The 53,605-nt window shown below is 73.6% G+C and carries 53 protein-coding genes; 31 read left to right on the top strand and 22 right to left on the bottom strand.

Features of this window, described 5'->3' with window-relative positions; genetic code table 11:
• Positions 1-198 precede the first annotated feature (198 nt).
• Positions 199-1,014 (bottom strand): sulfite exporter TauE/SafE family protein, encoded by an 816-nt coding sequence (locus tag ACWGB8_RS05925; protein ID WP_452210668.1) that lies wholly within the window; start codon positions 1,012-1,014, stop codon positions 199-201.
• A 330-nt stretch (positions 1,015-1,344) separates the two neighbouring features.
• On the opposite strand from ACWGB8_RS05925, the gene ACWGB8_RS05920 reads away from it, so the two are divergent.
• The gene (locus ACWGB8_RS05920; RefSeq protein WP_452210666.1) at positions 1,345-1,785 is read left to right on the top strand and encodes a hypothetical protein; all 441 of its coding nucleotides are present in this window, start codon (positions 1,345-1,347) and stop codon (positions 1,783-1,785) included.
• A gap of 81 nt (positions 1,786-1,866) precedes the next feature.
• On the opposite strand, the gene ACWGB8_RS05915 is transcribed toward ACWGB8_RS05920, so the two are convergent.
• From ACWGB8_RS05915 to ACWGB8_RS05900, 4 genes are all read right to left on the bottom strand, one after another.
• Positions 1,867-2,211, bottom strand: coding sequence for a hypothetical protein (locus ACWGB8_RS05915; RefSeq protein ID WP_452210664.1), 345 nt, complete (start codon positions 2,209-2,211; stop codon positions 1,867-1,869).
• A gap of 78 nt (positions 2,212-2,289) precedes the next feature.
• A complete protein-coding gene (locus ACWGB8_RS05910; protein ID WP_452210662.1) occupies positions 2,290-3,915 on the bottom strand; it encodes a sensor histidine kinase in 1,626 nt (541 codons plus the stop codon).
• Positions 3,916-4,095: 180 nt separating this feature from the next.
• Entirely contained in the window at positions 4,096-4,923 is an 828-nt protein-coding gene (locus tag ACWGB8_RS05905; RefSeq protein ID WP_452210660.1) for an ABC transporter permease, read from the bottom strand.
• Positions 4,920-5,858, bottom strand: a complete 939-nt coding sequence (locus ACWGB8_RS05900; RefSeq protein ID WP_452210658.1) for an ATP-binding cassette domain-containing protein — start codon at positions 5,856-5,858, stop codon at positions 4,920-4,922. Before ACWGB8_RS05900 ends, ACWGB8_RS05905 begins: the two co-directional genes overlap by 4 nt.
• 267 nt (positions 5,859-6,125) lie before the next feature.
• On the opposite strand from ACWGB8_RS05900, the gene ACWGB8_RS05895 reads away from it, so the two are divergent.
• Both ACWGB8_RS05895 and ACWGB8_RS05890 read left to right on the top strand, forming a co-directional pair.
• Complete coding sequence (locus tag ACWGB8_RS05895) at positions 6,126-6,806, top strand: response regulator (RefSeq protein ID WP_452210656.1); 681 nt, start codon at positions 6,126-6,128, stop codon at positions 6,804-6,806.
• 175 nt (positions 6,807-6,981) lie between these two features.
• Positions 6,982-7,176, top strand: coding sequence for an antitoxin (locus tag ACWGB8_RS05890; RefSeq protein WP_452210655.1), 195 nt, complete (start codon positions 6,982-6,984; stop codon positions 7,174-7,176).
• A 95-nt stretch (positions 7,177-7,271) separates the two neighbouring features.
• On the opposite strand, the gene ACWGB8_RS05885 is transcribed toward ACWGB8_RS05890, so the two are convergent.
• Both ACWGB8_RS05885 and ACWGB8_RS05880 read right to left on the bottom strand, forming a co-directional pair.
• Complete coding sequence (locus ACWGB8_RS05885) at positions 7,272-7,934, bottom strand: response regulator (RefSeq protein WP_452210654.1); 663 nt, start codon at positions 7,932-7,934, stop codon at positions 7,272-7,274.
• Positions 7,931-9,058 (bottom strand): sensor histidine kinase, encoded by a 1,128-nt coding sequence (locus ACWGB8_RS05880; RefSeq protein ID WP_452210652.1) that lies wholly within the window; start codon positions 9,056-9,058, stop codon positions 7,931-7,933. The genes ACWGB8_RS05885 and ACWGB8_RS05880 overlap by 4 nt, the downstream gene beginning before the upstream one ends.
• Before the next feature lie 219 nt (positions 9,059-9,277).
• On the opposite strand from ACWGB8_RS05880, the gene ACWGB8_RS05875 reads away from it, so the two are divergent.
• A complete protein-coding gene (locus ACWGB8_RS05875) occupies positions 9,278-9,748 on the top strand; it encodes a DUF6223 family protein (protein ID WP_452210650.1) in 471 nt (156 codons plus the stop codon).
• 135 nt (positions 9,749-9,883) lie between these two features.
• Positions 9,884-10,222 carry a DoxX family protein gene (locus ACWGB8_RS05870; protein ID WP_452210648.1) on the top strand — a complete coding sequence of 113 codons (339 nt, stop codon included), beginning with the start codon at positions 9,884-9,886 and terminating at the stop codon, positions 10,220-10,222.
• A 97-nt stretch (positions 10,223-10,319) separates the two neighbouring features.
• On the opposite strand, the gene ACWGB8_RS05865 is transcribed toward ACWGB8_RS05870, so the two are convergent.
• From ACWGB8_RS05865 to ACWGB8_RS05850, 4 genes are all read right to left on the bottom strand, one after another.
• Positions 10,320-11,486, bottom strand: a complete 1,167-nt coding sequence (locus tag ACWGB8_RS05865; RefSeq protein WP_452210646.1) for a mechanosensitive ion channel family protein — start codon at positions 11,484-11,486, stop codon at positions 10,320-10,322.
• A 479-nt stretch (positions 11,487-11,965) separates the two neighbouring features.
• On the bottom strand, positions 11,966-12,400 hold the full coding sequence (locus ACWGB8_RS05860; protein ID WP_452210644.1) for an SRPBCC family protein: 435 nt from the start codon (positions 12,398-12,400) through the stop codon (positions 11,966-11,968).
• Between the two features lie 259 nt (positions 12,401-12,659).
• Complete coding sequence (locus ACWGB8_RS05855; protein ID WP_452210642.1) at positions 12,660-13,853, bottom strand: FAD-dependent oxidoreductase; 1,194 nt, start codon at positions 13,851-13,853, stop codon at positions 12,660-12,662.
• 137 nt (positions 13,854-13,990) lie between these two features.
• Positions 13,991-14,830 carry a hypothetical protein gene (locus ACWGB8_RS05850; protein ID WP_452210641.1) on the bottom strand — a complete coding sequence of 280 codons (840 nt, stop codon included), beginning with the start codon at positions 14,828-14,830 and terminating at the stop codon, positions 13,991-13,993.
• A 120-nt stretch (positions 14,831-14,950) separates the two neighbouring features.
• Between ACWGB8_RS05850 and ACWGB8_RS05845 the strand changes: the two genes are divergently transcribed.
• Positions 14,951-15,286: a YnfA family protein gene (locus ACWGB8_RS05845; protein ID WP_452210639.1), complete on the top strand. Its 336-nt coding sequence runs from the start codon at positions 14,951-14,953 to the stop codon at positions 15,284-15,286.
• Between the two features lie 33 nt (positions 15,287-15,319).
• On the opposite strand, the gene ACWGB8_RS05840 is transcribed toward ACWGB8_RS05845, so the two are convergent.
• Positions 15,320-18,085, bottom strand: a complete 2,766-nt coding sequence (locus ACWGB8_RS05840; protein WP_452210637.1) for a heavy metal translocating P-type ATPase — start codon at positions 18,083-18,085, stop codon at positions 15,320-15,322.
• Positions 18,086-18,240: 155 nt separating this feature from the next.
• Between ACWGB8_RS05840 and ACWGB8_RS05835 the strand changes: the two genes are divergently transcribed.
• From ACWGB8_RS05835 to ACWGB8_RS05825, 3 genes are all read left to right on the top strand, one after another.
• Positions 18,241-18,513, top strand: a complete 273-nt coding sequence (locus ACWGB8_RS05835) for an SHOCT domain-containing protein (RefSeq protein ID WP_452210720.1) — start codon at positions 18,241-18,243, stop codon at positions 18,511-18,513.
• Positions 18,514-18,621: 108 nt separating this feature from the next.
• A complete protein-coding gene (locus ACWGB8_RS05830) occupies positions 18,622-19,317 on the top strand; it encodes an ester cyclase (RefSeq protein ID WP_452210634.1) in 696 nt (231 codons plus the stop codon).
• A gap of 153 nt (positions 19,318-19,470) precedes the next feature.
• Positions 19,471-20,322: a universal stress protein gene (locus ACWGB8_RS05825; protein ID WP_452210632.1), complete on the top strand. Its 852-nt coding sequence runs from the start codon at positions 19,471-19,473 to the stop codon at positions 20,320-20,322.
• A gap of 120 nt (positions 20,323-20,442) precedes the next feature.
• On the opposite strand, the gene ACWGB8_RS05820 is transcribed toward ACWGB8_RS05825, so the two are convergent.
• Complete coding sequence (locus ACWGB8_RS05820; RefSeq protein ID WP_452210630.1) at positions 20,443-20,826, bottom strand: hypothetical protein; 384 nt, start codon at positions 20,824-20,826, stop codon at positions 20,443-20,445.
• A 99-nt stretch (positions 20,827-20,925) separates the two neighbouring features.
• Here ACWGB8_RS05820 and ACWGB8_RS05815 point away from each other — a divergent pair, with 99 nt between their 5' ends.
• From ACWGB8_RS05815 to ACWGB8_RS05800, 4 genes are all read left to right on the top strand, one after another.
• Positions 20,926-21,414: a MarR family transcriptional regulator gene (locus ACWGB8_RS05815; RefSeq protein ID WP_452210628.1), complete on the top strand. Its 489-nt coding sequence runs from the start codon at positions 20,926-20,928 to the stop codon at positions 21,412-21,414.
• A 563-nt stretch (positions 21,415-21,977) separates the two neighbouring features.
• The gene (locus ACWGB8_RS05810) at positions 21,978-23,429 is read left to right on the top strand and encodes an amidase (protein ID WP_452210718.1); all 1,452 of its coding nucleotides are present in this window, start codon (positions 21,978-21,980) and stop codon (positions 23,427-23,429) included.
• A gap of 462 nt (positions 23,430-23,891) precedes the next feature.
• Positions 23,892-25,307 carry an MFS transporter gene (locus ACWGB8_RS05805; RefSeq protein WP_452210626.1) on the top strand — a complete coding sequence of 472 codons (1,416 nt, stop codon included), beginning with the start codon at positions 23,892-23,894 and terminating at the stop codon, positions 25,305-25,307.
• Between the two features lie 102 nt (positions 25,308-25,409).
• Positions 25,410-25,730, top strand: coding sequence for a metal-sensitive transcriptional regulator (locus ACWGB8_RS05800; RefSeq protein ID WP_452210716.1), 321 nt, complete (start codon positions 25,410-25,412; stop codon positions 25,728-25,730).
• A gap of 98 nt (positions 25,731-25,828) precedes the next feature.
• Here ACWGB8_RS05800 and ACWGB8_RS05795 read toward each other — a convergent pair whose 3' ends face one another.
• The gene (locus ACWGB8_RS05795; RefSeq protein ID WP_452210624.1) at positions 25,829-26,995 is read right to left on the bottom strand and encodes a hypothetical protein; all 1,167 of its coding nucleotides are present in this window, start codon (positions 26,993-26,995) and stop codon (positions 25,829-25,831) included.
• Positions 26,996-27,206: 211 nt separating this feature from the next.
• Positions 27,207-27,341 carry a hypothetical protein gene (locus ACWGB8_RS05790; RefSeq protein ID WP_452210623.1) on the bottom strand — a complete coding sequence of 45 codons (135 nt, stop codon included), beginning with the start codon at positions 27,339-27,341 and terminating at the stop codon, positions 27,207-27,209.
• A 339-nt stretch (positions 27,342-27,680) separates the two neighbouring features.
• On the opposite strand from ACWGB8_RS05790, the gene ACWGB8_RS05785 reads away from it, so the two are divergent.
• The 6 genes from ACWGB8_RS05785 to ACWGB8_RS05760 all read left to right on the top strand — a co-directional run bounded on the left by ACWGB8_RS05785 (position 27,681) and on the right by ACWGB8_RS05760 (position 32,570).
• A complete protein-coding gene (locus ACWGB8_RS05785; protein ID WP_452210621.1) occupies positions 27,681-28,226 on the top strand; it encodes a dihydrofolate reductase family protein in 546 nt (181 codons plus the stop codon).
• A gap of 172 nt (positions 28,227-28,398) precedes the next feature.
• Positions 28,399-28,584: a hypothetical protein gene (locus ACWGB8_RS05780; RefSeq protein WP_452210619.1), complete on the top strand. Its 186-nt coding sequence runs from the start codon at positions 28,399-28,401 to the stop codon at positions 28,582-28,584.
• A 248-nt stretch (positions 28,585-28,832) separates the two neighbouring features.
• Positions 28,833-29,828, top strand: a complete 996-nt coding sequence (locus ACWGB8_RS05775; protein ID WP_452210617.1) for an anion permease — start codon at positions 28,833-28,835, stop codon at positions 29,826-29,828.
• A gap of 47 nt (positions 29,829-29,875) precedes the next feature.
• Entirely contained in the window at positions 29,876-30,457 is a 582-nt protein-coding gene (locus tag ACWGB8_RS05770; RefSeq protein WP_452210615.1) for a hypothetical protein, read from the top strand.
• Between the two features lie 186 nt (positions 30,458-30,643).
• Positions 30,644-31,252: a DinB family protein gene (locus tag ACWGB8_RS05765; protein ID WP_452210613.1), complete on the top strand. Its 609-nt coding sequence runs from the start codon at positions 30,644-30,646 to the stop codon at positions 31,250-31,252.
• Between the two features lie 475 nt (positions 31,253-31,727).
• Positions 31,728-32,570, top strand: coding sequence for an endonuclease/exonuclease/phosphatase family protein (locus ACWGB8_RS05760; protein ID WP_452210611.1), 843 nt, complete (start codon positions 31,728-31,730; stop codon positions 32,568-32,570).
• Between the two features lie 95 nt (positions 32,571-32,665).
• Here the strand turns inward: ACWGB8_RS05760 and ACWGB8_RS05755 are convergent, their stop codons facing one another.
• The 6 genes from ACWGB8_RS05755 to ACWGB8_RS05730 form a co-directional block, all read right to left on the bottom strand.
• Positions 32,666-33,967, bottom strand: coding sequence for an aminotransferase-like domain-containing protein (locus ACWGB8_RS05755; protein ID WP_452210609.1), 1,302 nt, complete (start codon positions 33,965-33,967; stop codon positions 32,666-32,668).
• Positions 33,960-35,033: an alpha-hydroxy acid oxidase gene (locus tag ACWGB8_RS05750; RefSeq protein WP_452210714.1), complete on the bottom strand. Its 1,074-nt coding sequence runs from the start codon at positions 35,031-35,033 to the stop codon at positions 33,960-33,962. The genes ACWGB8_RS05755 and ACWGB8_RS05750 overlap by 8 nt, the downstream gene beginning before the upstream one ends.
• A 122-nt stretch (positions 35,034-35,155) precedes the next feature.
• Positions 35,156-36,220 (bottom strand): 4-hydroxyphenylpyruvate dioxygenase, encoded by a 1,065-nt coding sequence (hppD, locus tag ACWGB8_RS05745; RefSeq protein ID WP_452210607.1) that lies wholly within the window; start codon positions 36,218-36,220, stop codon positions 35,156-35,158.
• A gap of 88 nt (positions 36,221-36,308) precedes the next feature.
• Positions 36,309-37,142 carry a phytanoyl-CoA dioxygenase family protein gene (locus tag ACWGB8_RS05740; RefSeq protein ID WP_452210605.1) on the bottom strand — a complete coding sequence of 278 codons (834 nt, stop codon included), beginning with the start codon at positions 37,140-37,142 and terminating at the stop codon, positions 36,309-36,311.
• Positions 37,139-39,085, bottom strand: coding sequence for a hypothetical protein (locus ACWGB8_RS05735; protein WP_452210603.1), 1,947 nt, complete (start codon positions 39,083-39,085; stop codon positions 37,139-37,141). The genes ACWGB8_RS05740 and ACWGB8_RS05735 overlap by 4 nt, the downstream gene beginning before the upstream one ends.
• Entirely contained in the window at positions 39,082-40,896 is a 1,815-nt protein-coding gene (locus ACWGB8_RS05730; protein ID WP_452210601.1) for a non-ribosomal peptide synthetase, read from the bottom strand. The genes ACWGB8_RS05735 and ACWGB8_RS05730 overlap by 4 nt, the downstream gene beginning before the upstream one ends.
• 763 nt (positions 40,897-41,659) lie before the next feature.
• On the opposite strand from ACWGB8_RS05730, the gene ACWGB8_RS05725 reads away from it, so the two are divergent.
• Together ACWGB8_RS05725 and ACWGB8_RS05720 are read left to right on the top strand one after the other, a co-directional pair.
• A complete protein-coding gene (locus ACWGB8_RS05725; protein ID WP_452210599.1) occupies positions 41,660-42,994 on the top strand; it encodes an ATP-grasp domain-containing protein in 1,335 nt (444 codons plus the stop codon).
• Positions 42,995-43,062: 68 nt separating this feature from the next.
• Positions 43,063-44,250, top strand: coding sequence for an argininosuccinate synthase-related protein (locus ACWGB8_RS05720; RefSeq protein WP_452210597.1), 1,188 nt, complete (start codon positions 43,063-43,065; stop codon positions 44,248-44,250).
• 86 nt (positions 44,251-44,336) lie between these two features.
• Here the strand turns inward: ACWGB8_RS05720 and ACWGB8_RS05715 are convergent, their stop codons facing one another.
• A complete protein-coding gene (locus ACWGB8_RS05715) occupies positions 44,337-45,272 on the bottom strand; it encodes an ROK family protein (protein ID WP_452210595.1) in 936 nt (311 codons plus the stop codon).
• Between the two features lie 137 nt (positions 45,273-45,409).
• On the opposite strand from ACWGB8_RS05715, the gene dcd reads away from it, so the two are divergent.
• The 10 genes from dcd (at position 45,410) to ACWGB8_RS05665 (ending at position 53,595) form a co-directional block, all read left to right on the top strand.
• Positions 45,410-45,937: a dCTP deaminase gene (dcd, locus tag ACWGB8_RS05710; RefSeq protein ID WP_452210593.1), complete on the top strand. Its 528-nt coding sequence runs from the start codon at positions 45,410-45,412 to the stop codon at positions 45,935-45,937.
• On the top strand, positions 45,934-46,458 hold the full coding sequence (locus tag ACWGB8_RS05705) for a dCTP deaminase (protein ID WP_452210591.1): 525 nt from the start codon (positions 45,934-45,936) through the stop codon (positions 46,456-46,458). The genes dcd and ACWGB8_RS05705 overlap by 4 nt, the downstream gene beginning before the upstream one ends.
• Positions 46,455-47,564: a glycosyltransferase family 4 protein gene (locus ACWGB8_RS05700; RefSeq protein WP_452210589.1), complete on the top strand. Its 1,110-nt coding sequence runs from the start codon at positions 46,455-46,457 to the stop codon at positions 47,562-47,564. Before ACWGB8_RS05705 ends, ACWGB8_RS05700 begins: the two co-directional genes overlap by 4 nt.
• 48 nt (positions 47,565-47,612) lie before the next feature.
• Positions 47,613-48,074, top strand: coding sequence for an HIT family protein (locus ACWGB8_RS05695; protein ID WP_452210587.1), 462 nt, complete (start codon positions 47,613-47,615; stop codon positions 48,072-48,074).
• 109 nt (positions 48,075-48,183) lie between these two features.
• A complete protein-coding gene (locus ACWGB8_RS05690) occupies positions 48,184-49,458 on the top strand; it encodes an MFS transporter (protein WP_452210586.1) in 1,275 nt (424 codons plus the stop codon).
• Between the two features lie 47 nt (positions 49,459-49,505).
• Positions 49,506-49,676 carry a hypothetical protein gene (locus ACWGB8_RS05685; protein ID WP_452210584.1) on the top strand — a complete coding sequence of 57 codons (171 nt, stop codon included), beginning with the start codon at positions 49,506-49,508 and terminating at the stop codon, positions 49,674-49,676.
• Positions 49,677-49,751: 75 nt separating this feature from the next.
• On the top strand, positions 49,752-51,092 hold the full coding sequence (locus tag ACWGB8_RS05680) for a hypothetical protein (RefSeq protein ID WP_452210582.1): 1,341 nt from the start codon (positions 49,752-49,754) through the stop codon (positions 51,090-51,092).
• A 110-nt stretch (positions 51,093-51,202) separates the two neighbouring features.
• Positions 51,203-52,183 carry a DUF1996 domain-containing protein gene (locus ACWGB8_RS05675; RefSeq protein ID WP_452210580.1) on the top strand — a complete coding sequence of 327 codons (981 nt, stop codon included), beginning with the start codon at positions 51,203-51,205 and terminating at the stop codon, positions 52,181-52,183.
• Between the two features lie 114 nt (positions 52,184-52,297).
• Positions 52,298-52,876 (top strand): sigma-70 family RNA polymerase sigma factor, encoded by a 579-nt coding sequence (locus tag ACWGB8_RS05670; RefSeq protein ID WP_452210578.1) that lies wholly within the window; start codon positions 52,298-52,300, stop codon positions 52,874-52,876.
• A complete protein-coding gene (locus tag ACWGB8_RS05665; RefSeq protein WP_452210576.1) occupies positions 52,873-53,595 on the top strand; it encodes a zf-HC2 domain-containing protein in 723 nt (240 codons plus the stop codon). The genes ACWGB8_RS05670 and ACWGB8_RS05665 overlap by 4 nt, the downstream gene beginning before the upstream one ends.
• The last annotated feature ends 10 nt before the right edge of the window (positions 53,596-53,605 follow it).

Below are 53,605 nucleotides of genomic sequence, written 5' to 3'. Positions count from 1 at the left end.
ACCTGCCCTACCACACGCTCCCGGCCACCACCCGCCCCTACCACCGGCCGGCGGCCTTCGTCGGCCCCTCCCGGTGGCCCGCCATACCCATAAGCGGGAACCGCCACCACACCGGAGCCCGCTCGGCCGTGTTGGTCACCTGTCATCAGGCAAGCCGCCGGGACGTCCGCTCGGCGACGCAGCAACGACAGCCGGCGCTCAGTCGTGCCGGGCGAGCTTGACGGCGGAGACGAGGAGGATCACGGCCAGCGCCGGGATAAGGACCAGGTCGGAGAACACCCCGAGGAGCAGGCCGCCCAGTACGGCGCCGGCCACCGACCCGGCGGCCATCACCGCGGTGAAGCGCAGGTTCGCGCCGAGCACCGCGAAGCTGCCGTCACGGCTGTAGCGGGCGAACGCCACCAGCATGGTCGGCAGGGAGACCAGCAGGGACAGGCTCCCCGCGGTCTTGATGTCGACCGCGAACAGCAGCACGATCGTCGGGATCAGCAGTTCTCCGCCCGCCACCCCCATGAGCGCCGCGACCACCCCGATGCCGAACCCGGCCACCACCCCGCTCGGGATCCGGGCCCACGCCGGCATGCCGAGCGCATCCAGCGCCGTGGTGTGGGTCACCAGCAGGGCGGCGGCCATGAGCACCATCAGGGCGGCCAGCACCTTGTAGAGGGTGGCGCTGCGCATCCGCACCGCCCAGCCCGCCCCGGCCCAGGCTCCCAGCAGGCTCCCGGCCAGCAGGTTGACCGCGACGGGCCAGTGCTCGGCCACCTGCGAGGCGGGGACCGCGACCAGCCGGGACGGCAGGGCGATCAGGACCACCACCAGACTCATCGCCTTGTTCAGGATGACCGCCGACAGCGCGGCGAACCCGAACACGCCGATCAGCAGCGGCAGCCGGAACTCCGCACCACCCAGCCCGATCATCCCGCCCAGGACACCGATGGCCGCTCCCGCGCCGAACACCAACGGCAGCGAGTGCGCCGCACGGGCCGGAACGAGGTCCTTGTCGAGCGTCATGGCGGGCATCCTCCCGGGACGCGATCCCTGCGCGCTACGTCGAATCCCACAGAACGACAGGGCGGCGCTGCGGATCGCGGTGACGGATGGTGCGCGAACCCTGTCGCGTTCCGGCGCACTGGCACACCGCTGTCGGCGAGGTTGCACACCTGCGCCTCGACGTCCTCGCCGACGACGGGCACCAGGCGCAGTCGCCACCGCCGCTCGGGCCGGTCCTCGGGTACCGGGAGCGACGTGGACGCCGCCACCGCGAAAACCTAAGGTTAGGCTAACCTAACCCCAGGGCCGTCGGTGGCCCGTCGTGCCCACCCGGAAGACCGAGGCCCCACCATGTCCCGCACCCACACCCGCGCCACCCGGCAGCCCGGCGCTGCCGAACGCCTGCTGTCCGTCCTGACCACCGCGCACTCCGCGAACGTCGTCTGCGACGGCCTCGCCACGGAGCTGAGGCGCCTGGACGGCGGCACCGCGATCGGCCGCTTCCACCTGCACGACCCGGCGCCCGAGCGGCACACCTCCAACGCCCTCATCCCAGTGCGGCTGGAGTTCACCGACGTCGCCCCGACCCCCGTCCGCGACCGCGTCCGCACCCGCGTCACCCTCACCGGCCTGCTCGCCGAACCGTTCGACGAGAGCGCGGAGACCACCTGCACCGACGCCCGGGTGCCGTTCAGCACGCCGCTGACCGACCCCTGCCAGGCGTCCGCCGCCATCCAGGGCCTGCTGGCCCGGGCCCGCCGCACCACCCACGCCCGCCACCTGCCCGCCTGAGGCCACCGGCGACCGGTTGGACAGCGCGGCCCGACGGCACGGCCCAGCGGCAGGACCGCACAGCCGTCGCCCGCCGCAGGGTCAGGACTGGTCCCACGCGTCGACGGTCAGCGGCCGGTCCGCGGCACACCCGGCGATGCGGTCGGGGTGCAGGGCGCGGCGGCGGTGCTCATCGGCGGGGCCGGTGCCGGGCGGAGTGCCGTCGGCGAGCAGCGGCAGGACGTCCGCGGCGAGGGCGGTGTACCGGTTCGGATAGCCGTGGTACCACTGCTGCTCGGCCTTGTCGGCCGCCACCAACTCGTCGAGCCAGTCCAAACCGCCGATGCCGACCTCCCAGCTCGCGAGCGTCGCCGACGGGTCGGCAGCGACCCCGGCGTCCTGGTCCTGCAGGTCCCGCACCGAGACGACGATCCACCAACCGAGCATGCGACGCGCTCCCCTCCGACTCCCCCGACCGGTCGTCGCGAGCCTACGCCGTCGGCCGCGGCTGATCCTGCCGTTCGCTCAACCGCCCGCCGCCACCGTGTCCTTGGCCACCAGGACGTCGCCGGACCAGCAGAGCCGGTAGAGGTCGACCTCGTTCAGCAGGTCGCGGCCGGAGCGGTAGAACGCGCAGTCGGTGTCCGGCGGCCGGGGTGCGGAGCGGGCCCGGTCCGCCGGGTACGGGAAGGCGCGGTCCGGGAGGAGGTGGGCGAGTTCGGCGCGGGAGCGGCCCGGCTCCAGTCGGTCGTACCGGCTCGGCGGCAGCACGCCCGTCGTCAGCTGCCAGGCCAGGTAGAGCGCGGCCGGGACGAAGACGGCCGCTGCCGCGACGGGAGCTGCGAACGCGGCGACGGCCCGGCGGCGCGCGGCACGCCGTACGGCGGCGAGCCGTTCCGCGGACTCGGGTGCGCCACCGGGATCCGCCTGCCGCACCCCGGGCCGCACCTGGTGCGGGAGGACGGCGGCGACCCGGAAGCCGCCCTGGTGCGGACCGGTCCGCAGGGTGCCGCCGAGGACGGCCACCCGCTCCCGGAGTCCGGTCAGTCCCCGGCCGCCGGTGACGGCCGGGCGCTCCCCCGCCGACCCGCCCTTCGGCGCAGCGGTGTTGACGACGCTCACCCGGGTGCGGTCGGCGCCGTGGCGGATCCCCACCGAGACCCGGCCGCCCGGGGCGTGCTTCACGGCGTTGGTGAGAGCCTCCTGCACCACCCGGTACATCCCGCGTTCGACCAGTGGCGGCAGGGCGGGCACGTCGCCGTGCCGCTCCCAGCGGACCGGCACCCCGGAGGCGGCGGCCCGGCCGAGGAGGTCCTCGACCGTGTCCCGGGCGGCGAGCGGGCCGGGTGAGCCGGGAGGACCGGCCGGGGCCGCCGGGGCCGCCGGACCCACCGGGCCCGCTTCCCGTGGTCCGTGCAGGACGGCGACGGTCTCCCGGAGCTGCTCGACGGCGTCCGCGATCGTCCCGCGGAGTTCGGCGAGGTCGGCCCGGTCGCGCTCGGTGAGGTCCGGGGAGAGCTCCAGGGCGCCGGCGCGCAGGGCGACCAGGCTCAGGACGTGGCCGAGCGAGTCGTGCATGTCCGCCGCGATGTCGGCCCGTTCGGTGAGCCGGGCGCGGTCCGCGACGAGGTGCTGGCGCTCCTCCAGACTGCGCGCCAACCGCCAGCCCTCCCGGACGAGTTCACGCCGCCCGCGCCAGTGGCGGCCGGCCAGCCAGGGCAGCAGCAGGGCGGCGGGCAGGACGGTCAGGGTGTAGAACCACCACACGGCCGGCGCCCGCAGCACAGCGCAGGTCGCGACGTCGACCGCGAGGCACCCGGCCAGCACCGCCAGCGGCCCGCGGGCCCCGGCGACCCGCACACCGAGCAGGCAGCTCAGCACCGCCACCGACAGCACCTGGGCGTTGGCCGGGGTCGCGGAACCGGCCAGGCCCAGCGCGCACAGGCCGTTGACGAGCAGCACCGCGGCCCCCGGACGGCTGCGGGACAGCGGCACGGCCACCGCCAACACGGCCAGCGGGAGCAGCAGGTCGACGACCGGTCGGCCCGCGGTCGCCTCCCGGTATCCGTACCCGGTCGCGGCGGCCGCCCCGGCCCACAGCGCCCCGTCGGCGAGCACGGTCCGGGCCGGGGGAATGCGCGGGTGCCGCATGGCCTGGGGAGGTCCTTCCGGTCGGTGGTGGTCGGGTCGGTGGCGCGTGGCCTCGGGTCTGCGGGTGTCGGGCGCTCGGGTCTGCGGGTGCCGGGCGCTCGGGTCGATTCTCCGGGACGTGCCCGGGTGCCCGCCGGACGGTGGGCGTCGGCGGGCACCCGGGGCGGGCCCGACGCCGCGTCAGGCGTCCCTGCGGCGCAGCACGTACAGGCCGGCCGCCTGGGCCACTGCAGCCCACCCGGCCACGATGAGGACGGCCGTCGCCGCGGAGTACGGGGCGTCGTCACCGGCGCGCACGAGGTGGTCGCCCGCTCCGTACGGCAGGAGGTCGTTCACGGCGGCGAGCGTGTCGCCGCCGAGCCCCAGCAGCGCGCTCGGCAGTGCCCACAGCAGGGTGGCGAGTGCCGACAGGACGCCCGCGGCGTGGCGGGCGGCGAAGGCCGTGCCGACGGTGAGGACGGCGACGAGCGCCTGGTAGACCCCGATCGCGAGGACCTGCGCGAGGGTGGTGCCCGCCGCGAAGGAGGCCCGCCCGTCGAAGGCCGTCCAGGCGACGGCCGTGCCCGCGACGGCGAAGGCGACTCCGGCGAGGAACGCCACCGCGCCCGTGACCAGGGCCTTCGCCGCCAGGAACCGGTGGCGCCGGGGCACCCAGAGGAGCGAGGCCCGTACCGTCCCCGTCGCGTACTCGGAGGTCACCGCGACCGTCGCCAGGACGACGACGGCGAACTGGGTGACGAGGACGGAGGAGGCCGCCGCGTTCCCGACCGGCTGGACCGGGTGCTCGTTGATGCGGGCGATCGAGGCGTAGTAGAAGGTGAACACCCCGGTGACCGCCAGGCCCGCCAGGAGGCAGAGGACGGGGGCCCGGACGGTCCACAGCTTGGCCCACTCGGCGGTGACCGCCCCGGCGAACCCGCCGGGCGAGCGCCCCGTCGCGAGGTCGTCGGTGGCCCTCCGCTCGCCGCGCCCGCCCGGTGTCGTACTGGTGGTCGTCGTCGTGGTCACAGTCGTCCCCCTTCGCCGGCGCCGCCGGTCGCGTACTCGACGCTGCGCGCCGTCAGGTCCAGGTACGCCTGTTCCAGCGAGACCCGGACGTCACTGAGCGCGTGCAGCCGGACGCCGCAGTGGTGGGCGAGGTCGCCGAGCTCGGCCGCGGTCCGGCCGTCGACGGTGAGCGCGCCGTCGGCCGCCGTCTCGACGCGCACACCGTCGAGCGCCGCCAGACGGCGGACCAGGGTGGCGCGTTCCCCCGGGTCGGGCACCGAGGCGCGGGCCGAGGCGGGCGAGGCGGCGGCCAGGAACTCCGCCATCGAGGTGTCGCTCAGCAGTCTCCCCCGTCCGATGACGACCAGGTGGTCGGCCGTCAGCTGCATCTCGCTCATCAGGTGGCTGGAGAGGAACACGGTGCGCCCCTGCGCCGCCTGATCGCGGACGAGCTTGCGGATCCACCGCACGCCGTCCGGATCCAGGCCGTTCACCGGTTCGTCCAGGATCAGCACGGCCGGGTCGCCGAGCAGCGCGCCGGCCACCCCGAGCCGCCCGCTCATGCCCAGCGAGTAGGTGCCGGCCTTCCGGCGGGCCGCCTTGCTGAGGCCCACCGTCTCCAGCACCTCGTCCACCCGGCGCACCGGGATGCCGTTGGTCCGGGCCTGGGCGATCAGGTGCGCCCGCCCGGTACGGGCGGGGTGCACGGCCCGGGCGTCCAGCATCGCGCCGACCGCCCGCAGCGGGCGGCGCAGGTCGGCGTACGGACGGCCGGCGATCAGCGCCCGCCCGCGCGTGGGGTGGTCGAGGCCCAGGATCATGCGCATCGTGGTGGACTTGCCGGCCCCGTTCGGGCCGAGGAAGCCGGTGACCCGGCCGGCCCGGATGTCGAACGTCAGGTCGTCGACGGCGAGCGTGCCGCCGTAGCGTTTGGTCAGGCCTCGGATGCTGATCACAGGATTCCCTTCACTGTCGGTCGCGCCGCGCGGCGCACCGAACGCCGAGCACGGCGTACGGGGCGGGCGGCGTACGGGACGGGTGCGCACGGAACGGACGGTCCGGCCGCGTTCCCGTACGACGGCGACGCTACGAGCGGGCGCGGCCGGTGCCCATCGGCCGAAGGGAAGGGGCGTCCTGCCTTTCGTCGGGGGCGCGGTCCGTCGCGGGTCGGATCCGCGGGCTTCGCGGTCGGCGCGGCGGCAGGTCGGCCGTAGGCTCCTCGGGTGGAAGAGACGACAGCGGGCAGGCGCCCGGTCCGGGTCCTGGTGGCCGACGACGAGGCGATGGTCCGCGCCGGCGTGCGCGCGATCCTGGCCCGGGACCCGCACGTCGAGGTGGTGGGCGAGGCGGCCGACGGGCACGCCGCCCTCGCGCTCGCCGTCCGGCACCGGCCGGACGTGGTCCTGCTGGACATCCAGACGCCCGGGCTGGACGGTCTGGCGGCCGTGGCGCGGTTCCGCCGGGAGGTGCCGGCGGTCGGTCTGATCATGCTGACGACCTTCGGCCAGGACGACTACATCACCCGGGCGCTGGAGGAGGGTGCGGACGGCTTCCTGCTGAAGGCCGACGACCCGCGGGAGCTCCTCAACGGGGTACGGGCCGTGGGCGCCGGCGGTGCCTACCTGTCCCCGCGGGTCGCCGGCCGGGTGATCGCCGGAATGCGCGCCCACCGGTCGGCCCACCCCCACCGCTCCCTGGACCGGCTGACGGAACGCGAGCGCGAGGTGCTGGCCGGGCTCGGCGGCGGGCTCTCCAACGCGGAGATCGCGGCCCGCCTGCACCTGGTCGAGGGCACGGTGAAGGCGCACGTCAGCGCGGTGCTGACGAAACTGGGCGCCCGCAACCGCGTGGAGGCCGCCATCGCCGCGCACGAGGCCGGCCTGACCCCGCAGCACCGCGGCTGAACGACCGGAGGCGGGCCGCCCCGGAACACCGGAACAGTGGACGCCCTTCATGGTGCAGCAGCACACCGTCCCGATCGGATCGACTCCGTGGGGGCGGCCGTCCTCCTCCGCATGCCGAACGGCCCCGGCACTGCTCCACTGGTAGGAGCGGGGGGCCACAGATGGAGGAACAGCCATGGGCATGATGGACAGGCTCAAGCACATGCTGAAGGGCCACGAGGACGAGGCCTCCAAGGGCGTCGATCGCGCGGGCGACACCGTCGACGAGCGGACCCAGGGCAAGTACAGCAGCCACGTCGACACCGCTCAGGACAAGCTCAAGGACCAGCTCGGACACGACCAGGGACCGGGGACCGACCCCCACGCCTGAGTCCGCACCGCTGGAAACCCGCCGTCCGCGGGGCACCCGGTCTCCGGGCTCCCCGCGGACCGGCAGCGCCACGGCGCTCCTCCGGAAGCCCCCAGTCAGCTGCTGCGCGGCGCCACCAGGCCCGATTCGTAGGCGAGGACCACGAGTTGGGCCCGGTCGCGGGCGCGGAGCTTGGTCATGGCCCGGTTGACGTGGGTCTTCGCGGTGAGCGGGCTGATCACCATGCGGTCGGCGATCTCGTCGTTGGACAGGCCCCGCGCGACCAGGACGACGGCCTCGCGTTCGCGGCCGGTCAGCTCCGCCACCTCCGGCCCGATGTCGGCGGGGAGTTGCTGGGCGACGAACCGGTCGATGAGCCTGCGGGTGATCGTGGGCGCGAGCAGCGCGTCACCGCGGGCCGCGACGCGCACGGCGTGCAGGAAGTCCTCCGGCATCACGTCCTTGACCAGGAACCCGGCGGCGCCCGCGCGCAGCGCGTCGAGCACGTACTCGTCCATGCCGTAGTTGGTGAGGACGACCACGTGCACTCCGGCGAGGGCCGGGTCCGCGGCGATGCGCCGGGTCGCCTCGATGCCGTCGAGCACCGGCATCCGGATGTCGATGAGCGCGACGTCGGGCAGGTGTTCCCGGGCCAGTGCCACGCCCGCGCTGCCGTCGGCGGCCTCGGCCACCACCTGGATGTCGTCCTCCAGGTCGAGCAGGGCACGGAATCCGGTGCGGATGAGGGGCTGGTCGTCGACCAGCAGGACACGGATCACGGCGTGCGCTCCACGGGGAGGTGGGCCCGGACGGCGAATCCGCCGCCCGCTCGGGGTTCGGCGCGCAGTCGGCCGCCGAGGGCCGTGACGCGTTCGCGCATCCCGATCAGGCCGAGTCCCGGCCGCGGGGCGGCGGACCGGGTCGCCCTGCCGTCGTCCTCCACCCGTATCGCGAGGGTGTCGGGGCAGCAGTCGATCCGGACCGACACCCTGGTCGCGTCCGCGTGGCGGGCGACGTTGGTCAGCGACTCCTGGACGATCCGGTAGACGGTCCGGTCCACCGCGACCGGGACGCCGTCGGGCCGGCCCTCGATCGCCAGCGTCGCATCCAGGCCGAACGTCCGCGCCCGCGCCACCAGTTCGGGGACGTCGTCGAGCCCGCGCGGTGGCGCCGTGTCGTCGTCGCGCAGGGCTTCCAGGGTGGCCCGGAGCTCCCGGGAGGCCTCGCGCCCGGCCTCCTGGATCGCCAGCAGGGCCTCCGGTACCGGCTCGCCGCGCTTGCGGGCCACGTGCACCGCAACCTCCGCCTGGAGCTTGACGACCGAGATCTGGTGGGTGAGCGAATCGTGCAACTCCCGGGCGATGCGCAGCCGTTCCTCGTCGGCGCGGCGCCGGGCGGTCTCCTCCCGGCTGCGCTCGGCCTCGTCCGCCCGCCGTTCGGCCTGCCGCAGCGCCTCACCCGCGGCCGCCGCCGCGATCAACCAGGCGATCTGGAGCGCGCCGCGGGCCTGGGCGAACGCCTCACCCGTGTCGTGCAGGCCCGAAACCAGGGCCGCGAGCGGGAGCAGTGCCAGGACGGCCACGCTCACCGCGACGGTGAAGACCCGGTGCCCCGCCCGCACCGCCCCGTACACGGCAAACAGGAACGCGACCGCGGCCACGTCGAACCCGGCCGCCTGGTGGCCCACCGCGCACAGCCCGGTGACGCACAGCACGGCGACCGGCGCCCGACCCCGGGCCGCCAGCGCCAACCCGCCGGCCACCAGCAGGACGTACCCGAGCACGGCCAGGCCGCCGGCGGGCCCCTGCTGGGACAGCCCGGTCACCAGCAGGACCACCGCCAAACCGACGGCGACGACCCCGTTCCCGTACCGGCCCCAAAGACGGGCCGAAGCTTGCTTCATGAGCGCACCTTAACTGGCGTCCGAAGCGGGCGGATCCCACCGGCGGACGAGCACCCGACTACCGCGGACGCGGTACCCGCCCGCAGGCTACGGCGCCTGCGGTACGGGCGTACTGCACCGGGGGTAGCGCGAAGTGTCTGCGTTCGCCGGACGACCTGCGCCCGGTGCGGCGGCCATGCTCGAACCGCCTTCCCAGACTGAACGAGAAGAGGTCTCCTCATGTCCGTACGCCGCTCGCTTCGCCGCCCGGCCCGTCGCCCCGGTCTCCGCTCGATCCCTCGTCTGCTCGCCGCCGCGACGACCGCTCTGCTCGCCGGCCTCGTGTCCGCCGCGCCGGCGGCTGCGCACACCTCGGCACAGCCGCTCGCCGCGGGCGTCCTCGACCTCGGCCCCGGGCGGCTCGGGGCCATCGTGGGCGCACTGCTGGGGCTGGCGGGCGTGATCGTCGCCGGCTCGACGCTGGCCCGGCGGGGGCGCCGCACCCGCGCGGTCGGCGGTCCGCTCAGGGCCGGGGCCGCGCTGGCGGCGGGACTGCTCGCCACGGTCCTGGGCGCGGTGGTGGCCGCCACCGCCGACGGCGGCCTCGGCACCGGCAACGGACTGGGCGGCGCCTACGTGGCCATGCTGCTCGGCCTGCTCGGAGCGGCCCTGGGCGCCGTCGCCCTGGTCCGCGCCCGCCGGGCGGGTTGACGGCGCGGGGACCGACGGCGCCGGACCGGGACATCGCGCCGAAAATCTCCGGAGAAATCTCCGCCGGGCTGTCACATCGGCCCGGCGGGGCGTGTCAGTGAGGTGTCTGACCCACTGCACCCCGAGGAGCACACCATGTCCGCCCACGTCGTCGTCACCGTCGTCGCCGCCTTCCTCAGCGCCTTCTCGGCCGGCTCCGTCTTCCTCGGCGCCGAATGGACCGTCAAGCCGCTCGCCGACTACGGCGTCCCGCGCGGCTGGTGGATGTGGCTCGGTACCGCGAAGGCCGCCGGCGCGCTCGGTCTGCTGGTCGGCCTGGCCGTCCCCGCGATCGGCCTCGCCGCCGGGACCGGCCTGGTCCTCTACTACACCGGCGCCGTCATCACCGTGCTGCGCGCCCGTTCGTACGCCCACACCGCCTTCCCTCTCGTCTACATGGCCCCCGTCGTCGGCGCCCTGATCCTGGCCGCCTGAGGCACCGGCCGGGGCACCACGCGCGCCGCTGCACAGGACGTCGGACCGGCCGACTTCCTGCGCAGCGGCATACGTGTCCGGTCAACGGCGTGCCCGCTCACGGTCGGGGGTGCGACGTTTCCTCCGGGCGGGCCGACGGGATGCCGTGCGCCGTCCGTTCCCCGCCCCGCTGCGGACGGTCCGGCCGCTCGACGTGTTCCCGCGGCCGGTCGGCAGGCCCGGTCGGGCGGCCGGAGCCGGGCTGCCAGTCGACGGACACCCGCGGCAGCGCGTACGCGTGGTGGTCGCGCAGGTAGCCGACCAGGTGCTCGCGCAGCTGGCAGCGCAGCTCGAACGCGTCCTCGGCGTTCGCCGCGGTCGCCAGCGCCCGGACGACGATGGTGCTGGGCGTGGTGTCGACCACCTGGAGAGCGCTCCCCTCGCGGTCCCACAGCGCGTTGTCGGCGAGGAAGGCGTCGAACTCCTTCCTCAGCACGTCGACCGGGGCGTGGTGGTCGAGGTGGAGCAGCGCGGTGCCGGTGATCCGGCTGGAGCGGCGGGACCAGTTCTCGAACGGCCGGCCGACGAAGTACGACATCGGCATGACCAGCCGCCGCTGGTCCCAGGTCGCGATCACCACCGCGGTCAGGGTGATCTCCTCGACGGTGCCCCATTCGCCGCCCACCACGACCACGTCCCCGATCCGGGCGAGGTCGCCGAACGCCATCTGCACCCCGGCGAAGACGTTGGCGAGCGTGCTCTGCGCGGCCACGCCCGCCACCAGGCCGACCAGCCCGGCGGACGCGAGCAGGCTGGCCCCGATGCCGCGGACCGCCGGGAAGGTCAGCAGGATCGCACCCAGCGTCACGAGGGCGACGAGAGCCTGGCAGATCCGGCCGAGCAGGTCGGCGCGGGTCCGGGCCCGGCCGACCGAGGCCGGATCGCGGCGGTGCACGGCGAGTCGGACCGCGCTGTCCACGAGCAGCGCCACCACCCGGGCGCACAGCCACCCGCCGCAGGCGATCGCGAGGACCACCACCAGGTGGCGCAGCCCCTCGCGGACCTCGGGCGGCGCATCGCTCCACGGCCGGGCCCCGAGCACGAGCAGGCACACCGTCAGCGCCAGCAGCGGACGCCGGCACCGGCGCACCACGTGCGGAACGCCGACGAGGCGCCCGCGCACGGACGGCCGCCGGGCCACGGTCCGCGCGATCCGGTCCAGGCCGTAGACGAACAGCGCCGCCGCGGCGCCGGCCAGGGCCAGGCGCACCAGACTCCACCACATGTACCGCTCTCCCCTTCATGTCCCTCCGGGCGGCCGGTGTCCGCCTCCGTCGGGTCCCTCGGGCCCGGCCGGCGATTCCCGCCGGGCACCACTCCGGGCACGCCCGGTGCACGCCTCGCCGGACCGTCCGAGCAGGTCTTGGACGGTCCGGCGGCGCGCAGCTCAGTCGGGCGGCTCCGCCGGGCGCGGGTGGCCGGGCTGCGGTGTGCCCGGCCCGGGGGCGGGCCGGACGGGGCCGGGGTCGCCGGGGCCGGGGTCTCCGGGGCCGCCCGGCTGCGGCGCGGGCTCGGGCGGTTCGGTCGGGGGCACGGGTCGGCCCGGTGGCGCCGGCGGATCGGGCAGCAGCGGGGGGCCGGTGGGCTCGGGCGGCGCCGGGACCGGTGGCGGCGGAAGGCCGGGCTGGGCGGGTGCGGTGGTCATGACGACGGCTCCTCTCGGTTCGGGTGCGCTCCGACAAGTGGCTCGGGTGGCATCGCAGCTCAGGCGGCGGTCGTCCCGGCGGCGCGCTCGACGTGGTGCTTGAAGTCGGTCAGGTCGTCGATGACGCGGCGGTCGACGAAGCCCAGTGCGGTGAGGAGGTTCTCCCAGAGGCCGTGCGGTTCGATCTCCAGCTGGAGCATCACGCGGGTGGTGCGGCCGTCCACCTGGTGGAAGGTGACCACCCCGCTGTGCCGGACCGGCCCGTCCCCGCCGTTCCACGCCAGCCGCTCGCCGTCCGCCATCTCGGTGACCACGGCCTCGAACTCGCGCGGTCCGCCCGCGGTCTCCACCACCCAGTTGCTGGTCCCCGGGCCGGAGCGGTCGACGCTCACCACGCCGCGCATGAAGCGCGGGAAGGTCTCGTACCTGACCCAGTGCTCGAACACCGTGCCGCGCGGCGCCCGTACCTCGACCGACTCCTCGATCCGTCCCATCGTCTCCTCCTCGGCTGCCGGTGCCCGCCGCCCAGGCCCTGTCCGGCCTGGGCGGCGGCCTGGGGTGCCGCGTGCCCCGATTGCGGGAACCCATGCACACCGGCCGGCAGAGCAGCCGGGCCAGGCGCGACGAAGGCCCGGCCGTACGGGACGCGGTGCGACTCGGGTCCTTGTCGCGCCACGACGCGACGAAGGCCCGGCCACCTGGGACGGATCCAGGTGGCCGGGCCTTCGTCAACCGTCGGCGGCGGTGCGGCCGTCAGTCGGCGCGCGCCGCGGCCGGCAGCGGGGTGTCCCAGTCCAGCAGGCGCAGCAGTTCCTCGTCGGGCTGGTTCGGGGGTCGCTGGGAGTCCTGTGGCGGGGGCGCGTCCTGGGGCCGGCTGCCGGTCTGGGGGCGGCCGGCGGTGAGGCGGGCGCTCGTCGCCATGTTCTGTTCGGCCCTGGGGCGGCGGTGGTGCTCGTAGCGGGCGAGGGCGTCGGCCGTCGGGGCGTCGCGCAGGGCCTTGGCGAGGACGAGGGCGTCCTCCAGGGCCATCGAGGCGCCCTGGCCGGTGGCCGGGGAGGCGGCGTGGGCGGCGTCGCCGATCAGCACGACGCGCCGGCTGCGCCAGCGGGTGCCCGCCCGCAGGTGGAGGGCGTTGGTGACCATGAGGTCGTCGCCGGTCCCCGCGACGATGTCGGCGCAGGGGGTGCGGTCCGGGCGCAGCAGCGGTTCCAGCCGGTCGCGCCACTGGGCGGGGGTGGTGCGTGCGCAGTCGTCGGCGGCGACGGGCGGGCCCGGGACGCGGGCGAACCAGAAGGTCCGGCCGGTGGGCGAGACCAGGTAGCCGAAGGCGACCTCGCTGCCGCGGACCATGGTGATCAGGTCGGGCCGGGGGACGGGCGGTGGCGCGGCGGTGCTGTAGCCGTAGAAGACGCGTTGCCCGGCGTATTCGGGGCCGGGGCCGGTCGGGTCGAGCCAGGTGCGCACCGTGGAGTGCAGGCCGTCGGCGCCGACCAGCAGGTCGCCGGTGGCGGTGGTGCCGTCGGCGAAGCGGGCGGTGACCCCGTCGTCGGTCTCGGTGACGGAGGTGAGCCGGGCGGCGTGCCGCAGGGCGATCCCGCGGCGGCGGACTTCGGTCTGGAGGACGGCCCCGAGTTCGGCCCGGCGCAGGCAGCGGTAGCGGGCGAGGGGCCGATCGAACTCGCCGAGGGGAACGGAGGCCAGTTCGGTCCCGGTGGCGTCGAGGACGCTCATGCCGGTGACGTCGAATCCCGTGCCGGCCACGGCCTGCGCGGCGTCGAACCCGGCCAGGGCGCGCATGCCGTTGCTGGCCAGCGTCATGAACGCGCCGATGTCCTCGCCGGTATCCGGGTGCGCCTCGTGGACGACCGCCTCGTGCCCGGCCTTGTGCAGCGCCAACGCCGCCGCTGTACCGGCGATCCCTCCTCCGACGATCACGATCCGCGCCATCTGCCGCCCCCTTGCCGTGTCCGCCCCGTCACCGACCGTTCCATCGTCGCAGACCCGCCCGACCGCTCCGGGCGGTACCGGACGGGAGCGGCGAGATCGTCCGGATCCCGCTCCTCCGGCCGCAGGTACCGGGCCGGTTACGGCCGTTCGAAGTACTGCACGACGCCGCCGACGGAGAAGCAGAGCGCGCCCGCGAAGGTCCCCCAGTCGGCGATGGCGGCGCTGACCGGGTCACCGGTGTGGGGGCGGATGAAGGCGGCCACCGCGGAGACCATGAACAGCACGGACCCCAGCTGGTTGATCACCACGATCCACCAGTCGATGCCCCGCGACCGCCGACACCAGTGGCCGTGGCAGACCTCCATCAGCGCGAGGTGCCCCGAGATGAGGAACAGCACGCACCCCACCACGTCGGGCGCCCAGACCAGCCGGTTCACCTGCGCGGCCGAGAGCCCGGTGAGGAAGGAGTCCAGCAGGTTGACGCCGAACACCAGCGTCCCGGCGAACAGGACGAAGGTGCTGAGCCAGTCGATGCGCGCGGGTTCGTAGCTCCACCACCGCCAGCGCTCGGTGACCGGTGCGTCCGTGCTGCCGGAGCGGCGCGGGGCGTTGACCGCCTGCAGGAGGGAGGCATAGCCGCCGGTGTTGAAGAACAGGCCGCCGACGAAGTAGACGGTGGCGATCCCGGTCGGCCCGAGGGAGGAGGTCTCGGCCAGCACGGCGCCGAGGGCGAACAGCGCGCCCCCGATCGTGAACGCGACGGCGGCGACGGTGTTGATCCTGCGCAGGCGGCGCAGCACCGGTCCGTCCGCGCGCCGTGGCGGGCCCTCGTCCCCGGTGTCGGCGCGGGTCCGGAACGCGCCGCGCTTGCGGGCCAGTCGGGACTCCCAGACGGCCAGGCCGCCCTCGGCCTGACGCCAGCTGATCCGGGTCGTGAACGGTCCGGCGCCTTCGGCGCGCTCCTCGGGGCGTACCACGGCACGAGCCTAGAGGCGCCGGACCCGCGTCGGCCGCCGCCCGGCCCGCCCCGCGGAGCGTGTCGCGGCCCGCCCGGCCCGGGGCGGCTCCCCCGCCGGCCGCCGGTAGGGTCGACCCTCATGACCGTCCTGCGCTCCGTCGCCCTGTTCGCCGCCGCCGCGCTGTTCGAGATCGGCGGGGCCTGGCTGGTGTGGCAGGGGGTGCGCGAGCACAGGGGCTGGGCCTGGATCGGCGCCGGGATCATCGCGCTCGGCCTGTACGGTTTCGTCGCCACCCTCCAGGAGGACGCGAACTTCGGCCGTATCCTCGCCGCGTACGGCGGCGTGTTCGTCGCCGGCTCGCTGGCCTGGGGCATGGCCGTGGACGGCTACCGGCCCGACCGCTACGACGTCACCGGCGCCCTGGTCTGCCTCGCCGGAGTCGCCGTCATCATGTACGCCCCGCGCGGCCACTGACCGCCCCCGAAGGCACTCGGCGGCAACGGCGGGTCAGCGCTCGGTACGGCCGCGGGTGGCGTCGTGCCCGCCGTACCGCGCGGGGTCGGCGTCGTACGCCGCGGCGCAGCCGACCGAGCAGAAGTGGAGCGTTCCGCGCGGGGTGTCGCGGGTCTCGGCGGCGTCCCCGGGCCTGATGGTCATCCCGCAGACCGGGTCCGTCACGGTTCCACTGGTGTGGTCCGAGGGGCGTGCGTGGTCGTCGGGGACCTCGACCAGCGGTTCGACGGCTGCGGACCCGGCCTCGGGTAGCGGCTGCGGGTGCCAGCGGCGGAGGCGGTTGGAGTTGGTGACCACCGAGAGGGACGAGAGGGCCATGGCCGCCGCGGCGATGATCGGGGAGAGGCGGATGCCCCAGAGCGGGTAGAGGACGCCGGCGGCGACGGGTATGCCGACGGCGTTGTAGACGAGGGCGAAGAACAGGTTCTGCCGGATGTTGCGCATGGTGGCGCGCGAGAGCCTGATGGCGGTGACCACGCCGGCGAGGGAGCCCGAGATGAGGGTGACGTCGGCGGCCTCGATCGCCACGTCGGTGCCGGTGCCGATGGCGAGTCCCACGTCGGCGGCGGCCAGCGCGGGTGCGTCGTTGATGCCGTCGCCGACCATCCCGACGGTGCGGCCCTCGGCCTGGAGGCGGCGTACCTCGTCGGCCTTGTGCCCGGGCAGGACCTCCGCCAGTACGCGCCGGGTGCCGACCTCCCGGGCGATGGCGGCGGCGGTGCGCCGGTTGTCGCCGGTGAGCATCACCACCTCCACGCCGAGGCCGCGCAGTGCGGCGACCGCCCGGGCGGAGTCCGGCTTGACCGTGTCGGCGACGGCCAGCACCCCGGCCGCCCGACCGTCGACGGCCGCGAGGACGGGCGTCCTCCCCTGCGCCGAGAGGGCGGCCGCGCTCTCCTCCAGACCCGCGGTGTCGATGCCGACGTCGGCGAGCAGGCGTCTGCTGCCGACCAGGACGGCGTGTCCGTCCACGGACGCCCGGACGCCCTTGCCGGTGACCGAGTCGAACCCGGTGGCCTCCGGAACGGTCAGACCGCGTTCGCGGGCGGCGGCCACGATCGCCGCGGCCAGAGGGTGCTCGCTGGGGGACTCCGCGGCGGCGACCAGCCGCAGCAGCCCGGTCTCCCCGAACTCCCCGGTGGGTCGGAGGTCGGTGAGGACGGGGGTGCCGGCCGTGACGGTGCCCGTCTTGTCCAGCACCACGGTGTCGAGCCCGTGCGCGGTCTCCAGCGCCTCGGCGGAGCGGATCAGGATGCCCGCCTGCGCTCCCTTTCCCGTCGCCACCATGATCGACAGTGGGGTCGCGAGGCCCAGCGCGCACGGGCACGCGATGATCAGTACGGCCACGGCCGACACCAGCGCCAGGGTGAACGCCGGGGGCGGCCCGACGGTGAACCAGACCGCGAACGTCGCGATCGCGACGGCGATCACGGCCGGCACGAAGTACGCGGACACCGCGTCCGCGAGCCGCTGGATCGGGGCCTTGGACGCCTGGGCCTGCCGCACCAGCCGGATGATCTGCGCGAGCATCGTGTCCGCACCGACCCTGCTCGCCCGTACCCGCAGCGCCCCGGTGCCGTTGACGGTCGCGCCGATCACCGTGTCCCCGGCGCGCTTGGTGACCGGCATCGGCTCGCCGGTCACCATCGACTCGTCCACCGCCGACGAGCCCGAGAGCACCTCGGCGTCCACCGGCATCCTCTCGCCCGGCCGGACGGCCACCTCGTCGCCGACCGCCACCTCCGCCACGGGGATCTCGACCTCGACGCCGTCCCGGACCACCCTGGCGGTGCGCGCCTGGAGCCCGAGCAGCGCACGGATCGCTTCTCCGGTCCCGGCCTTCGCGCGGGCCTCCAGCAGCCGGCCGAGCAGGATGAGGGTGAGGATCACCCCGACCGCCTCGAAGTACACCTCGCGCACCTCCGACGGCAGCAGCCCGGGCGCGATGGTCACCAGCAGGCTGAAGCCGTACGCGGCGGAGGTGCCGAGCGTGATCAGGGAGTTCATGTCCGCACCGCGGTGGACGAGGGTCAGCCAGCCGATCCGGTGGATCGGCCAACCGGTGTAGACCATGACCGGGGTGATCAGCGCCAGCTGGAGCCAGTGGTTCAGCATCCACCCGGGCACCCAGGCGGCGCCGAACAGCTCGTGTGCCATCACGGCGAACAGCACCGGCGCCGTCAGCACCGCACCGGCCACCACCCGCCGGGTCAGGTCCCCGATCTCGGCCTGCCGCTCCGCGGCCTCGGCGTCCTCCCCCGCCGCCGAATCGCCCGGGCCGGGTGCCTCCACCGGGCGGGCCGGCCCCGGCTCCCCGCCCTCGCGCGGCGCCTCGACTGCTGTGGCGGGGGCACCGTCGGGCGCCTCACCGCCGGGCACCTCCCCGTCGGGTTCGACGAGGAGGGTGCCGTGGATCATGTTCATCCCGCACGCGAACCCGAACGAACCCGCCTCCGCCGGGACGAAGGAGACGGTGGTGCGCCGGTAGGCCGGCAGCGCGGCACTGACCCGCAGATCCGGGAACACCACGCGGGAGGTGCACTCGCCGCTCTCCTGCCGGTCGAAGACCAGTTCCGCCGGAACGCCCCGACGCAGCCGGATCACATCCGGCCGGTAGCCGCCGCGCACGGTGACGTCCACCCGTTGCACGCGGCCCTCCATCCGGGCGCTCTCGGCGCGGCGCGGCCCGAAGAAGTACCGGCTCAGGCCCGCGATCAGAACGGCGGCGGCCGCGACGACGACCACGTCGGCGACACCCATGGCGTCCCACCTCCACGCTCCCGTCAGGTCCCCACATGCACCTGCGCGGGCGGGGGCCCGGTGGACGGCAAACAGGGACCGATGGACCCATACCCTCTCCGCGCGCGGCGCAGCAGCATGGAGACGGACGAGAAAGCTGGGAGGCGATCTCGGTGATGTACTGGCACGACGGCGGGATGAGCGGCTGGGGCTGGTTCGGGATGGGCATCGGCCTGCTGCTGTTCACCGCACTCCTGATCCTCGGCGGCGTCCTGCTCCTCAGGGTCGTCGACCGCTCCACCGGCCGCCCCGCCCCGCCGGCCCCGCCGGGCGTCGTCGGCCACCTGTCGGCCGAGCAGTTGCTCGCCGACCGGTTCGCGCGCGGCGAGATCGACGACCGGGAGTACCGCGAGCGGCTCGCCACCCTGCGCGACACCGCCCCGCCATGAGGCGGAGCACGGCATTGATGCCCGCGTGCACGACGGTCGGCAGGACGTCCGACATCGCGAGGAATAGCCTGGAAGTACCCCGGAGCCCTCTGATCGGTGGGAGACGTCATGACATTCGTACAGCTCATCGACTGCAAGACGAGCAGAGTCGACGAACTGAACAGCCTGATGGACGCCTGGGTCGAGGCGACTCGCGGCAAGCGGACGGCAACGCACTCGATCATGGGGCGGGACCGCGCCGACTCCACGCACGTCGTGGAGATCGTGGAGTTCCCCTCCTACGAGGAGGCGATGAAGAACTCGAACCTGCCGGAGACCGACCGGATCTTCCGCGAGATGGTGGCCCTGTGCGACGCCGAGCCGTCCTTCACGGACCTCGACGTGATGCGCGACGAGCAGCTGAACAAGCTCGTGGTCCGCAGCTTCTTCGAGAACGTGGTCAACGCGGGGAACATCGACGCGGCGGACGATCTGTGCACCTCGGACTACCGCGAGCACGACCCGTCCCTCTCCTCTTACGACGTGGACCTCGCCCGGGCCAAGGCCGAGAACCGGGAGATCATGGAGGCGTTCGAACCGACGGCCACCATCGATGGCATGGTCGCCGAGGGCGACACGGTGTGCGCGCGGGTGTCCTTCCGCGGACGCCATGTGGGGACGTACCAGGGCATGGAGCCCACCGGCAGGGAGGTCTCGGGTACCGGCCACGCCACCTTCCGCTGCGCCGACGGCAGGATCGCCGAGTCCTGGTGGAACTTCGACGACCTCGGCCTCATGAAGCAGCTCGGCGTGATGGACGCCTGACCGTTCGACACCCCTACGGCGCGGGCTGTCCGGTGAGCTGGGCGGCGGCCCGGTCGGCGGCCGGCTCGCCGAAGCGGCCTCGTCGGACCCGGGCACCGGCCGTCGCCCCCTCCGCCGACCGACAGGCCGTCCGACCCCGCGCCGGAGGACACCATGAACGGACCGATCGTCGCAGGCTTCGACGGGTCACCGGAGAGCACCGCCGCGGCCGGGTGGGCCGCCCGGGAAGCCCTGCTCCGGCGGCTGCCCCTGGAACTCGTCCAGGCCTGGCCCTGGCCGGACACCGACGTGCCCGGCACCGACGAGGCGGTGGCCCGGAGCCGGGAGCAGCTGGCCCTTGCGGAGACGGAGCTGCGGCGCGTACTCGCCGCCGGCGGGGACCTCACCTCGGCGCACGTCCGCGAGAGCCCGGTCGAGGCGCTCGTGGCGGCCTCCGGCAGGGCGAGCATGCTCGTTCTGGGCTCGCGGGGGCTGGGCACCGTACAGGGCTTCCTCGTCGGTTCGGTGAGCCAGGAGGTGCTTCGGAGTGCGGCGTGCCCGACGGTCCTCGTCCGTGCGGGCTCCGAGCCCGACCCGGGCGGCGAGGTCGTCCTCGGTCTCGACCTGCGGCACGCGTGCGACGAGGTGATCGGCTTCGCCTTCGAGGCCGCCCGCCTGCGCGCCGTGCCGCTGCGGGTCGTCCACGCCTGGGCCCCACCGGCCGGCAGCGAGTACATGGCCTTCGCCGCGGTCGACAGTCCGGGCGCGGAGTTGGCGGCCGCCGAGCAGCAGCACCTCGTCGACACCCTGGGCCCGTGGCGTTCGCGGCATCCCGAAGTGGCCGTGACCGCCGACCTGGTGCACGGCCACGCCACCGTCGTCCTCGTGGAGGCGGCGGCGGGGGCCGGACTCGTCGTGGTCGGCCGGCGCACCCGCCGCGCGCCCGTCGGCGCCCATCTGGGCCCGGTGACGCACGCCGCGATCCATCACGCCCGGTGTCCGGTGGCGGTCGTCCCCTACGGCTGATCGGCCCGGAGACTCAACCGATGACCGTCGGCTCGACGTTGTCGGCCGCTTTCGCGTGGCGCGTGCGCAGGCCGGCGCGTGCCCAGGCCGGAGCGTGCGGCACCGGCCTGCGCACACAGGTCAGGCCACCGCGCCGGCTACTCCGGTGCGGCCGTCGGGGACGCCGACGATGGTCACGATGACCTGCTTGCGGACGGCCTCGCCGAAGACGTCGACCAGTGCCTCGGTGATGGTGGCGACCAGGCGGGCGGGGGCGTCCGGGACCTCGGGCACGTGGTACGCGGCCTCACGCATGCTGAGCGTGACGAGGGGTGCGTCGTGGTCGACCGGTTCGCCGCCGATGCCGCGCCGGTGCTGCGGGATTCCGATCAGGTCCACCCCGACGAGGCGGCGGAACTCCTGGCCGTAGACGGCACCGACCGCGTCGGCCAGGGCGCGGATGAGCTTCGGTTCTACCGTCCCGTCGAGGGCTTCCTCGCGGATGTGCACCGTGAAGTGCGGCATGGTGGCAACTCCCGTTCACGCCGGTCCATAGGATGGAAGGCAGCTGGCTTTGCCAGCAAAGTACCTTTGACTGCAAAGATAAATATGGAGGGGTGTGCCATGTCAAGGCCCACGGCGCACGACGCGACAGAGGGCAGCGAGAGCGGGGTCGACGACACCGTCAGGGCCCTGCTCCTGCTCATGCCCCGGATGGTGAGCCGGGTCAAGAAGATCCCCGTGCCCGAGGCGCTGCAGTCCTTCGCGCTGGCGCCGCGCCACCTCTCGCTCCTCTCCTACCTGCTCTTCGACGGCCCGATGTCCGTCAACGACCTGGCCGCTCGACTGCAGGTCGCACCGACGACGGTGAGCCTGCTGGTCGGCGACCTGAGCCGGAAGGGAATCCTCGAACGGCGAGAGGACGAGGCGGACCGGCGCCGGCGGATCATCGCCATCGCCGCCGACCAGCAACCCGCGATCGCCTCCTGGCTCGCCCCGGGTGCGGCCGCGTGGCGCAAAACGCTGGCACCCCTGACACCGGATCAGCGGAAGCTGTTCGTCGACACCCTGCTCGCCTACGAAGCCGCGGTCGGCGGCGAGGAGCAGGGCTGAGCCGAGCCCACGACGGAGCAGGTGGCGGTCGCCGCCCGTCCCTGCCCAGGCCTGCCGCACCGGGTGACATCCTGCGAGGTACGGTCCGCGCGAAAAGTCGGCGGGCCCGACTTTCGGTCGAGTACCTGACCCTTGCCCACGGGGCCGAGAGGACCGAACGGGGCAAGCGAGTCTGGGCTGAGCCGGCCCTGCCCGAACAGCCGGTGACCCGGCGCCGGCTTCTGGCCGTCCCGAGCCGGGCCGTGCGAGCCGCCCGCCGCCTGCTCCCGCGTCCCGGACGCTCCCCGATTCGGTCACCGTACACACCCGACAGCACCTGCCCCCGCACTGCCGACTGCACCGGTGCTCATATCGCCAGAGGCCATCCTGAAGGGACAGGACCTGATGACCGATGTGACCGGCACCGCCGGACGCCTCGGCCGCCACCGGGGCGAGCGTCTCCGTCGCCGACGGTCGGATGAATTCTCGGCGAAGGAGCGGAACATGACGGGAAGTGAGGCAGCCATCTTGTTGTGCGGATCGGCATTCTATGGCTTCTCCCAGAGGCCGTTACGGTCCGATTCATGGAAACGAATCATCAGACGGCCGAAGAACTCGCGACTGCCCTGCGCACCGGTGAAGTGAGCTCGGTGGAACTCACCGACGAGGCGATCGCCCGGATCGAGCGGGAGGACCGGGCGATCAACGCGATCTGCCTGCCGGACTTCGACCGTGCACGGGCCGCCGCGCGCGAGGCCGACCGGGCGCGCGCCCGCGGTGAGGACCGGCCGCTGCTCGGCATTCCGGTGACGGTCAAGGAGTCGTACAACATCGCCGGGCTGCCCACGACTTGGGGCATGCCGCAGTACCGGAACCACCTGCCGGCCGAGGACGCGGTGCAGGTGTCGCGGCTCAAGGCGGCGGGCGCGGTGGTGCTCGGCAAGACCAATGTGCCCGTGGGGCTGCAGGACATCCAGAGCTTCAACGAGATCTACGGCACCACCAACAACCCGTGGGATCACACGCGCACGGCGGGTGGATCCTCCGGAGGGTCGGCGGCGGCCCTGGCGTCCGGATTCGGCGCGCTGTCCATCGGCTCCGACATCGGCGGTTCCTTGCGCACCCCCGCGCATTTCTGCGGCGTGTACGCACACAAACCGACCCTCGGACTGGCGCCGGCCCGCGGAATGGTCCCGCCGCCCGGGCCGGCCCTGCCGATCGACCAGGATCTCGCCGCCGTCGGTCCGATGGTGCGCACGGCCCGCGACCTCTCGCTCCTGCTCGACGTGATGGCCGGACCGGACCCGCTGACGCACGGCGTGGCGCACCGCCTCGCGCTGCCGCCCGCGCGCCACGAGCGGCTCGGCGAATTCCGGGTCCTGGTCCTCGACGACCATCCGCTCATTCCGACCGGGGCCGCTGTACGGGCGGGCGTGAACCGGGTGGCCGACGCGCTCGTCGACGCCGGCGCCCGCGTCGAACGGCACAGTCCGCTGCTGCCCGATCCGACCGAAGCCGCGATCGTCTACATGCAGTTGCTGATTTCGGGCTCCGTTGCACGCTTCCCCGTCGAAGCGCAGGAGGAGCTGCGGACCCTCGCCGCCCGACTGGGCGCCGACGATCAGAGCCTCGACGCGACGCGGCTGCGCGCCATGGTGTTCAGCCACCACGACTGGATGGCGGCGAACAGCCGTCGCGAGCTCCACCGCCACGGCTGGCGGCAGTTCTTCGCCGAGTTCGACGCCGTGGTGTGTCCGATCACGCCCACTCCGGCGTTCCCGCACGACCACCACCCCGATCCGCGGGAACGCCGGATCGACATCGACGGCGTCGAGTACCCGTACTTCGACCAGCTCGTCTGGGCCGGCCTGGCCACCATGCCCGGCCTGCCCGCCACCGCGATACCGACGGGCCGGTCTCCCGAGGGCCTGCCGGTGGGAGTGCAGCTCATCGGCCCGATGTTCGAGGACCGCACCCCGCTGCGGCTCGCCGAACTGCTCGAACGGGAGATCGGCGGCTTCCAGGCGCCGCAGTAGGCGTACCCGCCCCAAGCGCGCCGCCCCCGGGGCCGATCCCCGGGGGCCTCAGCCGGACCGGGCCCGCATCGAGGGCCCGGTCCGGTCACGGTCGCGGTCACGGTCGCGGGCCGCTCAGTCGATCGCGCGGCGGCCCGGGTCCTCGGCGTCCGGGCTCAGCGGCCGGGCGCCGAGGGCCGTACGGACATCCAGGGCCACCCCCACACCCCTGCGGCGGTCGTGATCAGCCCGGCCGCCGGGCGGCTACCGCGGCCCGCTCGGCCGTACGACCGAAGCGGCATCCCCGCCCGGACGTGCCACCACCGGCACCCCCCAACGGGCCCATCGGTACCGCCTGAAGCGCATCCCCGGCGCGGCTGCCGCACGCCCGGATCCGCGGCGACTCCTTGCATCAGAGTACCCCCCGGGGGTATGTTCGGCTCGCTCGCAGAGATACCCCCACCCCGTATAGGAGCCGTAGTCATGTCCGTCACTCTCGAAGCCGTCGAAGCACCCCCCTCACCGCGCCGGTGGACGGCGCTCGGGCTGATCGCCCTCGCCCAGTTCATGGTGATCATGGACACCTCGATCATCGGCGTCGCCCTGCCCGAGATGCAGACGGCGCTCGGGTTCTCCCCCGAGAACCTCTCCTGGGTCTTCAACGCCTACGTCGTCGCCTTCGGCGGATTACTGCTACTCGGCGGCCGGCTCTCCGACCTGTTCGGCGCCAAGCGGCTGTTCGCCACCGGCTGGGTCGTCCTCGCCGCCGGCTCCCTGCTCGCCGGGGTCGCCTCGCAGAGCTGGGTCGAACTCGCCGGACGGGCCGTCCAGGGCGCCGGCTCCGCGCTGATCGCCCCGGCCGCGCTCACCCTGCTGATGACCCTCTTCGGCTCCCGCCCGCAGGAGTTGGGCAAGGCCCTGGCCCTGTACGGCGCGGCCGCGCCCGCCGGCGGCACCGCGGGCGTCTTCCTCGGCGGCGTCATCACCCAGTACCTCAGCTGGGAGTGGGTCTTCTACATCAACCTCCCGGTCGCCCTGGGCGTCCTGCTCGCCACTCCGGGCGCGATGCCCGCCGCCACCGCCCGCCGCGGCTCCGTCGACTGGCTCGGCGCGCTCACCGCCACCGCCGGCCTGGCCGTCTCGGTCTACGCCGTCGTCCGCGCCCCGGAGACCGGTTGGGGCTCGGCGAGCACCTGGCTCGTCCTGGCCGTCGGCCTGCTGCTGCTCGCCGCCTTCGTCGCGATCCAGGCCCGGCGCCGCGAACCGCTCATGCGCCTCGGCATCTGGCGCAGCCCCGGTCTGGCCGGTGCCAACCTCGCCCAGCTGCTGATGGCCGCCGCCTGGATCCCGATGTGGTTCTTCCTCAACCTCTACCTGCAGCAGGTGCTCGGCCTGGAGGCTTTCGCCTCGGGCGCCGCCCTACTGCCGATGACCGGCGCCATCATGCTGATGATGATCGTGCTCGCGCCCCGGCTGATCGCCCGCTTCGGCCCCGCGCCGCTGATCGTCACCGGGCTGCTCGCGCTCGCCGCCGGCATGCTCTGGCTCTCCTTCGCCCGTCCGGACGGCTCGTTCGCCGTCGACGTCCTGCCCGCCTCGCTGCTCGCCGCCGTCGGCATGTCGCTCGCCTTCATCCCCTCGCTCGGCACCGCCCTCGCCGTCCCGAACCCCGCGGAGGGCGGCCTCGCCTCGGGCATCGTCAACACCAGCTACCAGATCGGCTCCGCGCTCGGCCTGGCCGCAATGACCGCGGTCGCCGCCGCCCACGGCTCGCGGGAGCTCGGCAACCCGGTCGCCCTGACCGACGGCTTCTCGGCCGCCTTCCTCGGCGCCGCCGCGATCGCCGCCGTCGGCGCCCTCACCGCCGCCCTCACCCTCCGCACCAGGGCCACCACCTGAGCGCGCAGCCAGACCTGATCCACCGGCGCCGCCGGCCCGGACCTCCTCCGGGTCGGCGGCGCCCCGTCCCACCGGCCGAGCCGCACACCACGTCCGCACCCGATACCCCCAGCGGGTACCAGACTTCTCCAGGAGACCGCCATGACCGGCTACCACGACGACAAGGACCAGATCCTGCGCAGGCTGCGCCGGGTCGAGGGACAGATCCGCGGACTTCAGCGGATGATCGACACGGACAGCTACTGCATCGAGGTGCTCACCCAGATCTCCGCCGTCACCAAGGCACTCCAGTCGACCGCGCTCCAACTGCTCGACGACCACCTCGGCCACTGCGTCCAGGACGCGATCACCCGGGGCGGCGCCGACGCCGAGGCCAAGGTCGCAGAGGCCACCCAGGCCGTCGCCCGCCTGATGCGCGTCTGACCACCGGCCGGGACCCGCAGCCGCTCGGTGCGGACCTGCGCACCCGAACAGGCGCACCGACGGGAGTACGAACCGAGGCTGCGGACAACCGGACAGAGCTAGAGCTCCCTGACGTGCGGCGGGTTGCCGGTGGAGATGGAGAGCGTCCCGTGCTGGATCTGGAGGTCGCTCCCCCGGACGATCATCCCGTTGCCACGGGTCATCGAGACCTCGCTGCGGCCGTACGCGACCGAGATGCCGTCCCCGAAGGCCACCCACTTCTTGAACTCGTTGATCCCGTGGAACATGATCCGGTCCGGCAGTGTGACGAACAACCGCTCGCCGTCGTGGCTGAGCTTCATCCCGCCGCCGACGGTGAGCTGCCCCGTCACCCGCGCTTCACCGGAGACCCGTGCCTCACCGGTGTGCAGCTCGTTCAGGTCGGCCTTGTCGGCCGTGACGGTGCCCAGGTCCTCGCTGCCGTCGCGCAGCACGCGCACGCCGGAGCCGGGGAACTCGATCCAGCCCGCGCCCGCGTCACGGCTGCCCGCCCACCTGGTGTTGATGCCGTCCACGTCGGCCCGGGCGGCGGTGACGACGCCCGGAACGCTGGTCGGCCCGTGGTACACGTTGACGCCGCTGTCCGGGAAGGTGATCCAGCCGTTGTCGTCGGTCCGCCCCTGGACCAGCCGGGTGATCACCCTGTCCACGTCGGCCTTGTCGGCCGTCACCCTCCCCAGGTCGTGCTTCGCGTCCCGGACGTCCAGGCCGTCCGCGGTGAAGACGGCGCGGCCCTTGTACTCCGTTCCCTCCACCCACGGCGAACGCGTCCCGCTACCGAACTCGGGAACGAGCGCGTGGACGGTGGTGGTGAGGAAGTACCCCCGCTGATCGCCGCCGTCGGGCGACTTGGCGACCAGGGTGTACGTGGTGCCGCGCTTCGGTGCGGTGGTGGACCACGCGTACTCCTGGTGGGCGGCCGCACCTCCCTGCGCCACCTCGTGGTGCAGCTCGGCGCCCGTCGCGTCGAGGATCCGGTAGTCGAGACCGTCGGGCCCGTCCCACGTGAGGACGAGGGGCTCGTTCCGGTCCCCGTCGAGCAGGGACTTCTCCGCGCGGAAGTTCCGCGGTACCTGCGGCGTCTGCTTGACGAATCCCACGGTGGTGGTGAAGGGCTGCTCCCGCATGGGCTCGGGCTTGTCGCCGCCGCCGGCCTTCTCGTGGATCTCCAGGAGCGACAGACCCGCGCCCTCTTCCGGGCCCAGTTCGACCGGTCGCAGCCGCAACGCGGCGAGGCACCCGTTCCTGAAGAGCGGAGAGGCCCTGGTCCTGAAGCTGGAGAACATCCCCGTCGCCGCGGAGCCGGCCGTCGTCCCATCTGAATTCCAGCTCGTCGTCGATGGGCCTCTGCTTCGTCCGCTCGATACCCGTGGTGACCGCGGCCGGATCGTCCGTCAGGGGTGAGGAGAAGGGCAGGTACGGGAGCTCGACGTCGATTTAGTCCCACTCCACCGCGGACTGGTGGGTGTTGGAGACGATGATGTACACCGTTCCCCGGGACGGTTCGCCGGGGAGCGATGCCTGGAGCGACGTCGGATCGGTGACGATCTCGTACTTCAGCAAGGACGGCACTGTGCGTACTCCCTACCTCGGTGCTCACGCGATGCGGGCAGACGACGGGAAAGGTGCTTACCGGCCCTTCCACGGTAGGCACCGCCCCGCCGCCCGGGTGCCGCGATCCCGCAGGCCTGGCCCGAACAAGCCTCCCCCTGGCCGGAACCGGCAGCACGCCGAGCCGAACTGACTGCTGTTCAGAACTGCGGCATGCAGCCGGGGTTGAACCGGCCCTCCGCACGATCACCGCACCGTTGAGGCGCATTAAACGCGCCTTGCCCGATCATGCGTTGATGCAGGTCGGTGGCGACTGCGAGAGTCGAATCACACCGAGGAACACCGACGGAAGGCAACGCAGTGAGCACGGAACGCAGGATCGTGGCAGGGCTGTTCATCTCGCTGGACGGCGTCGTGGAGTCGCCCGAGCAGTGGCACTTCCCGTACATGGACGAGGAGATGGGCGCAGCGGTCGGACAGATGCAGGCCGAGGCGGACACCCTGCTGCTCGGGCGCCGTACGTACGAGTCGTTCGCCGCCGTCTGGCCGCACCAGACCGGCGAGATGGCGGACGCCCTCAACGGCATCCGCAAGCTGGTAGTGTCCACGACCTTGGAGAGCGCGGAGTGGAACAACTCCACCGTGGTCTCCGGGGACTTCGTGGGGGCGATCAAGGAACTCAAGCAGCAGCCTGGTCGGAACATCAATCTGACGGGGAGTATCAGCCTGACCCGGAGCCTGCTGGAGGCCGGGCTGCTCGACGAGCTGCGGCTGCTGGTGCACCCGGTGGTGATCGGGAGCGGGCTGCGGCTGTTCCCGGAGGGGAGCGCGGGGGCGCCGCTGCGGCTGGTGCGCTCGTCCACCTTCTCCACCGGCGTGGTGGACCTCAGCTACCAGCCGGCCTGACGCCACCCGAACCGAACCGCCCGCACGGCCCACCGCACTGCCCCTGCACAGACCGAGGACCGCATGACCTGGACGTCCCGCACCGTGACCCGTGAGGGAGTGCGCCTGCACTGCCGTGCGCCCCCTTGGCGGGCGGCGGGCTCCGGGGCATCCTGGCGCGGGGGTGGGGCGGATGGGCGCGCAGGACCGTGACGGGCTCGGCGGCGTGCGACCGGGCCCGCGGCTGCTGGGCCTGGTCGCCGGGCTGGCCGCGGTCGGCCTGCTGGTCGGGGCCGTGACCGCCGCGGCCCTCTACGGCGCGTTGGAGACGGCGTTCCTCCTGCACCGCGCGCTCGTCGCCGTCCTCGGCGGAGGCTGAGCACGGCCACCCCCGATCGGCTCGGCGCCGGCCCGCTCCGGCGGCCCGCCGGGGACCTGCACGGACGTACCGTCCCCGGATGGCGCACAGCGGCCTGTCGCGCGCCCCGCCCGGCTGCGGCCCGCACTAGCCTGACCGGCAGTCAGGGGCGTTCCTCGGCGTGGCGTCGCCCGCGGGGCCGCCCGCCATCCTCCCCGGCCCCCGGTCCTCCGGCGGGTCGGGCGGGCCGGGCCAGAGGCGGCGTCGGAGTGGAACTCGCAGCAGTGATCGCGATCATCGTGATCGCCTTGGCCTTCGACTTCACGAACGGCTTCCACGACGCGGCCAACGCCATCGCCACCTCCATCTCGACCCGCGCCCTGACCCCGCGCGCGGCGCTGGCCATGGCCGCCGTCATGAACCTGATCGGGGCTCACCTCGGCACCGCGGTCGCCAAGACCGTCGGCTCCGGCATCATCGAGGCCCCCACCGGCAGCGGGGGGCTGACGGTCGTCGCCGCGGCCCTCCTCGGTGCGATCGCGTGGAACATGCTCACCTGGTGGCTCGGCATGCCGACCTCCTCCTCCCACGCGCTGATCGGCGGGCTGGTCGGCGCCGCGGTCGCGGCCTCCAGCGGCGTCTACTGGGACGGGGTGGTGGAGAAGGTCATCATCCCGATGCTGCTCTCCCCCCTGGTCGGCTTCGCCCTCGCCTACCTGCTGATGGTGGCCATCATGTGGACCTTCCGCCGTACCAACGTGAGCCGCACCAAGCGCCGCTTCCGGTTCGCCCAGACCCTGTCCGCCGCGGCGATGGGCCTCGGCCACGGCCTCCAGGACGCCCAGAAGACCATGGGCGTCATCGTGCTCGCCCTGGTGACCGCCGGTTACCAGGACACCTTCGACGTGCCCGAGTGGGTGATCTTCAGCGTCGCCCTCGCCATGGCCCTCGGCACCTACGCCGGCGGCTGGCGCATCATCCGCACGCTCGGCCGACGGATCGTCCACCTCGACCCGCCCAGGGGCTTCGCCGCCGAGACCACCGCCGCCGGGGTGCTCTACTTCACCGCGTTCGTCTGGACGGCACCCATCTCCACCACCCAGACCATCACCTCCGCCGTCCTCGGTGCGGGAGCCACCCGCAGGCTCAAAGCCGTACGCTGGGGAGTGGCGCGGAACATCGTGGTGGCCTGGATCCTCACCCTCCCCGGAGCCGGCCTCGCCGCCGCCGGCGCCTACCTGCTGCTGCACCTCTTCGGGCTGTGACCCCCCGTGGAACGCCCCGTCCCACCCCCGCCGACGGAGGCCCGGCCATGACCTCGCCCGACGCGCTCCCGATCCCGAGCCGCTTCGCCCACCTGGATCCCGATGACGGCGCCTGCCTGATGGAGCTGGCCTCCGTCCTCGCCGGTGCGCCCTTCTGCGACGACCCGCCGACCACCCACCCGGCGCTCGCCGCGCTCGCCCGCACCGTCAACGACACGGTCGGCGACCGGGCCCGCCGCTCCCTCGCACCGCTGGCGGCCGACCTCGCCACGGCCTACCCCGCCGATCGCCGGTACGGGCCGGAGCTGGTCACCGCCGCCCTCGACGCCGCCCTGCTGCGCCGCCCCGGCTCGCTCCTGCTGCGCAGGCGCCGGGACCGCTGCCGACGCCGGGCGCAGCGCCTGGCGTCCGCGCGTCCCGCGGCCCGGGGCCGCACCGGCCTCGCCGACCGGCTGTGGTGGCGCGGCCCGGGCGTCCGCTGCCTGGAGCACGCCGTACGGGTCCTGGCCCGCGAGGACGACGCCGACGCGCTGCTCACCGGGCTGCTGACGGACGCGCTGCGCGCCGCCCGCACACCGGCCGCGGCTCCGGCGGCGCCCGTCCGGCCCTGCCCCGTCGGCGACCGCTGACATCGTCGATCGAGCACCGGAGCGCCGCGCGGCGATCCGGTGCTCGGTCGCGCGCAGGTGGCCGCTGTCGGCCCTCCCGAGCCGTGGCCGGATCGGGTCGATCAAGGCATGTACGTCGGGTGGGAGACGGCAGTACAGTCTCGCTGAAATTTGCTGCAAGAGTTTGCACCGCGAGAGGGTCCAGCCATGCCGAGAATCGTCCCGCCCGTCGCCGATGAGCGCACAGCACTGACCGCCTACCTGGCCCACCAGCGGCGCGCCCTGCGGGTCACCGCCCACGGCCTGACCGACGAACAGGCCCGCACGGCGGCCTCCGCCAGCGCGCTGAGCATCGGCGGACTGATCAAGCACGCCGCGGCGTGCGAGACCTTCTGGACCGACCTCGTCCTCCGGCAGCAGGGCGGGGCGCAGCAGGAGGCGGACGAGTCGGGCGCGGGCGAGGCGGGCACGGACGAATTCCGGCTCGCCCCCGACGAGACCCTGGCCGAGGTCCTGGCCGCGTACACCGGGGCGGCCGAACGGACCGACGCGGTGATCGCCGGCATTCCGGACCTGGGTCAGGCCGTTCCGGTACCGCAGGGCGGCGCCCCGTGGATACCCGCCGAGGTCGAGGAATGGTCGGTCCGCTGGGTCCTGCTGCACCTGATCGAGGAGACGTCACGGCACGGCGGCCACGCCGACGTCATCCGCGAGAGCATCGACGGGGCGACCTTCGACCCGCTGCTCGCCGCGGCCGAGGCGTGGCCCGACCCCTGGGTCCAGCCGTGGGAGCCCGCGGCCCCGAGCGTCGGCTGACGGCACGTACGGCGCTTCCGCGGCCACCCGCCCGGCGACCAGCGGGGCACCCGGCTCGGCCCGTTCGCGCAGACCATGCTGCCCTGATCACCGGGGGTCCGCCCGGTCCGGCGTGCTCTCCCGTGCTCCCGCGCCTTCGCGGAGTCGGAGAGCGGGAATCCGGCCGAGCCGAATCTCGGCCCGGCCGGACGGTGCGTCAGGTCAGAGGAGGACCTTCCAGGTCTGATACGGGTTCCCCTTCACGGGGTCCTTCATGTAGGCGTTCCCCTTGGCGTCCGAATCCAGGACGTTCAGGTAGTAGTTGTTACCGCTCGACGCAGTGCTGCGCGACCCGGTTCCGGTGTCGGAATTCCCGGGCGGGGTACGCGCTTTACGCTGCGAGGGGAATTCGTTCCGTGCGCGGGGCGGAGTCGGTTGAATGGTCCCGGCCAGGGGAGTCGAGAATCGAGACGACTCGACCGTGAGGGGAGTCCGGATGGAACACCGAACGACGGCGTCTGCGCCTGCAGGGATCCACATCGAGAGGGGGGACGGCACTTCTGCTGCGCCGGACGGCGCGGGGTTCTCCGTCGATGTGATGTCGTTCAACATTCACCACGGCGAGGGCACGGACGGGGTGCTGGACCTCGCCCGGATCGCGGGGGTGATCCGGCGTTCGGGTGCCGATGTGGTGGGGCTCCAGGAGGTCGACCGGCATTTCGACGGGCGCAGCAACTGGGCTGATCAGGCCGGCGAGTTGGCTGCCATGCTGGGCTTCCACCTGGCCTACGGGGCCAATGTCGACCTCGACCCTCCGGCCCCCGGGAGACCGCGGGCGCAGTACGGCACCGCGGTGTTGTCGCGCTTTCCGGTCGTCCGCCAGGAGAACGCCCTGCTGTTCCGTTCGCCGGCCGAGGAGCAGCGCGGTCTGCTGCATGTCGAGTTGGATGTGAACGGCAGTGTTCTGCACATCTTCGACACGCATCTCGAATTCTATTCCGAGTTCGACCGGATCCGGCAGGCGAAGGAGGTCGTGGAGTTGATCGGCGATACCGGTCCGGCGGTTCTGGTCGGTGATTTCAACGCCGTTCCGTCGAGTCCGGTGATCGGGACGGTTCGTGCCGGGTTCACCGATTCGTGGACGGTACGCGCGGGTGGGGCGGCTGCGACCTTCCCGGCGGACGGGCCGGACCAGTGCATCGACTACGTCTTCGCCGGGCGGGGGGCGGTTCCGGTGCGCACCGTGGTGGTCACCGACGAGGCGGCGGCCTCGGACCATCTGCCGGTCCTGGCCCGCTTGGTCGTCGGCGTTCCTCCGGAAGTCGGCCTCCCCTCCTGAACCGGTGGGGCCGGGCACCGCGCCGCGGGGTGCGGGTGCCCGGCCCGGTTCGGGTCGTGCCGGTGGTGCAGGGCCGGTCGCCGTGGGGGTCGGCCTCAGGGGGCGAATTCCGCGACGAGGGCGGCCAGCCGGTCCAGGCCCTCGTCGATGTCGGTGCCGGTGAGCGAGCTGGCCGACAGCCGTAGTTGGTTGTCGCCCCCGGGACCGGCGTAGAAGTGGCACATCGGGGTCCACAGCACGCCGTACGTGCGGGCCGAGTGCTCAAGCAGCGCGTCGTCGACCGTGAACGGCACGGTGACGCAGACGAAGAAGCCGCCCGCGGGCGTGTTCCAGCTGATGCCGGGGTGGTCCCCGAAGCGGGTGGCCAGTCCGTCCAGGAGGCGGCGGAGGTTGTCGCGGTAGATCGCGCGCTCGGGGGCGTTGGCGCGTTCGAGGCTGAAGCCGTGTTCCAGCAGGGCGCCGCCGACGAGTGCCTGGGCGATCGGCGAGGTGTTGACGGTCACCATGCTCTTGATCTTGGAGAGCTGATCGGCGAACAGTCCGACCCGGCCGTCGGCATCCGCGACCCGCTGGTCGGCGACCGCGTAGCCGACCCGCGCTCCGGGCAGGACCGTCTTGGCGAAGGAGCCGAGGTAGATCACGCGGCGGCCGGTGTCCAGCGCCTTGAGGGTGGGTGGCGTCCCGGCGCCCCCGTGGAACACGCCGTACGGGTTGTCCTCCAGAAGCAGGATGTCCTCCCGCTCGGCCAGGGCGAGGAGTTCCCGCCGCGCGTCGAGGTCGAGGCTGAGGCCCGAGGGGTTGGCGAAGTCGGGCATGACGTAGCACGCCCGGGGGCGCAGGCCGCGCCGGCGGGCCGCGCGGATCTGCGCCGCCAGGTCGTCCAAATCGATGCCGGCCGTTCCGGCGGCGACCGGCAGGACGGGCAGGTCGACCAGGTGCGCGGCCCCGGTCAGCCCGACGTACACGGGCGAGATGGAGAGCAGCACGTCGCGCGCGTCGGCCCGCAGGGCGCGCAGCACCAGGAACATGGCCTCCTGGCAGCCGACGGTGACGACCAGGGCCTCGGGGTCGGCCGTGATGCCTTCGTCGACGGCGAGGTGGCGGACGATCAGCTCGTGCACGATGCCCTTGGTGCGTCCGTACTGGCAGAGGGTGCGGCGCACCTCCTCGTCGGAGAGGCCGCGGTCCTCGGCGAGGTGGCGAGCGAAGGTGCGCAGCCGGGTGTGCACCGACTCCAGGTCGAAGAACTGCTCGACGGGGCGGCCGGCGGCGAAGGAGAGCGCGTGGGGGAAGCGGGAGGTCACCTCGTTGAGGAGGTTCATGGCGGTGAGTGCCGGGTCCTCCAGGGAGGCGTGCAGTTCGGTGGTGGCCAGGTCCGCCGGTCGGGTGTCAGGCACGGGCCGCCGGCCTCTCGGTCCGCAGGTGCGCGGCGGCGGCGGTGTCGGGACAGCCGGCCAGGGTCATCGCCTCGGTGAGTTCGGCGTGCAGGAGGGAGAGCACGTGGGACACCCCTTCCTCTCCGCCGGCGGCCAGGCCCCACAGGACGGGGCGGCCGAGCAGGACGCCGCGGGCACCGAGGGCGAGGGCCTTGAGGACGTCCGTGCCGTCGCGCACTCCGCTGTCGACGAGCACCTCGCAGGTGTCGGCCACCGCGGCGACCACCGCCGGCAGGGCGCGCATGCTGGGCTGGGCGCCGTCGAGTTGGCGTCCGCCGTGGCTGGAGACGACGACGGCGTCGGCGCCGAGGTCGGCCGCGGTGCGGGCGTCCCGTGGATCGAGGATGCCCTTGACGATCAGGGGCAGTGCGGTCCGGGCGCGCAGTCGTTCCAGGTCCGGCCAGGCCAGGTCGGGTGCGAAGGCGGTGCCGGTGTGCACCGCGAGGGCCGAGGTGCCGCCGATGCGGCGGTGGGCCTCGGTGTCGGGGCCGGTGTCGAGGTTGGCGGCGCGGACGTGCGGGGGGAGGGCGAAGGCGTTGCGGACGTCGCGCGGTCGCCGTGCCATGACCGGCACGTCCACGGTGACCATCAGGGCGCGGCAGCCGGCGTCCTCGGCGCGGGTGACCAGTTCGTCGGTGCGGGCGCGGTCGCGCAGGCAGTAGAGCTGGAACCAGGTGTCGGTGCCGGGGTCGGCGATGTCCTCCAGGCGGTGGCTGCTGAGGGTGCTGATGACGTAGGGGATGCCGTTCGCGTGGGCGGCGCGGGCGGCGGCGGGTTCGCCGTCGTCGTGCAGCAGGCGCTGGTAGGCCATGGGTGCGACGGCGACCGGCGCGGACGCGGCCGTGCCCACCAGCCGGGTGGCGGTGTCCGGGGCCGTCGCGCCGGTCAACACCCGGGGCAGCAGTGCCAGTTCGGCGAACGCGGCGCGGTTGGCGGCGAGTGTGCACTCGTTGCCGCTGCCGCCCTCGACGAAGTCCCACACGTGCGGGTCGAGTGCGGCACGGGCGGCGGCGCGGATGTCGGCCAGGCCCTGGGCCGGGGCGGACGCGGTCGCGGTCGCGGTCGCGGTCGCGGGCGCGGAGGTGGCGGCGCTTGCGGGGGTGGCGCTTGCGGTGGCGTCCCCGGCGGCGGTCGGGCGGTCGGTGGCGGTCACCCGAGCTTCTCCGCTTCGACCGCCTCGTAGAGGGCCTTGATGTTGCCGCTGCCGAAGGTCGTCGCGCCGGCCCGCTCGATGACCTCGAAGAAGAGGGTGCGCCGCGGGTGCACGGAGCGGGTGAAGATCTGGAAGAGCTGGCCCTGGTGGTCCTCGTCCGCGAGGATGCCCAGCTCGCCGAACGCCTGCGCCGAGTGGCGGGTGGGCCGCAGGCGGTCGCCCAGCAGCCGGTAGTAGGACGCCGGGGTGCTCAGGAACTCGACGCCCCGCTCGGCCATGCCGGCGACGGACCGCACGACGTCGTCGGTGCGGAACGCGACGTGCTGGACGCCGGATCCGCCGTGGTTCTTGATGAAGTGGTCGATCTGGCCCGGTTCCCGGGAGGTGTCCGGTTCGATGAGGGTGAGGGTCAGGGCACCGGTCGGGGACTGCACCACCTCGGAGTCCATGGCCTGCGCACCCACGACGATCTTCTCGGTGAAGGTGTTCCGCAGGCCGAGGACGCGTTCGTAGAACTCGACGGTGTCGCGCAGGTGCCCGGCCTCGACGCACACCGCGAAATGGTCGATCTCCAGCAGCCCGCTGTCCGCAGCGGGGGCGTGGCCGGCCGTCGGGGTGAAGCCGGGCAGCAGGCGGGCGTCGTCGTCCTCGCGGCGCTGGACGAAGGTGTGGCGGACGTCGCCGAAGCCGGCGATCGCCGCCGTGGTCACCCCGTCCTGCTCGGTCGGCCCGGCGAGCGGTCGGGCACCGCGGCGCACGGCCTCGGCGTAGGCGGCCGCCGCGTCCGGCACGGTCAGCGCGATGTCGGCGACGCCGTCGCCGTGCTGCCTGGTGTAGTCGGCGGCGGGGTGGTCCTCCGCGTCGGCCTGCGTGAGGACCAGGCGGATGCGGCCCCGGCCGACGAGGGAGGACCGGGCCTCGCCGGGGTGCTCGCGGGTGGCGTACGCGGTGAACCCGTAGGCGCGGGCGAAGTGGCGTGCGCCGGCTTCGAGGTCCTCGACGTACAGCTCGACGTGGTCGAGGGAGAGGTCCTGCGGGAAGCTCTTCGGGTGTGTCGTCACGGTGCTTGTCTCCTCGGGACACGGGACGGGGGACGCTGGACGGGGCGTACGGGTGGCGGAGCGGTGCGGTGCGGGGACCGGCCCGCGGCTACCAGGGGTCGACGCCGAGCAGCCGGCGGCCGAGCGGTGTCATCGCGGCGAGCTGCAGGTCGTTGTAGGAGTGGCCGGACGGCAGGTCGCCCGGGCGGGCGCCGGACTCCCAGGGCTGGTCGTCCCGCGCGTAGCGGAAGAACTGCGCGACCCGCGCCTCGGGCCTCCGGTTGTGCGAGGCCGCGTGCGGCATCAGGTGGTGGGTCAGCACGAAGTCGCCGGCCCTCCCGGTGACCTCCACCGTGCGCAGGTGCGGAATGGTGCGCCACTTGTCGTGCAGCTGCCGTCCGCGCGGGACGGCCCTGGCCTCTTCCTCGACGATGCGGTGGCCCCCGGGGACGACGTGGATGCCGCCGCCGCCCGGTGCCACGTCCGTGAAGTAGTAGCAGCCGCCGATCTCGACCTCCTCGGCGGTGAAGAGGAACTCGTCCACGTCCTCGGGCACCGCCGGGTCGATGTGCACGTCCTGGCTCAGCTCGGTCGGGTGCGGGGTGTCGTTGCGCAGGGTGATGGCGACCGAGCCGTCCCGCACGAGCAGCCGCCGGTGCCCGAGCAGCTGCACCGCCACTTCGTAGAGCCGCTCGTTCTGGTGGAGCGGGATGAACTCCGGGCCGTCGAAGGTCTGGTTGCCGGGGGTGTTGAAGGGCTTGTAGCGGCCGTCGTACGCCTCCCAGTGCTCCGGGATGCGCAGGTCGCGCGGGAGCAGGTCCAGGATCAGGCCGGCGTAGTGGCGGGCCTGCGCTTCGGTCAGGACGCCGCGGACGAGCAGGTAGCCGTCCCGCCAGAAGGTGTCGATCTCCTCCTGCGACAGGACGTGGGGCGTCGGGGTCATCGCTGCTCCAGGGTTCGCTCGGTCGGGTGGGTCGTGGCGCCGGCCCGGTGCAACTCCCGGGCCAGGGTCCGCAGGGTGGTCGTCCCGCTGACCCGGGCGAAGTCCGGCGGGAGGTATCCGCGGCGGCGGAGCAGGTCCGCGAACTCCGGGTAGCGCTCCAGCGCTCCGCCGGCCCGCAGGTAGCAGAGGTCGAGGTCGGGCTCCGCGACGATGGCGGACTCCGCCAGCACGCTCCGGAGGTCGAGCTCGGCCTGGGTGGTCGCGGGCCGGGCATGGATCGTCCGGCCGTCCCCGTGGCGGCCGTCGGTGCCGCGGCACTCCGACGGGCTGCCGGGGAGGAGGTCGTAGTGGTCCGGGACGGCCAGGAGCTCGCCGCTGTCCACGGCCCGTAGCAGCGCCTCGCGGAGGTCGAGCGGCGTCGGCGCGCCCTGTTCCGCGACGGTGACGCGGGCGGTCAGCCGGGGCGCGGCGGGCCGATCGCCGTCGGTGAGGAGCACCTCGGCCCGCTCCACACCGTCGATGCGCAGCAGCCGCGCCTCGATCGCCGCCAGGTCGGCCCAGTGGCCGTCGACCCGCTGCTCGTGCGGGCCGCGCGGCAGCCGGTTCAGCCCCACCGCTGCGGCGGCCCCGGATGCCGTGCAGTCCTGGCCGTCGGCGATCCGGGTGAGGACGAGCACGATGCCGCGCAGCAGTGCCGCGCACTGGTCCGGCGCCAGGACCTGCGAGTCCCCGTGGACGGACAGCCGGGCGGTGCGGGGGTCGGACCAGCGCACCGACAGGCTGGCCCCGTACTCGTAGGAGACCTCGTCGGTGGGTGCCCAGGTGGGCTCCCGTTCGGGTGCGGCGGGGGCGCCGTCGGCGCCGATCAGCTCGGTCCAGCCCTGCGGTGGCGGGATGAAGTTGAAGGCGAGGTCGGTGGAGAGGCAGACGCCGCGGCGGTGCTGGGCGAGGACGCGTTCGTGGAGGAGGTCGAAGGGGTCGTAGCGACCGTGGACGGGGTGTCCGGCGACCAGCGCCTGCTGGGCCTCGGCCGCGGCGGCGAGCAGGCTGCGGTCCCGGCGCCGCAGGGCGACGGGGGTGCGCTGCGCGGTGGCGGACAGCACTCGGCGCAGCTCGGCGTTGTGGCGGTTGTCCAGCGACACGTTGACCGTGCAGGCGTCCGAGTCGGCGCGCCGGCAGAGCAGTTGGGCGAAGGCCGCGAGGATCACGGCCGAGGGCAGCAGTCCGGCGCCGGACATGATGCGGGCGAGGATCGTGTCGGCGCCGGCCAGCGGGAGCGCGCACCGGTAGTAGCGTCCCTCGGGCCTTTCGCCGGGCGGGCACGCGGGGTGCAGGCGCGGTGGAGCGTCGGCGAAGTGCCGTCGCAGGTGGTCGCGGGCCCGGTCGCGTTCCGTGCGGCCCGGTGGCCCGGTCTCGATCCGGGCGAAGTCGGCGGGCTGGAGGCCGGGGCCGCCGGGGAGGGCGTCGGCGGCGGCCGGTGCGTGGGGGTCGGCCAGGATCGCGGCGGCCGTGCGGTCCAGGACCCCGTGGAAGCCGGCGTCGACGGCGACGTTGTCGGCGACCATGGCGAGCCAGCGCCGGCTGCCGTCCCGTACGAGGTGGTGGCGGACCAGGAAGCGGCCGGTCCGGCCGTGGTCCTCGGCGGTGAACCGCTCGACCAGGCCGGCCAGGTGCTGCCGGGCGGTGGAACCGGACAGTACGTCCCCGGCCTGTACGGGTGCGCCCTCGGGGTGCACCTGCTGGCGCAGTTCGCCGTCCACGACCGCGAGGGTGGTGCGCAGGATCTCGAAGCGCCGTTCCAGGTCCCGCACGAGGTGCCGGGCGGCGGTCAGGTCGGTGTCGTCGGGGAGCGGCAGGAGGCCTTCGGCGAGCCCCTTCTCCAGGTGGTGCTGGAACTTCTGCGCCCTCGTCATGGGTGCGGTCGTCCGGGTGTCGGCGCTCATCGGGGCCGGCCTTCCGTGGCGGGCTCGGCGCAGTGCGCGGCGAGGCGGCGGACCGTCGGGTGCGCGAAGACGTCGCGCACGCCGATCGGCGTGCCGGCGGTGGTGGTGGCTGCTGCGGCGAGCCGGACGGCCGAGACGGAGTCGCCGCCCAGGGCGAAGAAGTCGTCGTCGATGCCGACCTCGGCGGCGCCGAGCAGGTCGGCCCAGAGCGCGGTGAGGGCGGTTTCGAGGGCGGTGCGGGGGTCGACCGGGGCGTCCAGGTCGAGGCTGCGTTCCTCGGCCGGTGCGGGCAGCCTCGCCACGTCGATCTTGAGGTTGGGGGTGAGGGGGAGGGCCGCGACGACGGTGACGGTGGCGGGGTGCTGGTGGCGGGGAAGCGTGTCGGCGACCAGTCGGCGCAGCTCGGTGACCAGTCGGCGGTCGTCGTCGCACACGGTGGGGACGATGTAGGCGTCGAGCCGTTTGTCGCCGGTGCCGTCCTCCGCGGCCACCACGACGGCGTCGGCCACCCCCGGGTGCCCGCAGAGCGCCGTCTCGATCTCGCCCGGTTCGATGCGGTAGCCGCGGACCTTGATCTGCCGGTCCAGTCGGCCCAGGAACCGCAGGGCGCCGTCGGAGCCGCGCCGGACGAGGTCGCCGGTACGGTACAGCAGGGAGCCGGCGGGGTCGGAGTCGTCGCGGACGAAGCGTTCGGCGGTGAGGTCGGGACGGTTGAGGTAGCCGCGGGTGACGCCGCGTCCGCCGATGTACAGCTCACCTGCTTCCCCGTCGGGGACGGGTTCGCCGTCCGGATCGAGGATGCGGATCCGGGCTCCGGTGATCGGCCGGCCGATCGGGATCGTCGTCCCGCCGTCGCCCTGCGCCCGGACGTCGTGGAAGGTAGCGAAGCCGGTGGTCTCGGTGGGCCCGTACAGGTGGACGAGTTCCCCGGCGAAGGCCTCCCGCGCGGTGTCCGCGAGGTGCGAGCGGACGGAGTCGCCGCCGAACAGCAGGGTGCGCACGCCGCCGAGGACCGCGAAGTGCGCGGGTTCCAGCAGGCGGAACACCGGGCTGGTCAGGTGCAGGACCGTGACGCCGTCGCGGCGGATCCGTTCGCACAGACCCGCCGGGTCGTCCCCGCCGTGGCCGAGGACGACGCAGGTCGCACCGCTGACCAGCGGTCCCCAGATCTCGAAGGTGGAGGCGTCGAAGGACAGCGTGGCCAGGGCGGCGACCCGGTCGTCGGGGCGGAGAGCGGCGTAGTCCTGTCCGGTGACCAGGTTCACCACGCCCTCGTGCGGGACGAGGACGCCCTTCGGCGTGCCGGTGGAGCCGGAGGTGTAGACGATGTGGGCGAGGTCGGGTCGGCCGTCGTCCGGTGCGCCGTCGGCGGGGCGGGGCTCGGGTTCGGTGCCGGCCGCGTCCAGCAGGACGACGGCCGCCCGGTGAGGTGGCAGGGCTGCGGCCGGCCGGCGCTGGGCGACGATCACCGGGACGGCGCTGTCGCGGAGGATGAACTCCAGCCGCTGGGTGGGGTATCCGGGGTCGATCGGGACGTACGCGCCGCCCGCCTTGAGGATGGCGAGCAGTCCGACGATCATCGCCGCGGAGCGCTCGACGCAGATCCCCACGGGCGTGCCGGGGCCGACGCCGAGTTCGCGCAGCCGCCAGGCCAGCCGGTTGGCCCGGGCGTTCAGTCGGCCGTAGGTGAGCGTCTCGTCGTCGGCGACGACGGCCGTCCGGTCGGGGGTCCGCTCCGCGTGGCGCTCTACGAGGGCGTGGAGCGTGGGTGACGTGCCGGATGCGTCCGGCCCGTCGATGCGTTGGTTCACTGACTGACTCCGTCTTCTCGTGCGGCGAGCGGGGGTCGGCGGCCGGGGCGCCGGAGGAGCTGGGCGGTCGCACCCGACCCGCGCGGGGGTACCGCGAACACCCGCGGTTCGTACGGAACGGTGAGGTCCGGGCGGTATCGGCCAGGGGCCGATCCGTGATTTCCGGCGGCCCTGAATTACGCGCCGGGCCCATCACTCAGGTGGCTGCTGCCCGATCGGCGCCGAAAAGCCCGGGGCGCCGGCAGAATTCGAGGCCCGCTGATTCGGGGCCCGGTGGCAGAACTCCAAGGAAAGTAAACGATCAACCGTCCGCCCCGCAACCCTCGCCCGGCCGGGCGGGAACAATGCGGCGTTTTGTCCGACCGGTCGGCGGCGGTGCGCGGTCGGCGGGCAGCCCTCCGGCCGACCGGCCGGCAGGGAGCGGGGCCGACGGATCCGGGCCTGTCGGCAGGCTTCCGGCCTTGTCTCTCCCAGGTCAAACCGGACCAGAAGGGCATCGATCACCCCGCCGGGCGACTGCCACGTGAAATGTGCCATTGCATAACGAGGGTCGTTCGGTGACTATGGATCAAGTGCCGCGTCGCCACGGACGTTTCGATGCCAAACGGGGGCTTGCATGTCTGCTGCGGCGCGCGACGGGGGCCGGTGACCATTTCCGCGGCCTCGCCGCGCGCTATTCCTGATGCTCTCGTACCGGGCCGACCCTGACGTCCGCCGCCGGTATGTCCGGGACCGATTCCCCTCGCAGACAAAAGGAATACCCATGTCACAGAACCAGCCGTCGGCGCTGATCATCGGCGCCGACCCCTATTTGATACGGGCCTGCCTCCGCAACGGCATCACACCCGTCGTGGTGCACGGGCCGGGCGTGCACGACTGGGGGTTCATCCGGATTCCGGACGGGGTCGAGACCGTCTTCGCCGAGGACACCTCCAGCGTGGAGAGCGTCCTGTTCGGCCTGCACCGGGCCGGCCTCGCCGACCGTGCGTACCGGTTCGTCCACACCGGGGACGAGATGGCCCTCGTCACCGTCGCCGCCCTCGGAAGCGTCCTGGACGCCCCCGTCGCGGTGGAGGCGGACGTCGCCGTCCGCTTCCGGGACAAGTGGCTGCAGAAGCAGACGCTCGCCGCCGCCGGCATCGAGGTCGCGGCGTCCCGGCTGATCGAGGACATCCACCACCTCGACCCGGCCACCGTCGAGGACTTCGACCGTGCCGTCCTCAAACCGGTCGCCGGCGCCGGGACGAAGAACACCTCCGTCGTCGAGGGCCGGGCCGCACTGATCACCAGGTGCGCCGAACTCCGCGACCGGGGCGTGCCCCAACGCACCTTCGTCCTGGAGGAGTTCGTCCCCGGTGACGAGTGGATCGTCGACGGGGTGGTCCACGACGGGGAACTGCGGTTCTTCAGCGTGAGCACCTACGGCGAGCCCTGTCTGAGCACCGTGGACGAGAACCGGGCACTGCGGGTCGAGGTACTCGACCCGGACCAGGACGCCGCCGCCTACCGGCTCGCACGCTCCGTCGCCGAACCGGCCCTGCGCGCCCTCGGCCTGCGGCGCGGCACCTTCCACATGGAACTCTTCCACCAGAGCGACACCGGGCGGCTGGTGTTCGGCGAATGCGCCGCGCGGACCGGCGGGCTCCTCCAACCCGAGCTGGTGGAAGCCAAGTTCGGCGTCGACCTGGCGGTGGCCGGGATCCGCTGCGCCGCCGGGACCGACCCCCGGGTCGAGCCGTCCGTACGGCCCGGCACGGTGGGGTCCACCTACCTCAACAACCGTCCCGGCATCCTGGTCGGCTACCCGACCCCGGCCGAGGTCCGCGCCCTGCCCGGCGTCGAGTACCTGCGGCTGGAACTCCCCTACGGCTTCCGCATGGCCGATGCGCTCGGGAGCACCACCGAGGCCGTCGGCCAGGTCGTGCTCCACGGCCGGACCCGCGAGGAGTTCCGCGACCGGCGCGACTCACTGGCCCGGTGGTTCGACGAACGCCTGATCGTCGTCCCCGCGCACGCGAGCTACCCGGAGCTCCGCCGGTGGCAGCAGGAGCACTGGCCGGAATCCGTCTCCACCTTCGGCACGTACGCGGACGACTGATCGGGCCCGGCCCGCGACCGGCCACCGGTGCCCGATCCGACCTCCCCCAGAGCCCCTCAAGGACCAACATGCGAAGCCGCCGGATACGCTCGTTCCGTCAGCTCTCCCCCGGAACGATCCCCGCGCAGGCCCCCGTCGTCACCCTCTTCAGCGGGGGACTCGACAGCAGCTACCTCCTGCTGCGGCTGAAGAACGCCGGATTCCGGGACGTCCACGCCCTGAGCGTGGACCTCGGCGAGGACGAGAGCACCGCGCACAAGCAGCGGATCGCCGCCGAACTCGGCGTCCGCCTGCACGTCATCGACGGCCGCGAGACCTTCGCCGACGAGTTCGTCCGACCCGCCATCGCAGGCCAGGCGGTCTACCTCGGCGCCCACCCGGTCAGCTCCACCCTCAGCCGCCCGCTGATCGCACGGTGCGCCGTCGAGCTGGCGCACCGGCTCGGCGCGAGCGCCGTCCTGCACACCGCGAACCGCTCCCAGAACACCCTGCGCCGGCTCAACGGCGCCCTGGAGCTGCTGGGCTTCGACGGCGCCCACGGCAGCCCGTACGACCTCGACCCGGTGGACCGCGGGGTCAAGATCCAGGAGCTCAAGGAGGCCGGGCTCGCCGAACTGAGCGAGCGGGTCGTCAGCGGCGACTCCAACCTGTGGTGCCGCGAGTTCGAATCGGGGATCCTGGACGACCCCGAGCAGCACGCGGTGCCGGAGCACCTGTTCCGCTGGAGCGCCCGCCGGCCGGAGGCCGTCGAGGACGGCATCGAGGTGCGGTTCGCGGCCGGCACCCCCGTGGCGGTCGACGGCGAGGAACTCCCCCTGGTCCGCCTGATCGCCGAACTCAACCGGCGGGTGGGCGCCTTCGGCCTCGGCCGGTACAGCGGCCTGGAGCACCTCGGGGGCGGCGAGAAGGTACTGGAGGTCCGCGAGATGCCGGCGGCCTGGCTGCTGCTGCGCAGCTACCGGCACCTGGAGTCGGCCGTGCTCTCGGCGGAGACCATCCGGGAGAAGATGCACCTCGAACAGCTGTGGGTCCGGGAGGCCCTGGAAGGCCGCTGGTTCGGCGAACTCCGCTCGGCCGTGCAGTCGTTCATCGACGTCTGCGCCCGGCCGGTGAGCGGCTCCGTGCGCTGGCGGCTGACGCCGGGCGGCGCCGAGACCCGCTCCATCGTGGCGGACCGGCCGCTCTACCTCCGCGACCGGGAGAGTTGGGAGCACCGGTCCGTCCGGGCGGAACTCGCCGCCGTGGACGGTGCCTGATGGTCCGCCACGGGAGCGGACCGGACCGGACGGCGTCCCGCAGGCCGACTGCGGCCGGCGGGACGCCGGGGCCGGGGCCCGGGGCCTCAGCCCGGTGGCCGGCGGCCGTCCAACAGGTCCACGGCCAGCAGGCCCGACCCCAGGCAGCCCGCCTCCCCGCCGAGCGCGGCGGGGACGATGTCCGGCGCCTCCTCGAAGGTGACGCGGCTTGCGACCGCCTCCCGCAGCGGCGCCAGAAGCGTGTCACCGGCCTCGGCCAACCCACCGCCGACGACCACGGTCCGCGGATCGAACAGCGTCACCGCGGTGAGCAGCCCGTCGGCGAGCGCGGCCACGGCCTCGTCCCAGACCGCCCGGGCACGGGCGTCCCCTCCCCCGAGGGCGCGGGCACAGTCGGCGGCGTCCGCGTCCGGCCGCCCGCAGGCGGCGGCCCAGGCGCGCCCGACGGCGGACGCCGACGCGTACTGCTCCAGGCAGCCCTGGCGGCGGCAGGCGCAGCGCCTTCCGCCGGGCCGGACGACGATGTGGCCGATCTCGCCCGCGAGACCGTGCGCGCCCTCGTCGATGTGCCCGTCCCGGCCGATCGCGCCCGCGATGCCGGTGCCCAGGGCGAGGAACAGGAAGCGGTCGGCGCCCCGGGCGGCGCCGAGCCGGCTCTCGGCGAGCCCGCCCGCCCGCACGTCGTGCCCGAGCACGACCGGCGTGCCGCCGAGGAGTTCGGACAGCAGAGCACCCAGCGGGACATCGCGCCAGCCGAGGTTCGCCGCGTAGACCGCGATGCCGGCGGCGGTATCGACGATGCCGGGTACCACCACGCCGACCGCCGCCGCAGGCTCGCCGAGGAGGCGTTCTCCGTGGCTGCGGAGGTCGGCCGCGAGGTCGAGGACCGACGCCACGACGGCGTCCGGACCGCTCTCGCGGCGGGTCTCGCGGTGGACCCGGTACAGCACGTCGCCGTCGGTGCCGATCAGGGCCGCTTTCATTCCGGTGCCGCCCACGTCGAGGGCCATGACATGTTTCACGGAGGACGATCTCACCTGGGAAGAATTCACGGGGGACGATCCTGGCGCATTGCCGGCCGAATGACAACCGTCCCCGGATATTCCGCGGAGGTCCTCCCTCCGACTTCTCGAAACCATCGGAAAGGCGGGTGTGTCTGGTGATCCTGACGGGACCAGAAATCATCGAATCCGCGCGGGACGGCAGGATCTCCATATCGCCGTTCAATCGGGACCAGGTGAATCCGAACAGCTACAACGTGTGCCTCGGGGAAACCCTCGTCACGTACACCGACGAGGTCATCGACGCGTACCGGCCCAACTCCACGGACGTCACCAAGATGGATGCGGACGGCTTCGTGCTGCGGCCCGACGAGCTCTACCTCGGGCACACGGTGGAGGAGGTCGGCTCGGACGCCTTCGTCCCGCTGCTGTTCGGGCGGTCGTCGGTCGGCCGCCTCGGGCTCTTCGTCGAGATCACCGCCCCGATCGGCGACATCGGATTCCACGGGCAGTGGACCCTCATGCTCTCGCCGGTCCGCCCGCTGCGGGTCTACCCGGGCATGAAAATCGGGCAGATCATGTTCTTCGACACGCTCGGCGACATCGAACCCTATTCCGGGAAGTACCAGGGGGCGGTCGGCCCCCAGGAATCACGCTACTGGCGGGACAAGTTGGGGCAGCTGTGATCCTCACGCGCAACGAGATCGCCCGGGCGGTGGCGTCCGGCGACATCGCGATCGAGCCGTTCGACTCCCGCCGGCTGTCACCGAACGCGTACGACTGGCGCCTCGGCGACACCATCCGGATCTGCGATTCGGATCTCGACGCGGCGCATTCCACGGAATTCGTCGAGCACGTCATTCCACCGGAGGGCATGGTGCTCGTGCCGGGCGTCCTCTACCTCGGCGTCACCCACGAGCGCACCCGCTCGGAACGCTTCGCGCAGATGATCAACGGCGACCGCACGGTGGGCGCGCTCGGCATCTGGGTGCACGTCTCCGCCCCGCTCGGCCACGTGGGCCACGCGATCCGGTGGACCCTGGAGATCCGGGTGGCCCGCCCGGTGCGGGTCTACCCGGGCATGACGTTCGGAAAGATCATCTTCCTCAAGACCCTCGGAGCCGAGGCCAGTTACCAGAGCATGGGCCGGAAGTACACCCGGACCAGCGGCATCGACACCTCACGGCTGTACGAGGAGCTCGCGTGAACATCCTCACCGGGATCGACCTTCCCCCCGACAGCCCCGGCGGCAGTGTGGAGCTGCTGCGCGACCTCTACGGCGGAGCGCACCCGCTCGTCCGGGCCGACGTCTTCATGATCGCCCCGAACAGGACGGACGGGACCGGAACCGCATCCGGCACACCGGCGGACGGCGACCCCGTCCTGCTGCCGGTGGCGGGCAAGACCGTGGCGGGCGCCGACTTCTGGTCCTACGTCGACCGGCTGGGCACCGCCCTGCGGGACCGCTTCGCCGCGACCGACCCCGACGTGCTGCACCTGCACCACCTGGCGTTCGGCGCGACGGCCGCACTGCGGCGGACCTTCCCCGACCGGCCGGCGATCGCCCTGGTGCACGGCACCGACCTGCTGTTCGCCGCCGACCACCCCACCCAGGCCGAGGTGCTGCGGGAGACGGCCGCCTCGGTCGACGCGATCGTCGTCCCCACCACGGCGATGGGCGAGCGGCTGCGACGGCTCGCCCCCGTCCCGTCGGAGCGCATCGTCCACATCCCCTGGGGCGTCCCCGACCGGCTGCTCGCCGACGGCGGCCGACCGGTCGACCGCACCGGCCGCCGCCCCGGCACCCTGCGGGTGCTCTACGCCGGCCGGCTGACGGCGGAGAAGGCCGACCCAGGCCTCCTCACAGCCGTGGCCGCGCTCGACGGCGTCGACCTCTCCGTCGCGGCGCCCGGCGCCGAGTTCGCCGCGCTGGCCGAACGGACCGACCTGACCCGCGTACGCCACCTCGGCTGGCTGTCCCGTGAGGAGCTGTGGCAGGAGTTCGGCCGACACGATCTGCTGATGGTCCCCTCGCTCCGCCTGGAGGCGTTCGGCCTGGTGACCGTCGAGGCCCAGGCATGCGGGCTGCCGGTCGCCTACCAGCCCGTGCCGGGCCTGGTCGAGGTCCTGGGTGACTCCGCGCTCCCGCTCGACTTCGGGGACGTCGGCGCGCTGGCCGGCCGGTTCGAGGAGTTGCGGGCCGCGCCTGAGTTGCTGGACGACCTGGCCACCGCCGGCCTCGCCAACAGCCGCCGCTACCCCCTGTCACGGACGGCACGCGAACTCGTCGCGCTGTCGCGCAGCGTCCGGTGACGACCCGCACCCCGCTCCCCGCACCCACCTCGTCCACCGGAGGCGACCATGGATGACCGTCCGACGCACGGGACCTGCGTCTTCTGCGCCATCGTCGGGGGCCGGCAGCCCGCCGCAGTCGTCTACGAGGACGAGCTGACCGTGGCGTTCCTCGACATCACCGCGGTCAAGGACGGCCACACGCTGGTCATCCCCCGCCGACACGCCGCGGACCTCTGGGAGATCACCGCGGAGGACGCCGCCGCGGTGATGGCCACGGTCCACCGAATGGCCGCGCGCATCCGCGACGTCCTGGCACCGGACGGCCTGACGCTGTTCCAGGCGAACCGCGACGCGGGCTGGCAGGACGTCTTCCACCTGCACGTGCACCTGGTCCCCCGCACCTCCGGGGACCACCTCCACCGACCGTGGCAGGCGACCCCGGTGCCCCTGGAGCAGCTCGAGCCGACCCGCGCCCGCCTGCTGGTGCCGGCCGACCGGCCGCTCGACGGCACCCCGGACGGGCCGTGACAGGCCACGGTGGGTGACCCCGCCTCCCCGTCCGACACCGCAACCCCACCACAGAACAGCACCGCGGAACCGCAGGGCCGCGGCCGTACCGCCAGCAGAAGGGCACCACGTGCGCACCGATCTGTCCGTCCTCCGGGATCGTCCCTTCCTGCTGCTGTTCTCCGCACGGTCCGTCTCCCTGCTCGGCGACGCGATCGCCCCGGTCGCCCTGGCGTTCGCCGTCCTCGGCATGCCGGACGGATCGGGCTCGACCCTCGGGTTCGTCGCCGCCGCGCGGGTGGCGGCACAGGTGGCGTTCCTGCTGTACGGCGGCGTGCTGGCCGACCGGCTGCCCCGGCACCGGGTGATGATCGCGGCCGAGCTGATCGCCGGACTGGCCCAGGGCGCCATCGCCGTCCTGGTCCTGAGCGGCTCCGCCGCGACGGCCGCTCTGATCGCGCTGTCGCTGATCGGCGGGGCCGCCTCCGCCCTGTTCACCCCCGCCTCCCGGTCCGTGACCGTCCAGCTGGTGCCGATCGGGAAGCTCCAGTCCGCCAACGCACTCGTCCAACTGTCGATGAACATCGGCAGCATCGGCGGCGCGGCACTGGCCGGGCTGCTGGTCGCGCTGGTCGGGCCCGGTTGGGCGCTCCTGGTGGACGCGGCGACGTTCCTGCTGTCCGCAGCCCTGCTCACGGGCGTCCGGCCGCCCGCCCGGAGTGACGGCCCGGCGCCTGCCGCCGCGGCCGCCACCGAGTCGGCCCTCGCTCAACTGAAACTCGGATGGCGGGAGTTCACCGCGCGCTCGTGGGTCTGGGTGAGCGTCGCGCACCTCGCCCTGGTGAACGTGTGCCTCGGCGCCGGCTTCCTCGTGCTCGGCCCGGTCGCCGCGGAACGGCACCTCGGCGGCGCCCTCGCCTGGGCCGCCGTGCTCACCGCCCAGGCCGTCGGATTCGTGGCGGGGAGCCTGCTCGCCCTGCGGATCCGGCCCGCCAGGCCGGCGCGCGCCGCGGTGCTCCTCACCCTGGGCATCGTGCCCTCCCTGGCAGCCCTGGCCGGCAACGCCCCGGTCGCGGTCACCGCCGCCGCGATGCTCGTCACCGGCGCGTGCATCAGCCTCAACGACGTCGCCTTCCTCACCGCCCTCCAGACCCACCTCCCGGAGCAGTCGCTGTCCCGGGTGATGTCCTACGACGCCTTCGGCTCGTTCGTCTTCATCCCGCTCGGCCTGGCGACGGCCACGCCGATCGCGGACCGGATCGGCCTCGGCCCCGCCTTCGCCGGCGCCGCCTGCCTGATCGCCGTATCGGCTCTCGGCACGCTGGCCGTGCCCGGCATCAGGAACCTCCGCGACGAACCGCAGCCCGCCCACCCGCCGACACCGCAGCCGAGCACCGCCCCATGACGCGAACCCGAACACCCGAGCCGACGAACAGCAGCAGGGAGACCCGCATGCACGACCGCACCCCCGCCCCGACACCGGTCCCGCCGGCCGCGGACCCGCAGCCCGGATCGCTCCGCGAGACCTTCACCGCGATCCACGGGGCGCGCGTCGAGCACCGGTTCACCGACAATCCGATCGGCGTCCGGCGCATCGCCGACCTCACGGGCCCGAACGCCTAGGCCGGACAGGTCCCAGCAGCCGGTCCGCGTCCGCCACCCGCCGACCACCACCCCACCCTCGCAAAGGAGACCCCGTTGTCCCAGGACCGCCCCTCCGCCCTGCTCGTCGGCACCGACCAGTACGCGATGCGCGCGTGCCTCAGGAACGGCATCACCCCGTACGTCGTACACGGCCCGCATCTGAACGACTGGGGCTACATGGCTCTCCCGGAAGGCTCGGTGGGCATCTTCGCCGAGGACCCGGCCAGCATCGAGAGCATCCTCTTCGGCATCCGCCGGCTGCCGGCCTCCGAACGGAACTTCCGCTTCGTCCAGACCTCCGACGAGGAGGCGCTCGTCACCGTCGCGGCACTCGCCCGGGTGCTGGGCCTGCCGACCGCCGTGAACACGGACATCGCCCCGCAGTTCCGCGACAAGTCGCTGCAGAAGCGGATCGTCGCCGCAGCCGGTCTGGACGTCGGCACGACCCTGCTGCTGGAGGACATCCACCACCTCGACCCCTCCCGCATCCCAGAGTTCGACCGGGCGGTCCTCAAGCCGGTCGCCGGGGCCGGCACCCGCAACACCTCGATCGTCCGGGGGATCGCCGGCCTGCTCGCCACCTGCGACGAGTACCGCCGCCGGGGCGTCCCGCAACGCACCTTCGTCCTGGAGGAGTTCACTCCGGGGAACGAGTGGATGGCCGACGGGATCGTCTTCGACGGGGAACTCCGCTTCCTCAGCGTCGGCACCTACCTGGAGCCGTGCCTGACCGCCGTCGACGCCGACCGGGTCCTCCAGCTGGAACGGTTCGACCCCACGGAGGACGCCGGCGCCTACGGTCTCGCCCGACCGGTCGTGACGGCGGCGCTCCGCGCGCTGGGCCTGGAGCGCGGCGTGTTCCACATGGAGCTGTTCCACCAGGAGGAGACCGGCCGGCTGATCTTCGGCGAGTGCGCCGCCCGTACCGGCGGCGGTCTGATCCACGAGTCGATCGAGTTCAAGTTCGGCGTGGACCTGGGCGAGGCCGCCATCGCCTGTGCCCAGGGCACCGACCCGAAGCCCGAGCCGACCGTCCGGCCGGAGCACGTCAGCACCGTCTTCCTCGCCAACCGGCCCGGCACCCTCGTCGGCTACCCCTCGCCGGCCGAGCTCCGGGCACTGCCCGGTGTCGAGCACGTGCGACTCGACCTGCCGTACGGCTTCCGCATGGGCGACTCCGTGCAGGACACCACCCAGGGCGTCGGGCAGGTCATGGTGAGCGGACGCACCCGCGAGGAACTCCGCAGCAGGCGCGACTTCGTGACCCGTTGGTTCGACGAGCGCCTGGTCGTCGTACCCGCCCACGCGAACCCTCCGGGCCTGCGCGACTGGCAACGGCGGAACTGGCCGGACACCGCCTCGCAGTTCCGCACGTACTCCGCCGACGGGCGGTGACGCCGGACCCTCCCGGCGGATCGTGCGAGAGCCGCACCCAGGGCGACCGCCCGCAGGCCGCCGCCGCCCCGGGTTGACGTGCCCGGGGCCGAGCGGAGACCGTGACCGGCATGGGGAGAGAACGTCAGCTGCTCGCCGGGCTCGCCTGCCTGGTCGCGGGCGGGGTGCTGACCGCGGTGCTGGCCGGCGCGTCCGGAGCGGGCGCGCCGCACGGCGGGGTGTCCGCCGGTGCCGTGGAGTACGTCGACATCCGCGAGGTGCCGCCCGCGACGGCCGGACCGGCCGCGGGTCCGGACGCCTCCACCGGCTCGGTCGCGGTCGACTGCGGCCGCAACGAGGAGGGGCACTACAACGAGGACAACCCGGTGGTCTCCCCCGGCCTGCGGGGCGGCGCCCACCACACCCACGCCTACGTGGGCAACCTGTCCACGGACGCCTTCTCGACCGACGAGAGCCTCGCCGCGGCGGCCACCAGTTGCCGCGACGGCGACCGCTCCGCCTACTACTGGCCGGTGCTGCGCCGCCCCGACCGGCCCGCCGTGCAGCCGTACGAGAAGGCCGCCGGGCACGGCAACAGCGGCGAGATCCTGCGACCGGCCGAGGTGCGGCTGGAGTTCCACGGCAACCCGGCCGGCAAGGTGGTGCCGATGCCGCGCTTCCTGCGCGCGGTGACCGGTGACGCCGTGGCGTACACCGCCGCCGACGACACGGACGTCCGGGCCCGCTGGGGCTGCGCCGGCCTGCCCGACCGGTTCACGACCCGCTACCCGCGCTGCCCGGAGGGCGACCGCCTCACCCGCACCCTGGTCTTCCCCAGCTGCTGGAACGGCCTGGACACGGCCGCTCCCGGAAGGACGCACCTGCGCTTCCCCGCGGCGAACGGGGTCTGCCCGCCGGGCACCTTCGCCGTGCCCGAACTGCGCATCACCCTGACGTACGCGGCCCTGCCCGCCGGCGCCCCGATCGCGTTGGACTCCTTCCCCGAGCAGCGGCACAGCGCCAGGACCGACCACGCGATGTTCGTCAACGTGATGACGGACCGCCGGATGGCGGCCGTCGTCGACTGTCTCAACAGCGGGCGCCGCTGCTGAGCGCATGCGGCTCCTGCCCGAGTCGTCCACCGAATCTCCGCGCCGCGCCGTGAACCGCGGGCGTCCGGGGCGCGTGTTGGACACGACGCAGGAGACGGACACGGAGCGGGTGAGATGGCCGGACCACAATGGCCCCGCAGCAGGCGGGGCTCGACCGACGAGGCGCTGATCAGGGCGGTGTACGAGGAACACGGCGGGGCACTGCTCGCCTACGCGACCCGGTTGACGGGTGACCGGGCCGCCGCCGAGGACGTCGTCCAGGAGACCCTGGTCCGCGCCTGGCGGCACTCGGACGCCCTGGTCAACGGAAAGGGCTCGGTGCGCGGCTGGCTGCTGACCGTGGCCCGCAACATCATCACCGACCGCCACCGGGCCAGGGTCGCGAGGCCGGCCGAGGTCGCCCAGTCCCCCGCCACGCACCCTGTCGAGGACGACCACGCCGACGCGGTCGTCGACACGATGGCCGTGCTGGGCGCCCTCGACCGCCTGTCCCCCGAGCACCGTGACGTCCTCACGGAGCTGTACTACCGCGGGCGCAGCGTGGCCGAGGCCGCCGAGCGGCTCGGCGTTCCGCAGGGCACGGTGAAGTCGCGCTCGCACTATGCGTTGAAGGCACTGCGCGAGACGTTCAGTGAAGAGAACCGGCCGAGCGTGCCGCAGCAGGGCGCCGGATTCAGGGAGGTGGTCGCATGAACCGGCAGCAGCACGAGGAGGAGGTCCTGCTCGGTCCGTACGTGCTCGGCGTACTCGACGGGGACGACGTCCGGCGCGTCGAGGAGCACCTGCCCGGGTGCGGGACCTGCCGGGAGGAGGTGGCGGCGTTGCGCGAGCTGGAGACGACGCTCGGGGAGGTGCCCCCGGAGGCGTTCATCGAGGGCCCGCCGCAGGGCGGCGACCTGCTGTTGCAGCGCACCCTGCGGCAGGTGCGCGGGGAGCGGGCGGGGGCGCTGCGCCGTCGCTCGGCCCTCACCGGGCTGGCGGTGGCCGCCGCCCTGGCCGGGGTGTTCTGGGCCGGTACCACGGTGTCGGGCGGCGGTGCGCCCGTGGCCCTGCCGCCTCCGTCGCCGGGGGTGACGACTCCTTCGCTCCCCCCGGCGGGCACCCGCGTGGCCTCGGCGGTCGATGACGCGAGTGGCTCCCGGATGACCGTACGGGTGACCCCGGCCGCCGGCTGGGTGCGGCTGAACGCGGCGGTGACCGGCCTGCCGCCGGGTGAGCGGTGCAGGCTGGTCGTGGTGGGCCGCGACGGCAGCCGGACGACGGCGGGCAGCTGGGTGGTCGGGGCGGGATCGCCGAGCGGTGAGGGCAAGGGCGCCTCGCTCGACGGCTCCGCCGCGGTCGATCCGGCCGAGGTGCAGGCCGTGGTGGTCGAGAACGAGGCGGGCCGACGGTTCGTCACGGTGCCCGTGTAGGGCGAGGTTG

It is taken from the genome of Kitasatospora sp. NPDC054939 (assembly GCF_053610105.1).
Note: the sequence above shows the minus strand (reverse complement) of the source record. Positions and strands in the feature narration are given on the sequence as shown.

What these genes read in the sequence shown, in the direction of transcription:
- ACWGB8_RS05915 (WP_452210664.1), bottom strand. Translation starts at nt 2,211, where the DNA reads ATGCTCGGTTGGTGGATCGTCGTCTCGGTGCGGGACCTGCAGGACCAG.
- ACWGB8_RS05735 (WP_452210603.1), bottom strand. Translation starts at nt 39,085, where the DNA reads ATGAGCGCCGACACCCGGACGACCGCACCCATGACGAGGGCGCAGAAG.
- ACWGB8_RS05665 (WP_452210576.1), top strand. Translation starts at nt 52,873, where the DNA reads ATGAACCGGCAGCAGCACGAGGAGGAGGTCCTGCTCGGTCCGTACGTG.
- ACWGB8_RS05875 (WP_452210650.1), top strand. Translation starts at nt 9,278, where the DNA reads ATGTCCGTACGCCGCTCGCTTCGCCGCCCGGCCCGTCGCCCCGGTCTC.
- ACWGB8_RS05880 (WP_452210652.1), bottom strand. Translation starts at nt 9,058, where the DNA reads ATGAAGCAAGCTTCGGCCCGTCTTTGGGGCCGGTACGGGAACGGGGTC.
- ACWGB8_RS05890 (WP_452210655.1), top strand. Translation starts at nt 6,982, where the DNA reads ATGGGCATGATGGACAGGCTCAAGCACATGCTGAAGGGCCACGAGGAC.
- ACWGB8_RS05685 (WP_452210584.1), top strand. Translation starts at nt 49,506, where the DNA reads ATGCACGACCGCACCCCCGCCCCGACACCGGTCCCGCCGGCCGCGGAC.
- ACWGB8_RS05810 (WP_452210718.1), top strand. Translation starts at nt 21,978, where the DNA reads ATGGAAACGAATCATCAGACGGCCGAAGAACTCGCGACTGCCCTGCGC.
- ACWGB8_RS05855 (WP_452210642.1), bottom strand. Translation starts at nt 13,853, where the DNA reads ATGGCGCGGATCGTGATCGTCGGAGGAGGGATCGCCGGTACAGCGGCG.
- ACWGB8_RS05820 (WP_452210630.1), bottom strand. Translation starts at nt 20,826, where the DNA reads ATGCCGCACTTCACGGTGCACATCCGCGAGGAAGCCCTCGACGGGACG.
- ACWGB8_RS05770 (WP_452210615.1), top strand. Translation starts at nt 29,876, where the DNA reads ATGACCTCGCCCGACGCGCTCCCGATCCCGAGCCGCTTCGCCCACCTG.
- ACWGB8_RS05870 (WP_452210648.1), top strand. Translation starts at nt 9,884, where the DNA reads ATGTCCGCCCACGTCGTCGTCACCGTCGTCGCCGCCTTCCTCAGCGCC.
- ACWGB8_RS05760 (WP_452210611.1), top strand. Translation starts at nt 31,728, where the DNA reads ATGGAACACCGAACGACGGCGTCTGCGCCTGCAGGGATCCACATCGAG.
- ACWGB8_RS05920 (WP_452210666.1), top strand. Translation starts at nt 1,345, where the DNA reads ATGTCCCGCACCCACACCCGCGCCACCCGGCAGCCCGGCGCTGCCGAA.
- ACWGB8_RS05865 (WP_452210646.1), bottom strand. Translation starts at nt 11,486, where the DNA reads ATGTGGTGGAGTCTGGTGCGCCTGGCCCTGGCCGGCGCCGCGGCGGCG.
- ACWGB8_RS05840 (WP_452210637.1), bottom strand. Translation starts at nt 18,085, where the DNA reads ATGGGTGTCGCCGACGTGGTCGTCGTCGCGGCCGCCGCCGTTCTGATC.
- ACWGB8_RS05670 (WP_452210578.1), top strand. Translation starts at nt 52,298, where the DNA reads ATGGCCGGACCACAATGGCCCCGCAGCAGGCGGGGCTCGACCGACGAG.
- ACWGB8_RS05675 (WP_452210580.1), top strand. Translation starts at nt 51,203, where the DNA reads ATGGGGAGAGAACGTCAGCTGCTCGCCGGGCTCGCCTGCCTGGTCGCG.
- ACWGB8_RS05695 (WP_452210587.1), top strand. Translation starts at nt 47,613, where the DNA reads ATGGATGACCGTCCGACGCACGGGACCTGCGTCTTCTGCGCCATCGTC.
- ACWGB8_RS05815 (WP_452210628.1), top strand. Translation starts at nt 20,926, where the DNA reads ATGTCAAGGCCCACGGCGCACGACGCGACAGAGGGCAGCGAGAGCGGG.
- ACWGB8_RS05725 (WP_452210599.1), top strand. Translation starts at nt 41,660, where the DNA reads ATGTCACAGAACCAGCCGTCGGCGCTGATCATCGGCGCCGACCCCTAT.
- ACWGB8_RS05765 (WP_452210613.1), top strand. Translation starts at nt 30,644, where the DNA reads ATGCCGAGAATCGTCCCGCCCGTCGCCGATGAGCGCACAGCACTGACC.
- ACWGB8_RS05825 (WP_452210632.1), top strand. Translation starts at nt 19,471, where the DNA reads ATGAACGGACCGATCGTCGCAGGCTTCGACGGGTCACCGGAGAGCACC.
- ACWGB8_RS05830 (WP_452210634.1), top strand. Translation starts at nt 18,622, where the DNA reads ATGACATTCGTACAGCTCATCGACTGCAAGACGAGCAGAGTCGACGAA.
- ACWGB8_RS05720 (WP_452210597.1), top strand. Translation starts at nt 43,063, where the DNA reads ATGCGAAGCCGCCGGATACGCTCGTTCCGTCAGCTCTCCCCCGGAACG.
- ACWGB8_RS05835 (WP_452210720.1), top strand. Translation starts at nt 18,241, where the DNA reads ATGTACTGGCACGACGGCGGGATGAGCGGCTGGGGCTGGTTCGGGATG.
- ACWGB8_RS05780 (WP_452210619.1), top strand. Translation starts at nt 28,399, where the DNA reads ATGGGCGCGCAGGACCGTGACGGGCTCGGCGGCGTGCGACCGGGCCCG.
- ACWGB8_RS05910 (WP_452210662.1), bottom strand. Translation starts at nt 3,915, where the DNA reads ATGCGGCACCCGCGCATTCCCCCGGCCCGGACCGTGCTCGCCGACGGG.
- ACWGB8_RS05860 (WP_452210644.1), bottom strand. Translation starts at nt 12,400, where the DNA reads ATGGGACGGATCGAGGAGTCGGTCGAGGTACGGGCGCCGCGCGGCACG.
- ACWGB8_RS05925 (WP_452210668.1), bottom strand. Translation starts at nt 1,014, where the DNA reads ATGACGCTCGACAAGGACCTCGTTCCGGCCCGTGCGGCGCACTCGCTG.
- ACWGB8_RS05845 (WP_452210639.1), top strand. Translation starts at nt 14,951, where the DNA reads ATGACCGTCCTGCGCTCCGTCGCCCTGTTCGCCGCCGCCGCGCTGTTC.
- ACWGB8_RS05805 (WP_452210626.1), top strand. Translation starts at nt 23,892, where the DNA reads ATGTCCGTCACTCTCGAAGCCGTCGAAGCACCCCCCTCACCGCGCCGG.
- ACWGB8_RS05740 (WP_452210605.1), bottom strand. Translation starts at nt 37,142, where the DNA reads ATGACCCCGACGCCCCACGTCCTGTCGCAGGAGGAGATCGACACCTTC.